The sequence below is a fragment of the Priestia megaterium genome (assembly GCF_041941685.1).
Classification (GTDB): Bacteria; Bacillota; Bacilli; order Bacillales; family Bacillaceae_H; genus Priestia; species Priestia megaterium_C.
The window spans coordinates 4717883-4775553 of record NZ_CP130958.1 but is presented as its reverse complement, the minus strand read 5'-3'; the positions used below and the strand labels follow the sequence as shown (position 1 = coordinate 4775553).

52 protein-coding genes, 20 tRNA genes, 3 rRNA genes, 1 pseudogene and 2 riboswitches (2 of these 78 running past the window's edge) are annotated in these 57671 nt (G+C 39.3%); of the genes and pseudogenes, 56 read left to right on the top strand and 20 right to left on the bottom strand.

Annotation, left to right across the window (positions count from 1 at the left end; translation table 11 throughout):
• The 4 genes in view from Q5794_RS25325 to Q5794_RS25310 are tightly spaced (each overlapping or abutting the next) and all read right to left on the bottom strand, a layout consistent with a single transcriptional unit that may run on beyond the window.
• Positions 1–53, bottom strand: partial view of a Na+/H+ antiporter subunit D gene (locus Q5794_RS25325; protein ID WP_215054753.1) — the 5' end (the start) only. It extends 1432 nt beyond the left edge of the window; 53 of the gene's 1485 nt are visible here — the first part of the coding sequence; it begins with the start codon at positions 51–53; the stop codon falls past the left edge of the window.
• Positions 43–384, bottom strand: coding sequence for a Na(+)/H(+) antiporter subunit C (locus Q5794_RS25320; RefSeq protein ID WP_013059592.1), 342 nt, complete (start codon positions 382–384; stop codon positions 43–45). The genes Q5794_RS25325 and Q5794_RS25320 overlap by 11 nt, the downstream gene beginning before the upstream one ends.
• Positions 384–806 (bottom strand): Na(+)/H(+) antiporter subunit B, encoded by a 423-nt coding sequence (locus tag Q5794_RS25315; RefSeq protein WP_013085301.1) that lies wholly within the window; start codon positions 804–806, stop codon positions 384–386. The genes Q5794_RS25320 and Q5794_RS25315 overlap by 1 nt, the downstream gene beginning before the upstream one ends.
• Positions 803–3208 carry a Na+/H+ antiporter subunit A gene (locus Q5794_RS25310; RefSeq protein ID WP_215054752.1) on the bottom strand — a complete coding sequence of 802 codons (2406 nt, stop codon included), beginning with the start codon at positions 3206–3208 and terminating at the stop codon, positions 803–805. The genes Q5794_RS25315 and Q5794_RS25310 overlap by 4 nt, the downstream gene beginning before the upstream one ends.
• A 214-nt stretch (positions 3209–3422) precedes the next feature.
• Here Q5794_RS25310 and Q5794_RS25305 point away from each other — a divergent pair, with 214 nt between their 5' ends.
• The 3 genes from Q5794_RS25305 to Q5794_RS25295 all read left to right on the top strand — a co-directional run bounded on the left by Q5794_RS25305 (position 3423) and on the right by Q5794_RS25295 (position 6050).
• Positions 3423–3671, top strand: coding sequence for a hypothetical protein (locus Q5794_RS25305; RefSeq protein WP_251034393.1), 249 nt, complete (start codon positions 3423–3425; stop codon positions 3669–3671).
• Between the two features lie 245 nt (positions 3672–3916).
• Entirely contained in the window at positions 3917–5266 is a 1350-nt protein-coding gene (locus Q5794_RS25300) for a glucose-6-phosphate isomerase (protein WP_013059589.1), read from the top strand.
• A 379-nt stretch (positions 5267–5645) separates the two neighbouring features.
• Positions 5646–6050: a YugN-like family protein gene (locus Q5794_RS25295; RefSeq protein ID WP_215054750.1), complete on the top strand. Its 405-nt coding sequence runs from the start codon at positions 5646–5648 to the stop codon at positions 6048–6050.
• A 9-nt stretch (positions 6051–6059) separates the two neighbouring features.
• Here the strand turns inward: Q5794_RS25295 and Q5794_RS25290 are convergent, their stop codons facing one another.
• From Q5794_RS25290 to cdaS, 3 genes are all read right to left on the bottom strand, one after another.
• The gene (locus tag Q5794_RS25290) at positions 6060–6848 is read right to left on the bottom strand and encodes a potassium channel family protein (protein WP_028409582.1); all 789 of its coding nucleotides are present in this window, start codon (positions 6846–6848) and stop codon (positions 6060–6062) included.
• Between the two features lie 67 nt (positions 6849–6915).
• On the bottom strand, positions 6916–7299 hold the full coding sequence (locus Q5794_RS25285) for a VOC family protein (RefSeq protein ID WP_164796654.1): 384 nt from the start codon (positions 7297–7299) through the stop codon (positions 6916–6918).
• Between the two features lie 97 nt (positions 7300–7396).
• Positions 7397–8023, bottom strand: coding sequence for a sporulation-specific diadenylate cyclase CdaS (cdaS, locus tag Q5794_RS25280; RefSeq protein ID WP_028412605.1), 627 nt, complete (start codon positions 8021–8023; stop codon positions 7397–7399).
• A 312-nt stretch (positions 8024–8335) separates the two neighbouring features.
• Positions 8336–8438, top strand: a riboswitch (SAM riboswitch).
• A 253-nt stretch (positions 8439–8691) separates the two neighbouring features.
• Between cdaS and Q5794_RS25275 the strand changes: the two genes are divergently transcribed.
• From Q5794_RS25275 to Q5794_RS25245, 7 genes are all read left to right on the top strand, one after another.
• Positions 8692–9405, top strand: a complete 714-nt coding sequence (locus Q5794_RS25275) for a phosphoadenylyl-sulfate reductase (protein ID WP_215054749.1) — start codon at positions 8692–8694, stop codon at positions 9403–9405.
• A 19-nt stretch (positions 9406–9424) separates the two neighbouring features.
• The gene (locus tag Q5794_RS25270; RefSeq protein WP_098525549.1) at positions 9425–10504 is read left to right on the top strand and encodes an inorganic phosphate transporter; all 1080 of its coding nucleotides are present in this window, start codon (positions 9425–9427) and stop codon (positions 10502–10504) included.
• Positions 10505–10556: 52 nt separating this feature from the next.
• The gene (gene sat, locus Q5794_RS25265) at positions 10557–11708 is read left to right on the top strand and encodes a sulfate adenylyltransferase (RefSeq protein WP_195781681.1); all 1152 of its coding nucleotides are present in this window, start codon (positions 10557–10559) and stop codon (positions 11706–11708) included.
• 12 nt (positions 11709–11720) lie between these two features.
• A complete protein-coding gene (gene cysC / locus Q5794_RS25260; protein ID WP_374988530.1) occupies positions 11721–12320 on the top strand; it encodes an adenylyl-sulfate kinase in 600 nt (199 codons plus the stop codon).
• A gap of 91 nt (positions 12321–12411) precedes the next feature.
• Positions 12412–13191, top strand: coding sequence for a uroporphyrinogen-III C-methyltransferase (cobA, locus tag Q5794_RS25255; RefSeq protein ID WP_057239738.1), 780 nt, complete (start codon positions 12412–12414; stop codon positions 13189–13191).
• 13 nt (positions 13192–13204) lie between these two features.
• Positions 13205–13972 (top strand): sirohydrochlorin chelatase, encoded by a 768-nt coding sequence (locus tag Q5794_RS25250; protein WP_374988529.1) that lies wholly within the window; start codon positions 13205–13207, stop codon positions 13970–13972.
• On the top strand, positions 13953–14561 hold the full coding sequence (locus Q5794_RS25245; RefSeq protein WP_374988528.1) for an NAD(P)-binding protein: 609 nt from the start codon (positions 13953–13955) through the stop codon (positions 14559–14561). Before Q5794_RS25250 ends, Q5794_RS25245 begins: the two co-directional genes overlap by 20 nt.
• Before the next feature lie 26 nt (positions 14562–14587).
• On the opposite strand, the gene Q5794_RS25240 is transcribed toward Q5794_RS25245, so the two are convergent.
• From Q5794_RS25240 to Q5794_RS25230, 3 genes are all read right to left on the bottom strand, one after another.
• Positions 14588–15265, bottom strand: a complete 678-nt coding sequence (locus Q5794_RS25240) for an MgtC/SapB family protein (RefSeq protein ID WP_013059577.1) — start codon at positions 15263–15265, stop codon at positions 14588–14590.
• A gap of 119 nt (positions 15266–15384) precedes the next feature.
• A complete protein-coding gene (locus tag Q5794_RS25235; protein WP_374988527.1) occupies positions 15385–16971 on the bottom strand; it encodes an AMP-binding protein in 1587 nt (528 codons plus the stop codon).
• Positions 16972–17209: 238 nt separating this feature from the next.
• Positions 17210–17404 (bottom strand): hypothetical protein, encoded by a 195-nt coding sequence (locus Q5794_RS25230; RefSeq protein ID WP_374988526.1) that lies wholly within the window; start codon positions 17402–17404, stop codon positions 17210–17212.
• Positions 17405–17757: 353 nt separating this feature from the next.
• On the opposite strand from Q5794_RS25230, the gene Q5794_RS25225 reads away from it, so the two are divergent.
• The 28 genes from Q5794_RS25225 to Q5794_RS25090 all read left to right on the top strand — a co-directional run bounded on the left by Q5794_RS25225 (position 17758) and on the right by Q5794_RS25090 (position 32786).
• Positions 17758–19309: ribosomal RNA gene (locus tag Q5794_RS25225) — 16S ribosomal RNA — on the top strand.
• A 226-nt stretch (positions 19310–19535) separates the two neighbouring features.
• Positions 19536–22471 (top strand): 23S ribosomal RNA (locus Q5794_RS25220).
• Between the two features lie 109 nt (positions 22472–22580).
• Positions 22581–22696 (top strand): 5S ribosomal RNA (gene rrf, locus Q5794_RS25215).
• The 16S, 23S and 5S rRNA genes sit together here with 20 tRNA genes alongside, the layout of an rRNA operon.
• Before the next feature lie 9 nt (positions 22697–22705).
• A tRNA-Val gene (locus tag Q5794_RS25210) sits at positions 22706–22781 on the top strand.
• Between the two features lie 26 nt (positions 22782–22807).
• Positions 22808–22883 (top strand) — tRNA-Thr (locus tag Q5794_RS25205).
• Between the two features lie 8 nt (positions 22884–22891).
• A tRNA-Lys gene (locus Q5794_RS25200) sits at positions 22892–22967 on the top strand.
• A gap of 13 nt (positions 22968–22980) precedes the next feature.
• Positions 22981–23062 (top strand) — tRNA-Leu (locus Q5794_RS25195).
• A 23-nt stretch (positions 23063–23085) separates the two neighbouring features.
• Positions 23086–23160: transfer RNA gene (locus Q5794_RS25190), tRNA-Gly, on the top strand.
• Positions 23161–23174: 14 nt separating this feature from the next.
• Positions 23175–23263: transfer RNA gene (locus tag Q5794_RS25185), tRNA-Leu, on the top strand.
• Between the two features lie 9 nt (positions 23264–23272).
• Positions 23273–23349, top strand: a tRNA-Arg gene (locus Q5794_RS25180).
• A gap of 4 nt (positions 23350–23353) precedes the next feature.
• A tRNA-Pro gene (locus Q5794_RS25175) sits at positions 23354–23430 on the top strand.
• Positions 23431–23435: 5 nt separating this feature from the next.
• Positions 23436–23511 (top strand) — tRNA-Ala (locus tag Q5794_RS25170).
• Positions 23512–23541: 30 nt separating this feature from the next.
• Positions 23542–23618: transfer RNA gene (locus Q5794_RS25165), tRNA-Met, on the top strand.
• Between the two features lie 27 nt (positions 23619–23645).
• Positions 23646–23738: transfer RNA gene (locus tag Q5794_RS25160), tRNA-Ser, on the top strand.
• 25 nt (positions 23739–23763) lie between these two features.
• A tRNA-Met gene (locus tag Q5794_RS25155) sits at positions 23764–23840 on the top strand.
• A 4-nt stretch (positions 23841–23844) separates the two neighbouring features.
• Positions 23845–23920, top strand: a tRNA-Asp gene (locus Q5794_RS25150).
• 15 nt (positions 23921–23935) lie between these two features.
• Positions 23936–24011 (top strand) — tRNA-Phe (locus Q5794_RS25145).
• Between the two features lie 10 nt (positions 24012–24021).
• A tRNA-His gene (locus Q5794_RS25140) sits at positions 24022–24097 on the top strand.
• 11 nt (positions 24098–24108) lie between these two features.
• Positions 24109–24182, top strand: a tRNA-Gly gene (locus Q5794_RS25135).
• 6 nt (positions 24183–24188) lie between these two features.
• Positions 24189–24265: transfer RNA gene (locus Q5794_RS25130), tRNA-Ile, on the top strand.
• Positions 24266–24268: 3 nt separating this feature from the next.
• A tRNA-Asn gene (locus Q5794_RS25125) sits at positions 24269–24343 on the top strand.
• Positions 24344–24346: 3 nt separating this feature from the next.
• Positions 24347–24437: transfer RNA gene (locus tag Q5794_RS25120), tRNA-Ser, on the top strand.
• A 20-nt stretch (positions 24438–24457) separates the two neighbouring features.
• Positions 24458–24529, top strand: a tRNA-Glu gene (locus Q5794_RS25115).
• Positions 24530–24822: 293 nt separating this feature from the next.
• Complete coding sequence (gene glgB / locus Q5794_RS25110; RefSeq protein WP_374988525.1) at positions 24823–26784, top strand: 1,4-alpha-glucan branching protein GlgB; 1962 nt, start codon at positions 24823–24825, stop codon at positions 26782–26784.
• Positions 26735–27886, top strand: coding sequence for a glucose-1-phosphate adenylyltransferase (locus Q5794_RS25105; protein ID WP_374988524.1), 1152 nt, complete (start codon positions 26735–26737; stop codon positions 27884–27886). The genes glgB and Q5794_RS25105 overlap by 50 nt, the downstream gene beginning before the upstream one ends.
• 22 nt (positions 27887–27908) lie before the next feature.
• Positions 27909–28934, top strand: coding sequence for a glucose-1-phosphate adenylyltransferase family protein (locus Q5794_RS25100; protein WP_192995485.1), 1026 nt, complete (start codon positions 27909–27911; stop codon positions 28932–28934).
• Positions 28931–30361: a glycogen synthase GlgA gene (gene glgA / locus Q5794_RS25095; RefSeq protein ID WP_192995487.1), complete on the top strand. Its 1431-nt coding sequence runs from the start codon at positions 28931–28933 to the stop codon at positions 30359–30361. The genes Q5794_RS25100 and glgA overlap by 4 nt, the downstream gene beginning before the upstream one ends.
• A gap of 13 nt (positions 30362–30374) precedes the next feature.
• Positions 30375–32786 carry a glycogen/starch/alpha-glucan phosphorylase gene (locus tag Q5794_RS25090; RefSeq protein ID WP_214987594.1) on the top strand — a complete coding sequence of 804 codons (2412 nt, stop codon included), beginning with the start codon at positions 30375–30377 and terminating at the stop codon, positions 32784–32786.
• A gap of 38 nt (positions 32787–32824) precedes the next feature.
• Here Q5794_RS25090 and Q5794_RS25085 read toward each other — a convergent pair whose 3' ends face one another.
• Both Q5794_RS25085 and Q5794_RS25080 read right to left on the bottom strand, forming a co-directional pair.
• The gene (locus tag Q5794_RS25085; RefSeq protein WP_013059569.1) at positions 32825–33622 is read right to left on the bottom strand and encodes a TIGR00266 family protein; all 798 of its coding nucleotides are present in this window, start codon (positions 33620–33622) and stop codon (positions 32825–32827) included.
• 94 nt (positions 33623–33716) lie between these two features.
• Positions 33717–34469, bottom strand: coding sequence for a TraR/DksA C4-type zinc finger protein (locus Q5794_RS25080; protein ID WP_013059568.1), 753 nt, complete (start codon positions 34467–34469; stop codon positions 33717–33719).
• Positions 34470–34820: 351 nt separating this feature from the next.
• Here Q5794_RS25080 and Q5794_RS25075 point away from each other — a divergent pair, with 351 nt between their 5' ends.
• The 8 genes from Q5794_RS25075 to Q5794_RS25040 all read left to right on the top strand — a co-directional run bounded on the left by Q5794_RS25075 (position 34821) and on the right by Q5794_RS25040 (position 46186).
• Complete coding sequence (locus Q5794_RS25075; RefSeq protein ID WP_192995491.1) at positions 34821–36242, top strand: isochorismate synthase MenF; 1422 nt, start codon at positions 34821–34823, stop codon at positions 36240–36242.
• A complete protein-coding gene (menD, locus tag Q5794_RS25070; RefSeq protein WP_214987592.1) occupies positions 36229–37983 on the top strand; it encodes a 2-succinyl-5-enolpyruvyl-6-hydroxy-3-cyclohexene-1-carboxylic-acid synthase in 1755 nt (584 codons plus the stop codon). Before Q5794_RS25075 ends, menD begins: the two co-directional genes overlap by 14 nt.
• Before the next feature lie 3 nt (positions 37984–37986).
• A complete protein-coding gene (menH, locus tag Q5794_RS25065; RefSeq protein WP_374988523.1) occupies positions 37987–38796 on the top strand; it encodes a 2-succinyl-6-hydroxy-2,4-cyclohexadiene-1-carboxylate synthase in 810 nt (269 codons plus the stop codon).
• A 16-nt stretch (positions 38797–38812) separates the two neighbouring features.
• The gene (menB, locus tag Q5794_RS25060) at positions 38813–39631 is read left to right on the top strand and encodes a 1,4-dihydroxy-2-naphthoyl-CoA synthase (protein ID WP_013059564.1); all 819 of its coding nucleotides are present in this window, start codon (positions 38813–38815) and stop codon (positions 39629–39631) included.
• An 82-nt stretch (positions 39632–39713) separates the two neighbouring features.
• Positions 39714–41177 (top strand): o-succinylbenzoate--CoA ligase, encoded by a 1464-nt coding sequence (locus Q5794_RS25055; RefSeq protein WP_214987590.1) that lies wholly within the window; start codon positions 39714–39716, stop codon positions 41175–41177.
• Between the two features lie 3 nt (positions 41178–41180).
• Positions 41181–42284 carry an o-succinylbenzoate synthase gene (menC, locus tag Q5794_RS25050; RefSeq protein ID WP_214987589.1) on the top strand — a complete coding sequence of 368 codons (1104 nt, stop codon included), beginning with the start codon at positions 41181–41183 and terminating at the stop codon, positions 42282–42284.
• Between the two features lie 279 nt (positions 42285–42563).
• Positions 42564–42750: riboswitch (cobalamin riboswitch) on the top strand.
• 132 nt (positions 42751–42882) lie between these two features.
• Positions 42883–45126: a ribonucleoside-diphosphate reductase subunit alpha gene (locus tag Q5794_RS25045; RefSeq protein WP_374988522.1), complete on the top strand. Its 2244-nt coding sequence runs from the start codon at positions 42883–42885 to the stop codon at positions 45124–45126.
• Positions 45127–45142: 16 nt separating this feature from the next.
• Complete coding sequence (locus Q5794_RS25040) at positions 45143–46186, top strand: ribonucleotide-diphosphate reductase subunit beta (RefSeq protein WP_214987587.1); 1044 nt, start codon at positions 45143–45145, stop codon at positions 46184–46186.
• 29 nt (positions 46187–46215) lie between these two features.
• Here Q5794_RS25040 and Q5794_RS25035 read toward each other — a convergent pair whose 3' ends face one another.
• Both Q5794_RS25035 and Q5794_RS25030 read right to left on the bottom strand, forming a co-directional pair.
• Positions 46216–46419: a hypothetical protein gene (locus Q5794_RS25035; RefSeq protein ID WP_013059559.1), complete on the bottom strand. Its 204-nt coding sequence runs from the start codon at positions 46417–46419 to the stop codon at positions 46216–46218.
• A gap of 66 nt (positions 46420–46485) precedes the next feature.
• The gene (locus Q5794_RS25030; RefSeq protein ID WP_013059558.1) at positions 46486–46644 is read right to left on the bottom strand and encodes a DUF1540 domain-containing protein; all 159 of its coding nucleotides are present in this window, start codon (positions 46642–46644) and stop codon (positions 46486–46488) included.
• Positions 46645–46851: 207 nt separating this feature from the next.
• On the opposite strand from Q5794_RS25030, the gene Q5794_RS25025 reads away from it, so the two are divergent.
• Genes Q5794_RS25025 through Q5794_RS25015 form a run of 3 tightly spaced genes read left to right on the top strand, consistent with a single transcriptional unit; the run spans position 46852 to position 48417 of the window.
• A complete protein-coding gene (locus Q5794_RS25025; protein WP_013059557.1) occupies positions 46852–47133 on the top strand; it encodes a DUF2325 domain-containing protein in 282 nt (93 codons plus the stop codon).
• 54 nt (positions 47134–47187) lie between these two features.
• Positions 47188–47943, top strand: a complete 756-nt coding sequence (locus Q5794_RS25020; protein ID WP_226897414.1) for a hypothetical protein — start codon at positions 47188–47190, stop codon at positions 47941–47943.
• Positions 47944–47958: 15 nt separating this feature from the next.
• A complete protein-coding gene (locus tag Q5794_RS25015) occupies positions 47959–48417 on the top strand; it encodes a flavodoxin (RefSeq protein ID WP_214987586.1) in 459 nt (152 codons plus the stop codon).
• A 30-nt stretch (positions 48418–48447) separates the two neighbouring features.
• Here Q5794_RS25015 and Q5794_RS25010 read toward each other — a convergent pair whose 3' ends face one another.
• Together Q5794_RS25010 and Q5794_RS25005 are read right to left on the bottom strand one after the other, a co-directional pair.
• Positions 48448–49485, bottom strand: coding sequence for a cytochrome d ubiquinol oxidase subunit II (locus tag Q5794_RS25010; protein ID WP_013059554.1), 1038 nt, complete (start codon positions 49483–49485; stop codon positions 48448–48450).
• Positions 49486–49500: 15 nt separating this feature from the next.
• Complete coding sequence (locus Q5794_RS25005) at positions 49501–50835, bottom strand: cytochrome ubiquinol oxidase subunit I (RefSeq protein WP_192995507.1); 1335 nt, start codon at positions 50833–50835, stop codon at positions 49501–49503.
• A 152-nt stretch (positions 50836–50987) separates the two neighbouring features.
• On the opposite strand from Q5794_RS25005, the gene Q5794_RS25000 reads away from it, so the two are divergent.
• On the top strand, positions 50988–51233 hold the full coding sequence (locus Q5794_RS25000; protein WP_013059552.1) for a type B 50S ribosomal protein L31: 246 nt from the start codon (positions 50988–50990) through the stop codon (positions 51231–51233).
• A 29-nt stretch (positions 51234–51262) separates the two neighbouring features.
• Here the strand turns inward: Q5794_RS25000 and Q5794_RS24995 are convergent, their stop codons facing one another.
• Together Q5794_RS24995 and Q5794_RS24990 are read right to left on the bottom strand one after the other, a co-directional pair.
• Positions 51263–52222, bottom strand: a complete 960-nt coding sequence (locus Q5794_RS24995) for a metal ABC transporter substrate-binding protein (protein ID WP_013085271.1) — start codon at positions 52220–52222, stop codon at positions 51263–51265.
• Positions 52223–52305: 83 nt separating this feature from the next.
• Positions 52306–53493, bottom strand: a complete 1188-nt coding sequence (locus Q5794_RS24990; protein ID WP_374988521.1) for a GTP-binding protein — start codon at positions 53491–53493, stop codon at positions 52306–52308.
• Positions 53494–53612: 119 nt separating this feature from the next.
• Here Q5794_RS24990 and Q5794_RS24985 point away from each other — a divergent pair, with 119 nt between their 5' ends.
• Positions 53613–54185: a carbonic anhydrase gene (locus Q5794_RS24985; RefSeq protein WP_013085269.1), complete on the top strand. Its 573-nt coding sequence runs from the start codon at positions 53613–53615 to the stop codon at positions 54183–54185.
• Positions 54186–54188: 3 nt separating this feature from the next.
• On the opposite strand, the gene yidD is transcribed toward Q5794_RS24985, so the two are convergent.
• On the bottom strand, positions 54189–54416 hold the full coding sequence (yidD, locus tag Q5794_RS24980) for a membrane protein insertion efficiency factor YidD (protein WP_192995511.1): 228 nt from the start codon (positions 54414–54416) through the stop codon (positions 54189–54191).
• A 150-nt stretch (positions 54417–54566) separates the two neighbouring features.
• On the opposite strand from yidD, the gene Q5794_RS24975 reads away from it, so the two are divergent.
• From Q5794_RS24975 to ytkD, 5 genes and pseudogenes are all read left to right on the top strand, one after another.
• Entirely contained in the window at positions 54567–55040 is a 474-nt protein-coding gene (locus tag Q5794_RS24975) for an S-ribosylhomocysteine lyase (protein WP_013059547.1), read from the top strand.
• 163 nt (positions 55041–55203) lie between these two features.
• Complete coding sequence (locus tag Q5794_RS24970) at positions 55204–55644, top strand: Dps family protein (protein WP_214987582.1); 441 nt, start codon at positions 55204–55206, stop codon at positions 55642–55644.
• Positions 55645–55725: 81 nt separating this feature from the next.
• A pseudogene (locus Q5794_RS24965) lies at positions 55726–56150 on the top strand (holin family protein).
• A 74-nt stretch (positions 56151–56224) separates the two neighbouring features.
• Positions 56225–56545: a hydrolase gene (locus tag Q5794_RS24960; protein WP_192995515.1), complete on the top strand. Its 321-nt coding sequence runs from the start codon at positions 56225–56227 to the stop codon at positions 56543–56545.
• A gap of 104 nt (positions 56546–56649) precedes the next feature.
• Positions 56650–57120 carry an RNA deprotection pyrophosphohydrolase gene (gene ytkD, locus Q5794_RS24955; RefSeq protein ID WP_013059543.1) on the top strand — a complete coding sequence of 157 codons (471 nt, stop codon included), beginning with the start codon at positions 56650–56652 and terminating at the stop codon, positions 57118–57120.
• A gap of 46 nt (positions 57121–57166) precedes the next feature.
• On the opposite strand, the gene Q5794_RS24950 is transcribed toward ytkD, so the two are convergent.
• Positions 57167–57671, bottom strand: partial view of an ABC transporter permease gene (locus Q5794_RS24950; RefSeq protein ID WP_192995517.1) — the 3' portion only. The gene runs 302 nt beyond the window's last position; 505 of the gene's 807 nt are visible here — the last part of the coding sequence; its start codon lies off the right edge, out of view; its stop codon occupies positions 57167–57169.

Here is a 57671-nt window from a genome sequence, read left to right as displayed (position 1 = left end):
ACACCTACAACAAACGGGATAAGCAGTGGGATGATTACAAAATTACTCGTCATGTTCATTTCCCCTTAACTTGTCCATATCGTCTGTTCCGAGTTCTTGATAAGCCCTGTAAGCTAGTACAAGGAAAAAAGAAGTGACGCCAAAGCTTATGACAATGGCAGTTAAAATTAGGGCTTGAGGTAAAGGATCTGTATAAGAAGAAGCCTTTTCTCCCAGAAGGGGAACACTTCCTCCTTTTAATCCGCCCATCGTTAAAATCAACAGGTGAACACCGTGGCTTAATAAGCCTGTTCCAATAATAATTCGCAGTAAACTGCGGGATAACATGAGATATACAGCGGCAGTGAATAGAATTCCCGCCACTATGGACATTAATATTTCCACTATTCACTCTCTCCAATCGTTTGAATAATGGTCATCGTAACACCAACAACTACTAGATATACACCTAAATCAAACAGTACAACGGTAGCTAAAGATGTTTTCCCGAGAAGAGGGAGGTTAAAGTAGCTATATGTGTGAGTTAGAAATGGGACTTTGAAAATAAATGACCCAAGCCCCGTTAAAATAGCTAGCAGCAGTCCGGAAGCCGCGACCTTCTTATAGTCAAATGGGATGACTTTGGATACGGTTTTTATATCGAAAGCCAGCAGTAGTAATACAAGGGCTGCTGAGGTAGTAAGTCCCCCAACAAACCCTCCCCCGGGTGTATAATGACCTGCAAAGAAAAGATGAATGGCAAAAATGATAATAATAAACGTGACTACTTTCGTTGTGGTTTGTAGTATCAAATCATTTTTTTTCACTCTTCTTCCTCCTTTGTTAACCGAAGACGAATCATGCCATAGATAGCAAGAGCTGCTATACAAAGTACGGTAATTTCAAATAATGTATCAAATCCGCGGAAGTCAACAAGGATTACGTTCACCATGTTTTCGCCGCCTGCTTTTTCATAGCTGTTTTCAATAAAGTAATGTGAAATCGATTCAAATAGTTTCGTACTGTTTGCTGATATGCCAAGCAGTGTAACAGTCGTTCCTACAAGAAGAGCAACCAGTAAGTTTGGCAGCTGAAACTTCACCCTTACTTTTCGCTTCCGAAACTCCGGCAAGTAGTAGAAACATAGTAAAAACAGGGATACCGATACAGTTTCAATCACTAATTGAGTCAAAGCTAAGTCAGGAGCTCGGAATAATACGAAAAATAAAGAGAGCGTATACCCGACAACTCCGAGCGAAATAATGGCTGTGAGGCGTGATTTTGCCAATAAAGTTGTAATAGTAGCTGCAACCATTACGACTGCTAATATGGCTTCATAAACGCCTATAGAAGCAGTATCTTTTAAATCAATCGCAAAGGCATTCTGAGAAAAGAGCGTCACGAGAAGTAAAATGCCTATGAAAGTAAAAATGATTAAAAGATAGTCTCTAATAAATCCTGTCATTAATGTTTTCATGATACGTGTTGACCCTTTTTCTATCCCTTTAATTCCATAATTATAGCCGTTATTAAGCGTTAAAGAAGAAGGGAATCGTGTATAAATTTTTGACCACTTTTGAATCGTCATAAATAACAAAATACCAAATATGATGACCCCTAGCGTCATAAATAATTCTGGCGTAAAGCCATGCCAAAATTTAATATGCACTTGATATTCTTTACCTTCAGCTAGCAGGCTAGGTGCGATAGAGGCCATTGTTGGCTCAATAAGGGTTGATTCTAATAAATTAGGAGCAAAGCCAAACATAACAACCAGTGATGCTAAAATAACAGGTGAAATAAGCATGCCTACTGGTGCTTCATGCGGCTTCTTCTCTAGTTTTTCGGGCTGGTATTTACCTGTAAAGGTTTTAAAGACAAGAATCATACTATAGACGAAAGTGAAAATACTTCCTAACCAAGCGATGATAGGCAGCAAAATTCCCCACGTCTGCATGCTATACATATCCATTTTTGTTACGTTTACCATGCCTGTAAAAAACATCTCTTTACTTAAGAATCCATTAAAAGGAGGAAGACCCGCCATTGAAAATCCCCCGATGATAGCAATGGTAAATGTCACAGGCATGAAGCTCATTAACCCGCCTAACTTTCTAATGTCACGCGTGCCTGTTTCATGATCGACAATGCCTACTACCATAAACAAGCTGCCTTTGAAGGTAGCGTGGTTAATCAAATGGAAAACCGCTGCAGTAAGAGCTACTAAGTAGATATTATCGTCTAAAAAATCATAGTGAATAGCTGCGCTACCTACTCCTATAAGTGACATAATCATCCCGAGCTGACTAATGGTTGAAAAAGCTAAAATCCCTTTCAAGTCTTGTTGCTTTACTGCTGAAAACGAGCCCCAAAACAGTGTAATTAGTCCTATAATTGAAATAGTAAAAAACCAAGTGGCGCTTATAGCAAAAACAGGGCTGAGTCTTGCTAAAAGATAAATTCCCGCTTTTACCATTGTGGCTGAATGAAGGTATGCACTCACTGGGGTTGGAGCTTCCATTGCATCTGGCAGCCAAATATGAAAAGGAAACTGAGCAGATTTTGTAAAGGCCCCTAATAAAATGAGGACTAGAGCTGGAATGAATAGATGACTTGATGTGACTACATCTGCGTTTGAGATAATTTCGCGTATGCTGAAAGTACCTGTCATAACGTATAAAAGCACAATTCCTGCTAATAGGGAAAGTCCTCCGAATACGGTAATGAGCATAGATTTTAAGGCTCCGTATTGAGATTTCTCTCGTTTGTACCAATAACCGATCAATAAAAAAGATGAAAGGCTTGTTAATTCCCAAAAGCTGTAAAGGCTCATTAGGTTGTCTGATAATACAACTCCTAGCATCGACCCCATAAAAAGAAGCAAATAGACATAAAACGAATGCAGTGCTTCTTTTGTCTTAGAAAGATAATAAATGGAGTAAAGAATAACAAGTGTCCCAATTCCGGTGATTAATAGAGAAAACAGAAGACCAAGTCCATCCACATAGGCATCAAAGTTAATGCCCAGACTAGGTATCCATTTCATTGAATGTAGATATGTTTCCCCCTTAGAAGCACCACTGATATATTGTGTGAAATAAATGAACAACACAAGTGGAAGAGGTAAAACGAACCACCCTGTATGAATACGCTGGAATTTCCTATACAGAAGGGGGACAAAAAAGGCTAATAAAAAAGGCGATAAAATCACCAAGTGCAACCACGACAAAAGACAAACCTCCTTGTGATATTCAATTCTGTAACCGATTATATAATAATTTAATTATGCATGCATCCATGCTATTTTTTAGTATCAGCGGATTTTTCAAACCTTATTAAATAAATAGAAACTCGTCACAAAATCCATAAAAAAAACATAAAAAAATTTTTTTGGACGTATAAAAATCACTCGAAATTGTCACTCTAAGAGTGAGGTGATGGAAATGTATAGGAAACAAATAGCCATCAGTTTTCTCATTTTTACCGCATTATGTATGGGCGGATTCGTGCTGAATAATCACTTGGAAATGAAAGAAGGAAACAGGATGCTACTCACTTCTAAAAACCAAGCTGAAAATTCCATATCAATAGACTCTTCCCTTTTAAAAGCCTCTTATAAACCGAGACAATATGTGAAGATAGGTGAAATGAACTATATTGCACCATCTGGCAAGCAAATAAAAAACGATTGAAGATCACTCTTTAGTCGTTTTTTATTTGCTTATTATTTGCGTAATCGTGCATGAATTACGTCCTGTAATCAAAGAACATTAGTTGACTTCACAACTGAATTTATCGTTAAATAAAAGGGTACATACAATGATTGCAGTTTCAACAAACTATAATGATTGTGTCAAATTGTAAGTGGATTCACTTGAATTCAGCTAACAGTTTCGATAAAGTGAAAAATAAAGATATTTTAATGGAGGAACAGACTATGACACATGTTCGTTTTGATTATTCAAACGCGTTATCATTTTTTGGTGAACATGAACTTACATACTTACGTGATGCCGTGAAAGTAGCTCACCATTCAATTCATGAGAAAACAGGTGCTGGAAACGACTTTTTAGGATGGGTCGACCTTCCTACGGAGTATGACAAAGAAGAATTTGCACGCATTCAAAAAAGTGCAGAAAAAATTAAATCTGATTCAGATGTATTAATTGTTATCGGTATTGGAGGATCTTACTTAGGTGCTCGTGCTGCTATTGAAATGCTTCAGCATTCATTCTATAACACATTATCAAAAGAACAGCGTAAAACTCCGCAAGTTATTTTTGCTGGTAACAACATCAGCTCAACATACATGAAAGACTTAATGGATGTTTTACAAGATAAAGATTTCTCTATTAATGTTATTTCAAAATCTGGTACAACAACAGAACCGGCGATTGCTTTCCGTATCTTCCGTAAATTATTAGAAGAGAAATATGGCAAAGAAGAAGCACGCAAGCGTATTTATGCAACAACAGATAAAGCGCGTGGCGCATTAAAAACATTAGCGGACGAAGAAGGCTATGAAACATTTGTTATTCCAGATGATGTAGGCGGCCGTTATTCAGTATTAACAGCGGTTGGCTTATTACCAATTGCCGCTGCGGGTCTTGATATCGAACAAATGATGAAAGGGGCAGCTGATGCTCAAGAAGCATTCTCATCATCAGAGCTAGAAGAGAACCCAGCTTATCAATATGCTGTAGCTCGTAATGTTCTTTATAATAAAGGAAAAACAATTGAAATGCTGATTAACTATGAGCCAGCTCTTCAATACTTTGCTGAATGGTGGAAACAGTTATTTGGCGAAAGTGAAGGAAAAGACCAAAAAGGTATTTACCCTTCATCTGCTAACTTCTCAACGGATCTTCATTCTTTAGGTCAATATGTACAAGAAGGTCGTCGTGATATTTTTGAAACAATTGTACAAGTTCAAGATTCTCGTCATGAGCTAACAATTGAAGAAGATGCAGCGGACTTAGATGGATTAAATTACTTAGCTGGTGAAACAGTTGACTTTGTAAATAAAAAAGCCTTCCAAGGTACAATGCTTGCTCACACAGATGGAGGCGTTCCAAACTTAGTTGTGAACATTCCTGCGCTAGATGAGTATACGTTCGGATATGTTGTATATTTCTTCGAAAAAGCATGTGCAATCAGCGGCTATTTATTAGGCGTAAACCCATTCGATCAGCCGGGAGTAGAAGCATACAAAGTAAATATGTTTGCTCTTCTTGGAAAACCTGGTTTTGAAGAGAAAAAAGCAGAATTAGAAAAGCGTTTGAAATAAGTAAAAAGAGGGCGGTATAAAAGTATTTTAGCCCAAGTGAAAAACGAACCATTGATCAACATGTTTGATTAGTGGTTCGTTTTTTTTATGGTGAATATCGTTTCATCTGTTTAGTTCCTTCTAGCAGTTGATTGGAGTGCAAAGCGAAGACTCTTGCGGGAAAAGCGCAAGCGACGAGGAGGCTCAGCGCCCGCCTGCGGAAAGCGAAGGCTTGCACGGAAATCAACTGCGGTGTCACAAGCGATTTATACGAGCTACTTTATCCAGTTTGTTCGTCTTTAGGATGGATTCAATTAGTTATGCCTCAACCTCTTTTTTGCTTTTGAGATAAAGGATAAAACGCTGGAAAAAGGACATGTTAAAACAGAGGAGGGATAACATGATTGAATTATCTTCAAGATTAGATGGCACATTATTCAAGCTTTATGAATTAGAAAAAACGCTTAAGCCGCTTGGGTATAACATTGGAGGAAATTGGGATTATGATCATGGTTCATTCGACTATAAGATGAATGATCAAGTCGGCTATCAGTTTTTACGTATCCCGTTTACAGCTACGAATGGAGAACTGGATTCTAAAGGAACAACCGTACAGATTGGTACGCCGTTTTTACTTTCACATAAATATCAAATTGGTCTAGATGACGATGTTCACAATGGAAATGTGAGTGCTTCATTTAATCAGTTTGCAGAACCCAAAGACGCAGACGCTTCATTTCCAGAAAAGTATATCAGCTTAGGAGAAGAGCTAATTAGAGAAGCAGAAGAGGCACTGCTTCAGTAATTGAAGGAACTATTCTTTTTTTAAACTCTCTAATTTTTTTACGAAAATATGTTCGTACATGACTTGACTAATCAACTCGTTTGTTTTAATCATTTCATTCACCCCCAAATTTTGTGCATTTTGAATATGCTTTTTCGTTAACAGTTCAACGATACTGTAAATAGAAGGGTTCAATCCTTGCAGAGCGACTAACGTAACAATAGTATTCATGTCTGCATATTCTTCTGTCTTATGCTGATCGGCAGTAATCAGCACTTTTTTTGCGTACCGAGCGTTGGCAAGTTCTAATACTTCATAGTGAGAGGGACTTCCTTTAATAAAATGAACGCGATCACAAATCATGGGGTTTTTAGTCAGAGAGTCGTCGATAAGCACAATGTCTTCTTTATGAAATGCGTCGCGATAAGACTCTAACACGAGTTTGGCGCGTTCATTCCACCCAACAACGATGAAGTGATCTTTTCCATAAAATTTTAGATTTCCTTCCAAATAAGCGCTCTCAGCGGAAACAGCAATTTTAGAAAGCGTGACAAAATAAGTAGTAATAAATCCCGTTCCGATCAGGACTAAAATAATTGCAGCTAACCTTCCAATCGTAGTGGTCGGAGCAAAGTCACCGTACCCTATAGTAGAAATTGTAATAATAACCCACCAAATTCCTTCAAACACATTCCCAAACGTTTGCGGCTCTAGGAAATGTATAAGCATGCCGAAAAGCAGAACAAGGCAGCCGATAATAAAAAGAAGCCGGACTAAAATAGAACGACGAAAAAGTCGAAATAATAGCCATTCCATCATAAAAAAACCTCCAGTGATTAGTCATAGCCACAGTATGACCATTTTTCACTGAAGGTATAAGATATCTTTATCTTTTTGCTTCGTAATATTCAATCCATTCTTTATCCGGACCGTAGAAAAATAAGTATCTTGCTCCGTTTGGCAAAGTGACAATGTTTTCTTCCACAAATGAAACGCCTGCTGATTTTAAACGCTCAAACTCCTCTTCAATTCCGTCTACTGCCAGCGCAAAATGATGAACTTTACCTTCGTTAGGTAAGCTTGAGTTATACCCTTGAATTAACTCTACGATTACATTGCCTTCTAAACCTAGAAAAGCTAGCTTCAAAGACGGATCGGTATGTGGTAGTGTTTCGATGAGCTCTAATCCCACTTTTTGTGTATAAAACTCAATAGATTCTTCTATATCCTTTACTTGAACGCCTACATGTTCAAATTTTAAAATTGCCATATGCATCACCCGTATCTATAGTATGTAAAAACTATGAAATATATTAAAGAGAAAGAATATAGAAGTCAAGATAGGGCTGCTTATCAGGAAAGGGCTCTTAAATCATATTTTTGCTGGAGTGAATAGGGTAGAGGCTTCCATCAAGCGCAAATGAAATTTTGCCTGTTTCTTCAGATACAACTAAAATTAACGCATCCGATTTTTCTGACATTCCAATGGCTGCACGGTGACGTGTTCCCAATTTTTTGTTCGTTGAAATAATAGACGAGAGAGGTAAAACATTAGCAGCTGAAATAAGCTGATTATTTCTAATTAGGACGGCTCCGTCATGTAATGGTGTCCCAGGATAGAACAGCGTCTCAACTAGCGTAGCGCTGACAGGAGCTTGAATAGGCATTCCTTTTTGAATAAGAGGGTCTACATTTTGTTCCCGTTCAATGACAATTAAAGCGCCGTGACGTTTCTCAGAAAGGTTATGAATAGCTAAGGACAGAGCAGCATATTCAAATGTATAAGGCGATAAGTAATGACGCAAGTAATAAGAGGCGGCCGTAGCTTGAACATCTTGAAATAACCTTCTCATCTCCTCAAAATCACATAGGATACAATGATCACTCGTGTCTAAATGTTTAATTAAATTAGAGGCTTCAGTTGAAATCTGCTGTAAATATGTTCGCACATTATTTTTAATTGTATCGTCTAATTGAAAGGGTTGTCTCTCCATCTTATATAGCTCCTATCTGTCAGTCAGTGTTATCTGTAATGTGTGCTAATGTGAGTGAATTATCCGTAAACCTTATAAATCCCTTATTAATTTTATAGAGAGATTTTGCGTTTTATTTAGCAAGAGAATATAAAAAGTTGAGGAAAAAGAAAGCGTTTTATAAACTGGTATATTCACATTTGGTTTAAATTTACATATGTTGTTTTAAATAAAAGTATAGATATTTCTGTGAATTTAAAGTATAGTTTTCTTATCGGATATATGATTTTTAATGTTGACAAATATTCTAAATATGCTAAAATTTTTAAAAAATGCTTATCAAGAGTGGTGGAGGGATCTGGCCCGCTGAACCCCGGCAACCTGCTTAGCAAGGTGCTAATTCCAGCAAAGTGTGTATCATTTTGAAAGATAAGGTGAAAATTTATTGCCTACCCAGTCTTTCAATATGGAAGACTTTTTATTTTGATATAGCGCAAGCGATAATTTGAGGAGGGACATTAATGACTGTAACCCCCGACTTCAAACAAATCTTTGAGCACGTCGAAGCAAAGTAGAATTAAATAGTTTCGCTGACTAGACACACTAGAGGCGGTTTTATCCAATTCTAGTGGGTAAAACCGTCTTTTTTTATTGGATAACGCGGATAACTAAGAATTGGAGTGAAGAAAATGGCAGACTTATATACGTACGAAAACTGGAGTGATACATTTCCAGAGTTCGACAGTGAAGATGAAACAAAAGGAGCCCTTTCAGCATTGCAGTGGGCGTATGATACCTACGGAGATTCAATTATTTACGCCTCAAGCTTTGGTATCGAAGGGATCGTGTTAATTGATTTAATTTCAAAAGTGAAAAAAGATGCTGAAATCGTCTTTTTAGATACGGGCGTTCATTTTAAAGAAACATATGAAGTAATTGATGCAATTAAAGAACGCTTTCCTGATTTGCGTATTCATATGAAAAAACCGGATTTAACTCTTGCAGAACAATCTGAGAAACATGGAGATGAGCTTTGGAAGAGTCAGCCTAACCTATGCTGTCAAATTCGAAAAATCATCCCGTTAAGGGAATCTCTTGCTCCTTATGATGCGTGGATTTCGGGTTTGAGACGCGAGCAGTCTGAATCTCGTGCCAACACGAATTATTTTAATAAAGATGAGAAATTCAAGAAAGTGAAAGTCTGCCCGTTAATTCATTGGTCTTGGAAAGAAGTTTGGCGCTATGTGTATAAGCATGATTTACCATATAACAAACTTCATGATCAAGGCTTCCCAAGTATCGGCTGTGAGCCCTGTACCGCACCTGCCTACAATGTAGACGATTTACGTTCAGGAAGATGGGCAGGTACACAAAAAGTTGAATGCGGATTACACGAATCTTAAATACGAAAGAGCTGAATAAATGATGCTTTTATATGTTGCCTTTATCATTGCGCTTTTTTTTGCAATGAATATTGGGGCAAGCGGTGCAGCAGCAGCTATGGGCGTTTCATACGGCTCCGGCGCGATTAAAAAGCGAAGAGTAGCCCTGTTCATTTGTGCTGTAGGTATTGTGCTCGGAGCCATTATTGGAGGCGGCGAGGTGGTAAAAACCATCAGTTCAGGCATCATACCTGAAAAATTGCTGTCAGTAGAATTGGTTATTATCATTTTGGCTGCTGCAACGCTGTCACTCTTTTTCGCGAATTTAATTGGTATCCCTCTATCAACAAGTGAAGTAACGGTTGGTTCAGTTGTTGGAGTAGGAGTAGCTTATCAATCTCTGTATGTGGAAAAACTTTTAGTTGTAATGTCTTTTTGGATTATTGTTCCGCTGGTTTCATTTGTCATTGCTTTTTTGATTGGAAAAGTGATAAAACGCAGAGCGCATAAAAAAGAAGCAGAGGGAAAGTGGAAAAGAGTTTTAACGATTTTAGTTATAGCGACGGGATTCTTTGAAGCCTTCTCAGCTGGAATGAATAACGTGGCAAATGCTGTCGGTCCTCTAGTAGGAGCTGGATTAATGGATGCCACAACGGGTGTCATATCAGGAGGATTGGCTGTGGCGCTCGGAGCTCTTTTATTAGGCGGCCGAGTTATTGAAACAAACGGGAAAAAAATTACTCGCTATTCTGTAGGAGAAGGGTGCATTATCTCGGGTACTGGTGCTTCTCTTGTTACAGCAGCTTCACTTTTTGGTTTGCCAGTACCGCTTACACAGGTTACTACGTCTTCTATTATTGGAATAGGAGCAGCGAAAACGGGATTTACGAAAGAACAGCGCGAAGTGGTCATTCAAATGTTAAAGGTTTGGGTGGTATCCCCTGTATTTTCACTCGTAATCTCATATGTTCTTGTGAAATTAGTACTTGAAAGCGACTTATATTCATTTGTGGTGCTAGCTAGCGGCTGCATTGCCACAGCAGGTGTTCTAAGCTTAGCTAGAACGACTAGAAGAAAAAGAGCAAGCTTGCAGTCGGAAAAAGAAAAAATGACTGCGTGATTCAAGTGCTTTTTATTATATTGTGTTAATTATTTAAGGAGGATTTTACAAAATGACAACAATTCAAGCACACGGTGGAGAATTAATTAATTTATATCAACCAACATATGACTACACTTCACTAACAAAAGAAATCGAAGTAGATAACATGGCTCTAAGTGATTTAGAACTAATTGGAATTGGTGCTTACAGCCCAATTACAGGATTTTTAGGAGAAAAAGATTATCAATCAGTTGTTGAAAATATGCGTTTAGCAGATGGAACAGTATGGAGTATTCCTATCACTCTTCCTGTAACAGAAGAGCAAGCTAAAGAATTAAACATTGGCGACAAAGTAAAGCTTGTTCAAAACGGCGTAACGTATGGTGTTTTAGAAGTTTCTGAAGTATATACGCCAAATAAAGAAAAAGAAGCGGAAAATGTGTACCGCACAGCAGAACTTGCCCATCCTGGCGTGAAAAAAATGATGGAACGCCCAAATGTATATGTAGCAGGTCCAATCGTACTTGTAGAACGTACACCTAAAACGCGTTTTGAAAAATATTATCTAGATCCAACTGAAACAAGAGCAGCATTTGAAGAACGCGGTTGGAAAACGGTTGTTGGATTCCAAACTCGTAACCCTGTTCACCGTGCGCACGAATATATTCAAAAAACGGCATTAGAAATTGTAGACGGCCTGTTTTTAAATCCACTTGTAGGAGAAACAAAGTCAGATGATATCCCAGCAGATATCCGTATGGAAAGTTATGAAGTACTTTTAGAGAACTATTATCCTAGCGATCGTGTAGCTTTAGCAGTTTTCCCTGCTGCGATGCGCTATGCTGGACCTAGAGAAGCTATTTTCCATGCAATGGTTCGAAAAAACTTTGGGTGCACACATTTCATTGTAGGCCGTGACCACGCTGGTGTTGGTGACTACTATGGAACATATGACGCACAAAAAATCTTCAGTAACTTTACAGCAGATGAATTAGGAATTACACCTTTATTCTTTGAACACAGCTTCTATTGCAAGAAGTGTGAAGCGATGGCATCAACGAAAACATGCCCTCACAGCAAGGAAGATCATATGATTCTATCTGGAACAAAGGTACGTGAAATGCTTCGTAACGGAGAAGTGCCACCAAGCACATTCAGCCGTAAAGAAGTAATTGAAGTGTTAATTAAAGGATTAGCAAAACAAAAATTATCTTCAAAATAAGGAGCGGTTGAAGTGAGCAAATCAACAAACATTACGTGGCATGATGCTGGAATTACAAAAGAGGAAAGACGCGAGCAAAATAATCATCACAGTTTTGTATTATGGTTTACAGGTCTTTCGGGTTCAGGTAAATCTACCGTAGCAAACGCAGTGGCAAAAGCGCTTTTTGATAAAAATATTCGCAACTATGTATTAGATGGTGACAATGTTCGTTTCGGCTTAAATAAGAATCTAGGGTTTTCTGCTGAAGATCGTACAGAAAATATTCGCCGTATCGGTGAGGTTTCTAAGCTATTTGTAGACAGCGGTCAAGTGGTACTAACAGCATTTATCTCTCCATTCCAAGAGGACCGCGCTCAAGTGCGTGAGATCTTAGAGGGGAATGAATTTTTGGAAGTATACGTGGAGTGTCCGTTAGAAGAATGTGAAAAAAGAGATCCAAAAGGCCTTTACAAAAAAGCAAGAAGCGGAGAAATCCGTGATTTTACAGGAATTGATTCTCCGTATGAGTCACCGGTTAACCCTGAATTAACAATTAATACAAGCACACAGTCTGTAGAAGAATGTGTACAAACTGTTATTGAATATTTAGCTAACCGAAAATTTATCTAAATGACAGCGGACTTTGTCCGCTGTTCTAATTCAAATTAAAATGTGGGAGCGCTGCGGAGACGTGGAAATGATGGAAGGGTGAAAGGCATTCATGGGGAAAGTATATCTAGTCGGTGCAGGACCGGGAGATCCAGATTTAATTACATTAAAAGGGTTGAAAGCAATTCAGCAAGCAGATGTTATCTTATATGATCGTTTAGTGAATAAGGACCTGCTGGAGTATGCTAAAAGTGATGCAGATATCATTTACTGCGGAAAGCTTCCGAACTACCATACCCTCAAGCAAGAAACAATTAACAACTTTTTAGTGAAATTCGCTAAAAAAGGAAAAATTGTAACGCGCTTAAAAGGCGGAGATCCATTTGTTTTTGGACGCGGAGGGGAAGAAGCAGAAGCTCTCGTGCAGCAGGGCATTTCATTTGAAATTGTTCCAGGAATTACATCAGGCATCGCAGCCGCTGCTTATGCAGGAATCCCTGTCACTCACCGGGAATACAGCGCAAGCTTTGCTTTTGTGGCAGGCCATCGTAAAGATAGCGAGCATGATGCAATCAAATGGGATAGCCTAGCCAAAGGTGTAGATACTCTTGCAATTTATATGGGAGTGCGGAACTTACCGTACATTTGCCAACAGTTAATGAAACACGGAAAAACTTCAGCTACGCCAATTGCATTGATTCACTGGGGAACATGTGCGGACCAGCGCACTGTAACTGGAACTCTTGGTACAATTGTTGATATTGTTAAAGAAGAACAAATTGAAAATCCAAGTATGATTATCGTTGGTGAAGTTGTGAATTTTCATGACCGATTAAATTGGTTTGAGAAGACTGGACAGCATTACTATTCGTATGCACAAGAAGCTTACTAAAGAGGTTGATTATATGGATGCAGTTTTATATGTTTGCCATGGCAGCCGCGTAAAAGAAGGCGCTGATCAGGCAGTTGCTTTTATTGAAAGATGTAAAAAAAATCTAGATGTATCGATTCAAGAAGTTTGTTTCCTAGAACTAGCTTCCCCCACTATTGAACAAGGATTTGAAGCATGTATTGAACAAGGTGCTACTCGTATTGCAATTGTGCCTCTTCTGTTATTAACAGCTGCGCATGCAAAGCATGATATACCCGAAGAAATACACAAAGTATATGAACGTTATCCCCAGGTAGAAGTGCTGTACGGAGAACCGTTCGGCGTAGACGAAGGAATTGTTGATATCTTGGTAGAGAGAATCAATGAAACCAATGTGGATAGGCATGAAGATTCGATGGTATTGTTGGTCGGCAGAGGAAGCAGTGATCCTGCTGTGAAAAAAGATTTTAACGAAATAGCTCAACTGCTAAAAGGGAAAGGTGCTTTTAAAGAAGTGAGCACATGCTATTTAGCTGCAGCTTCTCCTAATTTAAAAGAAGGCCTGCACCTTGCTAAACGAACTTCGTATAAGCAAGTATTCGTTCTTCCGTACCTTTTGTTTACCGGTATTTTAATGAACGAAATTAAGGAAGAATTGGAGCAGCTATCAACAGATGCCCAGCAGTTTATCTTAGCCAACTACCTAGGTTATCATGATGGACTTGCACACATTTTAAGTCACCAAGTAAAAACGTTATTATCGAGCAAAGGAAATCAATACGATGTATACCGTTATGCTTGATTTAAAGGGTCGTTCGGTCTTAGTAGTTGGGGGCGGAACAATCGCAACTCGTAGAATTAAAGGTTTTTTACAAGAAGGAGCAGCCATTACAGTGGTTGCTCCAACTGTTTCAGCTGAAATAAATGAATGGGAAGCTAAAGATCAGCTGCGTGTAAAAAGAAAAAAAGTAGGAGAAGAAGACTTACTTAATGTCTTTTTAATTGTTGTGGCTACAGATGATCAAGCTGTGAATAAGTTTGTTAAGCGGCATATTAAAAATGATCAGTTGGTTAATATGGCCAGCAGTTTTTCCGATGGAAATATTCAAATTCCTGCACAGTTTTCTAGAGGGAGATTATCGCTAGCAATATCCACAGATGGCGCTAGTCCTTTGTTGACAAAACGAATCAAAGAAGACTTATCCTCAAATTATGATGAGAGTTACACACAGTATACACAGTTTTTGTATGAATGCAGAGTTCTTATCCACAGATTGAATGTGTCAAAGAGCCGTAAACATGAGTTATTAACAGAAATTATCGATGATCAATACCGGCTGTCTCTAGTAAAACAGCGGGAATTTTTACAACAGATTGAAAAATATAAATAAAAAACGGCCAATTGGCCGTTTTTTATTTATACATTTTCAACTTCAATGCTTCGAATACCGCTGATTTTTTGAATTTCGTAATACACTTCTGTAGTAGGGCGCTGGTTATTAACTGACACTTTCATTCGTATATACAATTCATTGGTGTCTAAATCTTTGATTCGAATATTTTTAATTGTAATATTCTTTTCTCTAATGCTATTAGTTGTATCAAAGATATTGTGCTTATCCGCCAGCTTGAGTTGAAGAATAAGCTCTTTCTCGCGCAGTTGTCTAGGCCCTAAAATAGTAATAAGGAAGGGAAGAAGTTCAACGCTGATGATAAGCAGTACAACTCCGGTAATAGCTTCAGGATAAAACCCTGCACCTACAGCAATGCCTATACCTGCTGCTCCCCAGATAATAGCCGCTGTTGTAAGCCCTGAGATGCTGTCATTTTCTTTTCGTAAAATGACACCCGCCCCTAAAAAACCAATTCCAGAAACAATTTGAGCGGCCAGACGAAGCGGGTCCATTGTGATGTGATCACCTTTATTAAAGATTTGAGAAGACTCAATCGAAACAATCGTGAGTAAACAGCTAATAATGGAAATTACGAGAGATGTTTTTAAACCAACAGGCTTTCGTTTTAGTTCCCTTTCAATTCCAATAATAAGACCAAGTACAGCGGAAATACCTAATTTGAGCAACATTTCATTTTCCATTATTTTCACCTATTTCAATAAACATTGTTGTTTATATCTGTATGAAAGAAGAAAAACAGATATGTATCAGTATAGTAAACTTTTCTTCATAATGACAGGTTAAATTCAAAAAAATCTGATTATTTATAAAGCGCTACGATCTTTTCTTTTAATTTATATTTTTGAATCTTGCCGGATGCCGTCATGGGAAAGTCGTCTATAAAATAAATATGTTCCGGAATTTTGAAATGAGCAAGCTTACCTTTGCAAAAGTCTTTGATTTCTTGAGCGGTAAGAAAAGAATGTTGCTTGAGTTTAATGCATGCAGCAACTCGTTCTCCATACTTTGGATCAGGAATACCGACAATTTGCACATCTTCTACCTGAGGTATTCTATATAAAAACTCTTCAATCTCTCTTGGGTAAATGTTTTCTCCGCCTCTAATAATCATATCTTTTAGACGTCCTGTAATTTTTACATAGCCATCCTTATCGATGGTAGCTAAATCTCCTGTATGTAGCCAACCTTCTACAATTGTTTTTTCTGTTTCTTCCGGCATTTTATAATACCCTTTCATTGTTAAATATCCTTTTGCACAAAGTTCTCCTTGTTCTCCTAAAGAAGCGGGTTTACCTGTAACTGGATTAATAATTTGAATCTGTACATGATTATGAACTTTGCCAACCGTTTGTACTCGCCGCTCGATAGAATCAGTTGGAGTTGTTTGGGTGATTACAGGAGATGTTTCGGTTTGACCATAGGCGATCGTAATTTCATTGATGCCCATGTCATGTATGACTCGTTTCATTACTTCTGCTGGACAATTAGAACCAGCCATGATTCCTGTGCGAAGAGTAGATAAATCATATTGATTAAACTCAAGTGTATTTAATTCCGCAATAAACATAGTTGGTACACCGTGAAGAGCTGTACATTTTTCTTTCTCTACGGTGCGTAAAACAGAGGCAGGTTGAAATTCAATAATCGGTAGCATAGTAGCACCTACAGATACGCATGCTAGAACACCCAGCACACATCCAAAGCAATGAAAGAAAGGAACTGGGATGCATAAGCGGTCTTCGTTAGTCAGTTTCATAGACTGAGCAACTAAAAAGCTGTTGTTTACTATATTATGGTGACTTAGCATAACTCCTTTTGGAAAACCTGTTGTTCCGGAAGTATATTGCATATTGATAACATCATGGATATGTAGGGATTGTTCATGCTTATCGAGAACCTCATCCGATACCATTAAGCTACTCATTAAAAACTCGTTCCAAGATGTATGTTCGCTTGATCCACTTAAGTTTATAAGATATTTTAGTTTGGGAAGATTATGTTCAATACTGGTGATAATAGACGTATAAGAAGTGCTTTTAAATTCATCAATGAAAAATAGCGCTGTTGTATCAGAATGACTCAATACATACTCTAATTCAGAGGATTGATAACTTGTATTAAGGGTAACCAAAACAGCGCCTATTCTAGCTGCTGCGAATTGAAGAAGCAACCATTCCGGCACATTGGTAGCCCAGATAGCGATATGGTCGCCTTTTTTGAGACCGGTGGCTAGAAGTGCCTTTGCAACTCGAGAGGTTTCTTGATAAAATTCCGCGTACGTATAGCGAATATTTTGTTCAGAGTAGATAACCGCTTCTTGATGCCCAAACTTTTTTGTACTTTCTTTTAAAAGTTCTCCAACCGTTAATTCAAGCAATGGTTTCATTTGGTTTCCTCCTTGAATAATGTTAAAGTATATATGGAAGCGTTTTCTAAAAGTAGTTTATCAAATTTAATGAAAGTGTTCCAAAAAATCATTCGACAAATTCCTTCACTGTCCATCGTACGTATGAAGAAGAGAAGTAACTGAATTTATCGCATTGATTTCAATAAGTAAGTATACTGAATGCGAATATTGTAATAAAATAAAGAAATGTCTCCTTTTTATAAGAAGACAACGCATGTTAATAAAGAATGGTATAAAAATATGAAGTAAACAAACAAAAAATCATGCTGAATGTTGAAAGTGAAATAAATGAAAGGCCGTTGACTTTCCCTTCTTTATTAGACATTTGAATTGATTCCCAATAAGCAATTGAAATTAAGAGAATAGACATACAAAAGGACAAATAGAGTGCAGCTGCAATTAAGGTATCCAAGTGAACGCCTCCTTGGCGGATAATGATTTAATAGACATTATGCTAGTGTGGGTCTAGATATGCTAGTATCTATTAATTGGCTAACGTTTCGTTTACAAGAAAATAGTTTTTAAAAATATATCGAAAAACTATTGCACAATAAAAGAAGGCATGGTATATTATTAAATGTCGCTAAGGTGAACTGCTAAAGCAAACATCGAAGTGATAAACAAATGAAAAAACTTGTTGACAACTAGGTTGCAACTTGTTATAATGGTAAAGTCGCTTAAGAGCGGCGGTTGAACTTTGAAAACTGAACAAAGCGACAAACGTCAACGTTAATTTTTTTTATTTTATATGAGCAATCAAACATTTCTTCGGAGAGTTTGATCCTGGCTCAGGATGAACGCTGGCGGCGTGCCTAATACATGCAAGTCGAGCGAACTGATTAGAAGCTTGCTTCTATGACGTTAGCGGCGGACGGGTGAGTAACACGTGGGCAACCTGCCTGTAAGACTGGGATAACTTCGGGAAACCGAAGCTAATACCGGATAGGATCTTCTCCTTCATGGGGGATGATTGAAAGATGGTTTCGGCTATCACTTACAGATGGGCCCGCGGTGCATTAGCTAGTTGGTGAGGTAACGGCTCACCAAGGCAACGATGCATAGCCGACCTGAGAGGGTGATCGGCCACACTGGGACTGAGACACGGCCCAGACTCCTACGGGAGGCAGCAGTAGGGAATCTTCCGCAATGGACGAAAGTCTGACGGAGCAACGCCGCGTGAGTGATGAAGGCTTTCGGGTCGTAAAACTCTGTTGTTAGGGAAGAACAAGTACAAGAGTAACTGCTTGTACCTTGACGGTACCTAACCAGAAAGCCACGGCTAACTACGTGCCAGCAGCCGCGGTAATACGTAGGTGGCAAGCGTTATCCGGAATTATTGGGCGTAAAGCGCGCGCAGGCGGTTTCTTAAGTCTGATGTGAAAGCCCACGGCTCAACCGTGGAGGGTCATTGGAAACTGGGGAACTTGAGTGCAGAAGAGAAAAGCGGAATTCCACGTGTAGCGGTGAAATGCGTAGAGATGTGGAGGAACACCAGTGGCGAAGGCGGCTTTTTGGTCTGTAACTGACGCTGAGGCGCGAAAGCGTGGGGAGCAAACAGGATTAGATACCCTGGTAGTCCACGCCGTAAACGATGAGTGCTAAGTGTTAGAGGGTTTCCGCCCTTTAGTGCTGCAGCTAACGCATTAAGCACTCCGCCTGGGGAGTACGGTCGCAAGACTGAAACTCAAAGGAATTGACGGGGGCCCGCACAAGCGGTGGAGCATGTGGTTTAATTCGAAGCAACGCGAAGAACCTTACCAGGTCTTGACATCCTCTGACAACTCTAGAGATAGAGCGTTCCCCTTCGGGGGACAGAGTGACAGGTGGTGCATGGTTGTCGTCAGCTCGTGTCGTGAGATGTTGGGTTAAGTCCCGCAACGAGCGCAACCCTTGATCTTAGTTGCCAGCATTTAGTTGGGCACTCTAAGGTGACTGCCGGTGACAAACCGGAGGAAGGTGGGGATGACGTCAAATCATCATGCCCCTTATGACCTGGGCTACACACGTGCTACAATGGATGGTACAAAGGGCTGCAAGACCGCGAGGTCAAGCCAATCCCATAAAACCATTCTCAGTTCGGATTGTAGGCTGCAACTCGCCTACATGAAGCTGGAATCGCTAGTAATCGCGGATCAGCATGCCGCGGTGAATACGTTCCCGGGCCTTGTACACACCGCCCGTCACACCACGAGAGTTTGTAACACCCGAAGTCGGTGGAGTAACCGTAAGGAGCTAGCCGCCTAAGGTGGGACAGATGATTGGGGTGAAGTCGTAACAAGGTAGCCGTATCGGAAGGTGCGGCTGGATCACCTCCTTTCTAAGGATTTTTACATGACGTACGTTTTGACACTTTGTTCAGTTTTGAGAGTTCAATCTCTCAATTATAGAAAGCACACTACTTTCTTCTTAATTAGATAAGAAGAATTTTGGTTGCGATTGTTCTTTGAAAACTAGATAACAGTAATTGCTGAGGAAAAGTGAAACTTTTCTTTAATTAAACCAATAAATAACACAACATTATGTTGTACCATTTATTCGCTAATGGTTAAGTTAGAAAGGGCACACGGTGAATGCCTTGGCACTAGGAGCCGATGAAGGACGGGACTAACACCGATATGCTTCGGGGAGCTGTAAGTGAGCTTTGATCCGGAGATTTCCGAATGGGGAAACCCGCTGTTCGTAATGGAACAGTATCTTTATCTGAATACATAGGATATTGAAGGCAGACCCGGGGAACTGAAACATCTAAGTACCCGGAGGAAGAGAAAGCAAATGCGATTTCCTGAGTAGCGGCGAGCGAAACGGAATTAGCCCAAACCAAGAGGCTTGCCTCTTGGGGTTGTAGGACACTCTATACGGAGTTACAAAGGAACGAAGTAAATGAAGCGACCTGGAAAGGTCCGTCGAAGAAGGTAACAACCCTGTAGTTGAAACTTCGTTCCCTCTTGAGTGGATCCTGAGTACGGCGGAACACGTGAAATTCCGTCGGAAGCTGGGAGGACCATCTCCCAAGGCTAAATACTACCTAGTGACCGATAGTGAACCAGTACCGTGAGGGAAAGGTGAAAAGCACCCCGGAAGGGGAGTGAAAGAGATCCTGAAACCGTGTGCCTACAAGTAGTCAGAGCCCGTTAACGGGTGATGGCGTGCCTTTTGTAGAATGAACCGGCGAGTTACGATCCCATGCAAGGTTAAGCTGATAAGGCGGAGCCGTAGCGAAAGCGAGTCTGAATAGGGCGTTCAGTATGTGGTTGTAGACCCGAAACCAGGTGATCTACCCATGTCCAGGGTGAAGTTCAGGTAACACTGAATGGAGGCCCGAACCCACGCACGTTGAAAAGTGCGGGGATGAGGTGTGGGTAGCGGAGAAATTCCAATCGAACCTGGAGATAGCTGGTTCTCTCCGAAATAGCTTTAGGGCTAGCCTCATGTTGTGAGAGTCTTGGAGGTAGAGCACTGATTGGACTAGGGGCCCCCAACGGGTTACCGAATTCAGTCAAACTCCGAATGCCAAAGACTTATCCATGGGAGTCAGACTGCGAGTGATAAGATCCGTAGTCAAAAGGGAAACAGCCCAGACCACCAGCTAAGGTCCCCAAGTATACGTTAAGTGGAAAAGGATGTGGAGTTGCTTAGACAACCAGGATGTTGGCTTAGAAGCAGCCACCATTTAAAGAGTGCGTAATAGCTCACTGGTCGAGTGACTCTGCGCCGAAAATGTACCGGGGCTAAACGTATCACCGAAGCTGTGGATTGACATCTTTGATGTCAGTGGTAGGAGAGCGTTCTAAGTGCAGTGAAGTCAGACCGTAAGGACTGGTGGAGCGCTTAGAAGTGAGAATGCCGGTATGAGTAGCGAAAGACAAGTGAGAATCTTGTCCACCGAATGCCTAAGGTTTCCTGAGGAAGGCTCGTCCGCTCAGGGTTAGTCGGGACCTAAGCCGAGGCTGAAAAGCGTAGGCGATGGCCAACAGGTTGATATTCCTGTACCACCTCCCCGCCGTTTGAGTAATGGGGGGACGCAGTAGGATAGGGTAAGCGCGCTGCTGGATATGCGCGTTCAAGCAGTTAGGCTGATGAGTAGGCAAATCCGCTCATCATAAAGGCTGAGCTGTGATGACGAGGGAATTATAGTACCGAAGTTCCTGATTCCACACTGCCAAGAAAAGCCTCTAGCGAGGCGGGAGGTGCCCGTACCGCAAACCGACACAGGTAGGCGAGGAGAGAATCCTAAGGTGATCGAGAGAACTCTCGTTAAGGAACTCGGCAAAATGACCCCGTAACTTCGGGAGAAGGGGTGCTCTGGTAGGGTGTATAGCCCGAGAGAGCCGCAGTGAATAGGCCCAGGCGACTGTTTAGCAAAAACACAGGTCTCTGCGAAGCCGCAAGGCGAAGTATAGGGGCTGACGCCTGCCCGGTGCTGGAAGGTTAAGAGGAGGGGTTATCCTTTGGGAGAAGCTCTGAATCGAAGCCCCAGTAAACGGCGGCCGTAACTATAACGGTCCTAAGGTAGCGAAATTCCTTGTCGGGTAAGTTCCGACCCGCACGAAAGGCGTAACGATCTGGGCACTGTCTCAACGAGAGACTCGGTGAAATTATAGTACCTGTGAAGATGCAGGTTACCCGCGACAGGACGGAAAGACCCCGTGGAGCTTTACTGTAGCCTGATATTGAATTTTGGTACAGCTTGTACAGGATAGGTAGGAGCCTGAGAAGCCGGAGCGCTAGCTTCGGTGGAGGCGTCGGTGGGATACTACCCTGGCTGTATTGAAATTCTAACCCGCGGCCCTAATCGGGCCGGGAGACAGTGTCAGGTGGGCAGTTTGACTGGGGCGGTCGCCTCCTAAAATGTAACGGAGGCGCCCAAAGGTTCCCTCAGAATGGTTGGAAATCATTCGTAGAGTGTAAAGGCACAAGGGAGCTTGACTGCGAGACCTACAAGTCGAGCAGGGACGAAAGTCGGGCTTAGTGATCCGGTGGTTCCGCATGGAAGGGCCATCGCTCAACGGATAAAAGCTACCCCGGGGATAACAGGCTTATCTCCCCCAAGAGTCCACATCGACGGGGAGGTTTGGCACCTCGATGTCGGCTCATCGCATCCTGGGGCTGTAGTCGGTCCCAAGGGTTGGGCTGTTCGCCCATTAAAGCGGTACGCGAGCTGGGTTCAGAACGTCGTGAGACAGTTCGGTCCCTATCCGTCGTGGGCGTAGGAAATTTGAGAGGAGCTGTCCTTAGTACGAGAGGACCGGGATGGACACACCGCTGGTGTACCAGTTGTCTTGCCAAAGGCATCGCTGGGTAGCTATGTGTGGACGGGATAAGTGCTGAAAGCATCTAAGCATGAAGCCCCCCTCAAGATGAGATTTCCCATAGCGCAAGCTAGTAAGATCCCTGAAAGATGATCAGGTTGATAGGTCAGAGGTGGAAGCGTGGCGACATGTGTAGCTGACTGATACTAATCGATCGAGGACTTAACCAAACTTTAAAAGCGTAAGCTTTACTCAGCGAACTGTTATCTAGTTTTGAAAGAATAAATCTTTCGAAAAAAAGTATTGCTTTCTTTATAAAATAGTGTACAATATAATATGTCTGGTGGCGATAGCGAAGAGGTCACACCCGTTCCCATACCGAACACGGAAGTTAAGCTCTTTAGCGCCAATGGTAGTTGGGACTTTGTCCCTGTGAGAGTAGGACGTTGCCAGGCTTATATATCGGAGGATTAGCTCAGCTGGGAGAGCACCTGCCTTACAAGCAGGGGGTCGGCGGTTCGATCCCGTCATCCTCCACCATCGACTATTTAAGTCAGAGATTGCACGCCGGTGTAGCTCAATTGGTAGAGCAACTGACTTGTAATCAGTAGGTTGGGGGTTCAAGTCCTCTTGCCGGCACCATTTTTTTCGAGCCATTAGCTCAGTTGGTAGAGCATCTGACTTTTAATCAGAGGGTCGAAGGTTCGAGTCCTTCATGGCTCACCATTTATATTCACACGCGGGTGTGGCGGAATTGGCAGACGCGCTAGACTTAGGATCTAGTGTCTTACGACGTGGGGGTTCAAGTCCCTTCACCCGCATCTTTCATTAATTCCATATATGCGCGGAAGTAGTTCAGTGGTAGAACACCACCTTGCCAAGGTGGGGGTCGCGAGTTCGAACCTCGTCTTCCGCTCCACATATCTAAGTCCTGCCGGGGTGGTGGAATTGGCAGACACACAGGACTTAAAATCCTGCGGTAGGTGACTACCGTGCCGGTTCAAGTCCGGCCCTCGGCACCATTTTAATAAGCGCCCGTAGCTCAATTGGATAGAGCGTTTGACTACGGATCAAAAGGTTAGGGGTTCGACTCCTCTCGGGCGCGCCATAAACGGGAAGTAGCTCAGCTTGGTAGAGCACTTGGTTTGGGACCAAGGGGTCGCAGGTTCGAATCCTGTCTTCCCGACCATTTATGGGGCCTTAGCTCAGCTGGGAGAGCGCCTGCCTTGCACGCAGGAGGTCAGCGGTTCGATCCCGCTAGGCTCCACCAATTAAACTGAATAATTGTAACGAATAATATGGCGGTGTAGCTCAGCTGGCTAGAGCGTACGGTTCATACCCGTGAGGTCGTGGGTTCGACTCCCTCCGCCGCTACCATATAATTTACATTTGTTATAAATATACGGAGGAATACCCAAGTCCGGCTGAAGGGATCGGTCTTGAAAACCGACAGGGGTGTTAAAGCCCGCGGGGGTTCGAATCCCTCTTCCTCCGCCATTTATTTATATCATATTCATATCATCGCGGGGTGGAGCAGTTCGGTAGCTCGTCGGGCTCATAACCCGAAGGTCGCAGGTTCAAATCCTGTCCCCGCAACCAAAGTGGTCCCGTGGTGTAGCGGTTAACATGCCTGCCTGTCACGCAGGAGATCGCGGGTTCGATTCCCGTCGGGACCGCCATTTTAAATTTAATAAGGCTCGGTAGCTCAGTTGGTAGAGCAAAGGACTGAAAATCCTTGTGTCGGCGGTTCGATTCCGTCCCGAGCCACCATTTTAAGACGGCGATTGTGGCGAAGTGGTTAACGCACCGGATTGTGGTTCCGGCATTCGTGGGTTCGATTCCCATCAGTCGCCCCATCTTAAGTAACGCGGGTGTAGTTTAGTGGTAAAACCTCAGCCTTCCAAGCTGATGTCGTGAGTTCGATTCTCATCACCCGCTCCAAATGAAGGGCCTATAGCTCAGCTGGTTAGAGCGCACGCCTGATAAGCGTGAGGTCGGTGGTTCGAGTCCACTTAGGCCCACCATATTCCACAGTAGCTCAGTGGTAGAGCTATCGGCTGTTAACCGATCGGTCGTAGGTTCGAGTCCTACCTGTGGAGCCATATGGAGAAGTACTCAAGTGGCTGAAGAGGCGCCCCTGCTAAGGGTGTAGGTCGTGTAAGCGGCGCGAGGGTTCAAATCCCTCCTTCTCCGCCAGTCGTTTTAAATTTAAATATGGCCCGTTGGTCAAGCGGTTAAGACACCGCCCTTTCACGGCGGTAACACGGGTTCGAATCCCGTACGGGTCATCTTAAAAAGGTTTGCAAATATGCAAACCTTTTTTATTTGCGCTTTTTTAAAGATTAAGTAAACAGAAATAATAGTTAGGAATAATTACCATGAATTTTCAGAATAAAAAGTAAGTTTTAAGCAGGATTTTCCCTATATCATATGGAATTATTCATAAAGTAATAAAGTATGAAGAGTATGGGATAAAGAGTAATTTTAAAGAACATTTATTCTATTATATTTGTAGAAAAGGTTTATGTTTTTACTGTAAAAGGGAATGAGTGGTAAGAAGCGTATATTATGTGCGTATATTATGTTTAAAGTTAAAGGGGTGGCAAAAGTGAATCTAGCGGTTCAGCCTACTGAATTTGATGTTCATTTGTATCACGAAGGAAACTTATTTCGCAGTTACTCGATTTTCGGTGCGCATCAGGTAACGGTAGAAGGAATTGAAGGCGTACGATTTTGCGTGTGGGCACCTCATGCAAAGGGTGTAAGCGTTGTAGGTGATTTTAATAAATGGAGCGGTTTTCAACATTCAATGGTTAAAGTTAATGAAGAAGGTATTTGGATGACATTTATCCCTGAGTTAGAACAAGGGACTATTTATAAATATGAAATCATCACGCAAAGCAATCAAAAAAAATTAAAAGCAGATCCATACGCTTTCTTCAGTGAAGTGCGTCCGAACACTGCGTCTATTGTTTACTCATTGGAGGGGTACAAATGGAACGATCAATATTGGCGTAGAAAGAAAAAACAGCAAAATATATATGAAAGACCACTGTGTATTTACGAGCTGCATGCAGGGTCTTGGAGGACTCATGAAGATGGCAGCCTTTATACATATAGTGAATTAGCACAGGAGCTTATTCCTTATATTGCTGAACAAGGTTTTACACATATTGAGTTATTACCAGTCATTGAGCATCCGCTCGACCGATCCTGGGGATATCAAGGAATTGGATACTATTCTGCTACCAGTCGATACGGTACACCTAAAGAGTTGATGAACTTTATAGATGAGTGTCATCAAAACAATATAGGGGTTCTTTTAGACTGGGTACCTGGGCATTTTTGTAAGGATGAACATGGTCTGTATATGTTCGATGGAGAACCTACTTATGAATACAAAAAAGAACCCGATCGTGAAAACTACGTTTGGGGAACAGCTAATTTCGATTTAGGAAAGCCTGAAGTACAAAGTTTTCTGATTTCGAACGCTTTGTTTTGGTTGGAGTACTTCCATATAGATGGATTTAGAGTAGATGCTGTAGCCAATATGCTTTATTGGCAAAATTCTTCTGGAAAAGCAGTGAATGATGGAGCTGTCAGCTTCTTGAAAAAGTTGAATGAAGCTGTTTTTGAATCTGATGAAACGATATTAATGATGGCAGAAGATTCAACGGACTGGCCGCTTGTTACAGCACCTACGTATGAGGGCGGTTTAGGCTTTAATTATAAGTGGAACATGGGATGGATGAATGACGTTTTAACATACATGGAAGCTGGCGTGGAAAGACGTCCCTATCTTCACGATAAAATGACCTTTTCACTAATGTATGCGTTTAACGAAAACTTTATTTTGCCGCTTTCTCATGATGAAGTCGTACATGGGAAAAAATCATTACTTAATAAAATGCCAGGTGATTACTGGCGCAAGTTTGCACAGCTTCGACTGCTATATGGATATTTCTTTGCACACCCTGGGAAAAAGCTTTTATTTATGGGCGGAGAGTTTGGCCAATTTGATGAGTGGAAAGATTTAGAGGAGTTGGATTGGATGCTTTATGATTTTGATATGCATCGCAATCTTAACGGATATATGAAGGATCTCATCAAGATTTATAAGAGAAGCAAGCCTTTATATGAATTAGACCATAATCCAGATGGATTTGAATGGATTGATGTTAACAACCATCATCAACAAATTTTCTCTTTTATTCGTAAGTCGAAAGAAAATCAGGAGATTTTTATAGTTGTTAGCAATTTTTCTGAGCATCCATATCATTCTTACAAAGTTGGAGTTCCAGTTGAGACAGAGTACATTGAAGTTATTAACAGTGATGACGAAGTTTACGGCGGTTCAGGCATTGTAAATAAAAAGGCATTAAAATCAGTGGATGAATCGTTTCACGGCCAACCTTTTTGCATTGAAATGAATATTCCGCCGTTTGGCATTAGTATACTACGAGCAAAGAGAAAACGAGGGGAGAGAAAACAACATGTTAAAAAAGAAATGCGTAGCGATGTTATTGGCAGGAGGAAAAGGTAGTCGGCTAAGTTCACTTACAAAAAATCTAGCAAAGCCAGCTGTACCATTTGGTGGTAAGTATCGAATTATTGATTTTGCTTTAAGTAATTGTACAAATTCAGGTATTGAAACAGTAGGTGTGTTAACACAATACCAACCGCTAGTTCTCAATTCATACATTGGAATTGGAAGCGCTTGGGATTTGGATCGACGGAATGGTGGCGTCACGGTATTGCCTCCATACGCGGAGTCAGATGGAGTAAAGTGGTATAAAGGGACGGCTAGTGCTATTTATGAAAATTTAAACTATTTAACACAATATGATCCTGAGTACGTACTGATTCTATCAGGTGATCACATTTATAAAATGAACTATGAAAATATGCTTGATTATCATATAAACAAAGAAGCAGACGTAACGATTTCTGTTATTGAAGTACCTTGGGAGGAAACGAGCCGTTTTGGTATTTTAAATACAAATAGTGACCTAGACGTAATGGAGTTCGATGAAAAGCCTCAGCGTCCTAAAAACAATCTAGCTTCCATGGGGATTTATATTTTTAAATGGAGTATTTTAAAAGAATATTTAGAAATGGATGCACGCAATCCATATTCAAGCCATGATTTTGGTAAAGATGTTATTCCGCTTTTACTAGATGAAAAGAAAAAGCTAATTGCATACCCATTCCAAGGTTATTGGAAAGATGTAGGAACTGTAAAAAGCTTGTGGGAAGCGAATATGGATTTGTTATGTGATAAAGACGAGCTTAATTTATTTGACTCTTCATGGAAAGTATACTCTGTTAACCCTAATCAGCCTCCTCAATATATCGCGCCAAACGCCTGCGTGGTGGAGTCATTAGTAAATGAAGGGTGCGTTGTTGAAGGAAACGTAGAGCAGTCCGTGTTATTTCCAGGTGTACAAATCGGCTCAGGTTCTGAGGTCAAGAAAACGGTTGTCATGCCTACTGCAAAGATAGGTTCTAACGTATATATTGAAAACGCAATTGTTCCATCGGACATTGAAGTTCCAGACGGTACTATTATTCGACCGACCAAAGGAAGCGAAGAAGTAATTCTTGTTACTCAAGAATTGATTGAATCAGTTGCTAAATGCATTTAACGAACAGAGAGGATGAACGACATTGAATAATCAAATGCTTGGTATTATTGATGCTTGTACAAACACAACAGCGCTGCAGCCTTTAACCTTTTATAGATCGATTGCTGCTATTCCTTTTGCAGGGCGCTATCGATTAATCGATTTTACGCTTTCTAATATGGTGAACTCCGGAATTTCGAGCGTTGCCATTTTTCCTCGTGATCGCTATCGCGCATTGATGGATCATATAGGTTCAGGAAAAGAGTGGGATTTGGATCGGAAGCGAGATGGATTGTTTATCTTCCCTCCTATGACAAGTGATTTACACTTAGAAAGTCCATCACTATTCACGCAGTTCCGTTATCATATTGATTATTTCTTAAGAAGTAAGCAGGAATACGTATTAATTGCGAATAGTTATACGATATGTACAGTTGACTTTGAGCACGTGCTGCAACGTCATATTGATTCAAATGCAGATATTACTGAAATGAAGCAGGGTGATAAATCGCTTAATATGTATATTATTAATAAATCTATTCTAGTTAATATTTTGCAAAATGAATCCCATGATTTTTATACGATTAAAGAAATGGTTCGATATATGGCACAATCTCATCGTGTAGAAAAGTATGAGCACCATGGATATACGGCTGAGATTTCTAGCCTAGATGCCTACTATAAAACAAGTATGGAAATTTTATCTCCAGATGTCTGGAAGCAGTTATTTATCAACGAACGTCCTGTTTTCACTAAAGTAAAAGATGAACCGCCTACTCGTTACGCAAAAAAAGCGGTTGTGAAAAACTCAATGATCGCAAACGGGTGCGTGATTGAAGGGCATGTGGAAAATAGTATTATCTTCCGAGGCGTTAAAATTGGAAAAGGTACGGTCGTTAAGAATAGCATTGTGATGCAAAAAGGCGTTATTTTAGAAAATAGTGTATTAGAAAATGTTGTTTTAGACAAAGATGTGAAAATAGGAAGTAATGAAACGTTGCTAGGTGAGTCAGGTCTACCTAGAGTCATTGCTAAAGGAACAACTCAAGGAGCGTTGATGAAGTCGTGAATGTATTATTTGCTGTATCAGAATGTGTACCTTTTATTAAAACAGGAGGATTAGCAGACGTAGCTGGTGCCCTGCCTAAAGAATTAAAAAAGTTAGGAACGAACGTATGTGTAGTCATGCCAAAGTACGGAACGATTCCTCAACATTATCAAGATGAAATGGTTCTTGAAAAAGTTATTCATGTGCAGGTTGGGTGGAGAAGACAGTACTGCGGAATTGAATCGTTAACGATGGATGGCGTTAAATATATATTCATTGATAATGAATATTATTTTAAAAGAGATAGCTTATATGGGCACTACGATGACGCTGAACGATTTGCTTTTTTCAGCAGAGCCGTGCTTGAAGCTATCCCATTTTTAGAGAATGAGCCTGATATTATTCATTGTCACGACTGGCATACGGCTATGATTCCATTTTTACTTCGTGCTAATTATGATATGTATGATCATATTCAGACGGTCTTTACGATTCATAACTTGCAATTCCAAGGAATTTTCCCTAAGAGCAATTTATATGAGTTATTAAATTTAAATGATTATTATTTTACTACAAGCCAGCTCGAGTTTTATGGGAATATTAATTTTATGAAAGCTGCTCTTGTATCAGCTGATAAAATTACCACGGTAAGTCCTACATATCGAGATGAAATTCAAATGCCATATTACGGAGAAAGTTTAGATGGGTTATTGCGTCAGCGAAATCAAGATTTAATTGGGATTGTAAATGGAATCGATGAAGAAGCTTATAGCCCAGACGCAGATCAGCTTATATCTTATCCTTATTCGGTAAAAGAGATTGAAGGAAAATATAAAAATAAAAAAGAGCTCCAGCGCTATCTTGAATTAGAAGAAAATAAGGATGTTCCAATTATTTCGATGGTTACAAGGTTAACTCAGCAGAAGGGATTGGATTTAGTTAAGCACGTTTTCCATGAGACGGTTAACTTAGGAGCCCAAGTTGTTATTTTAGGAACTGGAGAACACGAGTTTGAGCAGTTTTTCCGTGAGATGGAAGATACGTACCCGCAACAAGTAAAAGCTATTATTGGTTTTAATGAAGAACTTGCTCATAAAGTTTATGCCGGTACGGATTTATTTTTAATGCCTTCCCGTTTTGAGCCTTGCGGACTCGGACAATTAATAGCCTTAAAATATGGAACCATTCCAGTCGTGCGTGAAACGGGCGGCCTGAATGACACGGTCAAAGCTTATAATGAATATAGCGGAGAGGGAAATGGCTTCTCTTTTAAGAATTATAATGCTCATGACATGCTTCATACGTTAGAAAGAGCTGTTTCATTTTATCACCAGAAAGATGTATGGAAAAAATTAATGATGGATGCTATGAGTCAGGATTATAGCTGGGGGCAATCGGCATTTAAGTATAATCAATTGTATTCAAATTTGACATCTACTCCATCGTGAAAGGGTGAGCAGATTGTTCTCTGATAAAAAAAGCTTTCAAGAGGCTTTTCTAAAAAAGCTGGAAATGACTTATGGAAAGAGCTTTAAAGAATCTACTGTTCAAGATCACTATCATACATTAGGAAATATGGTGCGAGAGTATATTAGCAGCGATTGGATTTCAACCAATGAAATTCATAGGTCTTCACATACAAAGCAAGTGTATTATCTTTCTATCGAATTTTTATTAGGCAGACTATTGGGTCAAAATCTGTTGAACTTAGGAATTCGGGAAGTTGTAAAAGAAGGATTAAGTGATCTGAATATTTCACTTGAAAATATTGAGGAAATAGAAGTAGATGCAGGATTAGGAAACGGCGGATTAGGCAGGCTTGCTGCTTGTTTTTTAGATTCTCTTGCTTCACTTAATCTTCCTGGCCACGGTTATGGGATTCGCTATAAACACGGTTTGTTTGATCAAAAGATTGTAAACGGCTTTCAAATTGAGCTCCCAGAACAGTGGTTAAGGCATGGGAATTCATGGGAGGTACGCAAATTAGATCAAGCCATCGAAGTGAACTTTTGGGGCGAAGTTGAAATGGTACAGGAAGACGGAAAATTCTCTTTTCGTCATGTAAAAGGAGAACCCGTCTCTGCTGTTCCTTATGACATCCCAGTTATCGGGTATAAAACAGACACAGTGAATACACTTCGCCTTTGGAATGCGGAGCCTTCATCATTTCCAGTACATAAAGATGTGATGGAGTATAAGCGTCAAACAGAGGCTGTATCAGAATTTTTATATCCGGATGATACACATGAAGATGGTAAAATATTAAGATTGAAACAGCAATATTTTCTTGTGTCAGCTAGCTTACAAAGTATTATCAGAGCGCATCGAAATACCTATCAAACACTTACAAACTTTCACGAAAAAGTAGCCATTCATATTAACGATACGCATCCTGTACTTGCGATTCCTGAGCTAATGAGAATTTTACTGGATGAAGAAAAAATGGAATGGGAAGATGCATGGCATATTACGTCCAATACCATATCATACACAAATCATACGACTCTTTCTGAAGCCCTTGAGAAATGGCCCATTGATTTATTTCAACCCTTGCTTCCACGCGTGTATATGATTATTGAAGAAATTAATGAACGCTTTTGTAAAGAATTATGGGAAGCATATCCAGGAGACTGGCAGCGGATTGAAAATATGGCCATTTTAGCGCACGGGTTAGTAAAGATGGCTCATTTAGCAATTGTGGGAAGTTATAAAGTAAACGGCGTGGCAAAGATTCATACTGATATTTTAAAAGAACGAGAAATGAAAGATTTTTATCAGTTTTATCCTGCTAAATTTAACAATAAAACGAATGGAATTACCCACCGGCGCTGGTTGTTAAAAGCTAACCCGCAGCTTTCCTCTCTTATTACCGATGTGATAGGAGATAAATGGATTAAACAGCCGCATTCTCTTATAAAGCTCCAAGAGTATGTGGAAGATCCAAGCTTTTTACAAGGACTAAAAACAGTAAAACAACAGCGTAAAAAGCTGCTTGCGGATATTATTCAAGAGCAAACGGGAATTAAAATAGATTCTAATTCTATTTTTGATGTACAGGTTAAAAGGCTTCATGCTTATAAAAGACAGCTTTTAAATGTGTTGCACATTATGTATTTGTACAATCGATTAAAAGAAGACCCTAATTTTCAAATCGTTCCTCGTACATTCATTTTTGGTGCGAAAGCTTCTCCCGGCTATTATTATGCAAAAAAAGTCATCAAGCTAATTAATTCTGTAGCTGATGTTGTCAATCATGATCCACAAACATCACCGTTTTTAAAAGTCGTTTTTTTAGAAAACTATCGAGTGTCACTTGCTGAGTATATCTTTCCTGCAGCGGATGTCAGTGAACAGATTTCAACCGCCAGCAAAGAAGCTTCGGGAACGGGAAATATGAAATTCATGATGAACGGAGCGTTAACTCTTGGCACTATGGACGGAGCGAACGTCGAAATTAGCGAGGCAGTAGGAAAAGATAATGTCTTTATTTTTGGATTAAAAGCCGAAGAAGTGTTGAGCTATCAGCAAAATGGAGGATACCGTGCCTATGATTATTACCATCATGATAAGCGGATTCGACAAGTGCTCGAGCAGCTTACAAACGGCTTCCTACCTGACACATATGACTTATTCGAGCCTATATATGATTCATTATTAATGCAAAATGATGAATACTATGTACTCCGTGACTTTGACTCATACGTTACGGCACAGCAAAAAGTAAACGAAGCTTATAGAAATGAAAATAAATGGCTTCAAATGAGTGCGACGAACATTGCACATTCCGGCTTTTTTTCTAGTGATCGAACGATTGAGGAATATGCATCTGATATTTGGGGAATTCACTCCACTAAAAATTTATTAAATCAATAAATAGAAAAGGTGTAGTCAAAGACTACACCTTTTTTATTTTATCTGTTGTCCCCGTTTAAGAAATCACCTAAAGAACCAAGGATACTGCCTTCACCTTTACCTCCCGTTGGCGAAACTGCACTTGATAAAACGCGATCGGCTAGTCGGCTAAAAGGAAGAGATTGAATCCAAACTGTTCCCGGTCCTGACAGAGTAGCAAAAAACATGCCTTCTCCTCCAAACAGAGCTGTTTTAATTTTCCCTACATATTCGATGTTGTAGTTTACATCACGGGTCATGGCCACTAAACATCCAGTATCCACACGAAGGCGTTCACCCGGCTGCAGCTGTCTTTTATGAATGGTCCCGCCTGCATGCAAAAATGCCAAGCCATTACCTTCTAATTTTTGCATAATAAAACCTTCACCGCCAAAGAAGCCCGTTCCTAGTTTTTTTTGAAAATCAATGCCAACGGATACGCCTTTGGCAGCGCATAAAAAGGAGCTCTTTTGACAAATGATTTTATGATCGAGCTGCTCTAAATCGACAGGAATAATCTTGCCTGGAAAAGGTGAAGCGAAAGATACTTTTCGTTTGTGATATCCGTTATTTGTATATACCGTCATAAATAAACTTTCACCAGTTAATACGCGTTTCCCAGCTCCTTTTAATTTATTAAACAGCCCGCTGCTGTTGGAGGAAGAACCGTCACCAAAAATGGTTTCCATCTCAATATCATCTTCCATCATCATCATTCCTCCAGCTTCTGCTATAACACTTTCTGAAGGATCTAATTCAATTTCAACAAACTGCATGTCATCTCCATACAATTTATAATCAATTTCATGTGCATTCATCATTTTCACCTCATTATTAATTCTAATCTCCTATTCATTCGATGTCATCTCCTATAGCTCCTACTAAAAATAGAAAAAAGAGTAGTATGAAGAACTACTCCTTTTCAGTGTATGGATCTTTCTCATAGGCCGGTAAATCTCCAAATATGGTCATTGTACCTTCTTCATCCAGTGCATTTTCATATCGCTCATGCTCTTTTGAAGGGTAAATAGGAAGAGGCTGTCCATATAAATCGGTAGCGGCAAAGTTCTCATAATCTTCAACGTACCCGATAGCTTCATCTGCCTCAATATAGGTTTCACTATAGTTAGACGTATCTTCTATAAAATCAGAAGGAGATTCAGACGTCCCGTAACGCGCAACGTCTTGCCAAGAATCTTCTGCGTCATATCCTGTCGTTTCGGTATCGTCATAGTCGTATTGACCAAATGGGTGATGGAGAACATTTTCTTCTACAGGTCTGTGCTTTGGAATATCCTGTGATGGGCTATGTTCTCTACAGTATAAAGTAGTTGGTACAGCCTGAAGTCTTTCAAACGAGATATCTGCTCCACATACTTTGCATGTTCCATACGTGCTGTGAGCGATTGCCTGAAGTGCTTCTTCTATTTCATGTAGCTCTTGTTTTGCATGTTCATTTAGTGCAAGGTCTTTTTCACGCTCGTATGTTTCCGTGGCTGTGTCACCAGGGTGGTTATCGTAGCTTGAAAGTTCTCCTACAGCATCGTGAGCGTCGCTTCGAGTTAGACCAAAATGATCATTTTGATCAAAGTGCGATTGAATATCAGCCTGCTGCTGCTGTAAATTTTGTTTTAACTGACTGATTTCTTGTTTTGAAAGTGTCATGAAGCTCCCCCTTAAAAATTTATTGTGCTTTTGTAGTATGTGTTAAAAATTCAAAAAAACACGATTCATATTAGGAGTATTTGGGGTATTCATGAAGCTAAGAGAGAAAAGGAGTGGAAAATTAAAGAAAGTTAAAGGTTATAGAAAAGGGTATGATAAAAATAATGTTCTTGAGGTCTAAGGAGTACTAAATAGATCATAAAAATTTTTGATTCATTTAATGAAAAGGCATAATTTAGACAAGCGAAATTAATTTTTTCTCGTGAATCGCGATGCTAGATTTTTTTGAACTGAAAGTTTATAATAAGTTAGTTACAGACTTAAGAAAAAAGATGAACGGGGGGACGTAGTGTGATTGCAACGACCGAACAGTTAGTACAAGAATACATTAAAGATGCGATTGAGTGTGCAAAAAATGAAAATCAGCCAAAATTGGTCAGTTTAGTGAAAAAAGTAAGACCTATTGACCCCCTTATTTTTTATGCGAACGGACATGACCAGTTTTATAAAGAACGCTTTTTTTGGAAAGATCCCAACAGTTATTATACATTTGTTGGATTAGGATATGCGCATACTATTTGCACCAATGCGGCAAAAGAACGTTATTTCCACATTGAAAATGAATGGAAGCGCTTTATAAAAGAAGACTTTTATAAAAATAATCAAATTTTCCCAGACGGGACGGGTCCTCTTTTATTTGGAGGATTTTCATTTGACCCAAATCAGTATCGAGAAAACTATTGGAGTGATTTCCCGAGTTCAAAATTTATGATTCCAACTGTGTTATATACTCAGGTAGACAAAGAAGGATACCTTACCGTTAATATGATGGTTAAAGGACAAGATTCTGTTAAAAAGCACATCAATTATTTCGAAGAGGTCCAAAAACTTGTTCTTTGTGAAGAGTACGACGGGGAATCTCATATTTCACCTTTGCTGTTGGAAAAAGAGGAAATTGGGGTAGAGAAATTTAAAGGAAATGTTGAAAGAGCTACTACTTTAATTAAGCAACAGGCTATAGAGAAAGTGGTTCTTGCTCGTCAATTAAAAGTAAAATTTAATGAAGATATTTCTACTGAATACGTGCTTCAGCGTCTGTTAAAGGAACAGCCAACTAGCTACACATATATTTTAGAGGGAGAGCACCAGCATTTTATCGGCGCTTCCCCAGAAAGGCTAGTGCAAAAACAAGAAGATTATGTGTTTTCCACTTGTTTAGCGGGTTCGATTCCAAGAGGAAAGACAAGGCAGGAAGATCACGAACTGGGTGAGGAATTGCTTCAAGATCCTAAGAACTTAATTGAGCACGATGTTGTTGTTCATATGATTAAAGAAGCGATGAATTCTTATTGTTATGAAGTAGAAATTCCAAGTACGCCAAGTTTATATAAAACAAAGCATATTCAACATTTGTATACACCTGTTAAAGGGCGTATAAAGGAAGATGTAACGCTATTTTCATTTATTCAAAAGCTCCATCCAACACCAGCGCTAGGAGGATATCCTCAACAGGAGGCTATGCCTATTATTCGACAGCTAGAATCCTTTGACCGAGGGTGGTATGCAGCTCCTTTAGGATGGATGGATATCAACGGAAACGGTGAATTTATAGTAGGAATCCGCTCCGCTGTTATTCAGCAAAAAGAAGCCGTTTTATTTGCGGGCTGTGGAATTGTAGCAGATTCTACGCCTGAAAGTGAATATGAAGAAACAAGAATTAAATTCAACCCGATGCTTTCAGCTTTAGGAGGGATTATGCGTGGAACACATTAAATCATTAACAACGTATATTGCGTCATTCGTGGATGAATTAGTAGAAGCAAATGTTGAAGAAGTAGTGGTCAGTCCAGGGTCACGTTCAACGCCTATTGCGATGCTTATGGCTGAGCACCCTGATATTCATGTGCACTTAAATATTGATGAACGTTCCGCCGGCTTTTTTGCTCTAGGAATAGCAAAAGCAAAGAAAAAACCAGTGGCGCTTGTATGTACATCTGGAACAGCTGCAGCGAATTATTATCCTGCAGTAATTGAAGCTCACTACTCACGCATTCCTTTAGTAGTTATCACAGCGGATCGGCCGCATGAGTTAAGGGATATAGGTGCCCCGCAGGCCATTAATCAGAATCATCTTTTCGGTCAATATGCGAAGTGGTTTGTAGATACAGCTTTACCAGAAGAAAGTGCAGATATGAATCGTTATATTCGAACAGTAGCTTCAAGGGCTGTTCATACAGCTCAAGCTATACCGAGCGGTCCTGTACACATTAACGTACCTTTACGTGAACCGATTGTACCAGATTTGTCTATTGAAGATTTATGGAGTCAGGGGAAACGCGGTAAATCATATGTGGCTGCTATTCATGGAGAAGCATCTCTATCTGAAAAAGGATTCGAAGAAATTGCGAAGCGCTTAGAGGGAACAACAAAAGGACTTATTATATGCGGAGATCAAATGTCTTTAAAAGCAGTAGACAGCGTATGCCGTTTAGCTGAATCTTTAAGCTTTCCGGTCCTTGCAGATCCGTTATCACAATTAAGAAGCGGCAAGCATTCAAAAGAAAATGTAATAGAGACATATGATACATTTTTAAAAAGTGATAAGGTTGATGAGCGTTTTCACCCGGAAGTTGTCATTCGTTTTGGCGCGATGCCGGTATCGAAACCGCTATTGCAATTTTTGAAAGCACACGAGCCGACAGAAATGTTTGTAGTTGACCAAGGTAAAGGCTGGAGAGATCCTACTTTGCGTTCAACAGTGATGATTGAAGCCGATGAGACATTATTTTGTGAAGAACTGATCAAGCGTCTTTCAGCGAATCAAGAGGAGTCTACTTCATGGCTGAGTCTGTGGAAAAAGATTAATACTCAAACTGCACAGGCTCTGAGAACATTAACTTCTGGCCAGGAATGGTTCGAAGGACAAGTAGTTCAAGAAATTGTTGATGTAGTACCTGAAGGCACGGCTTTGTTTGCTGGAAATTCAATGCCTGTTCGAGATATTGATTCTTTCTTCTTAAATACGGAAAAAGATATTCCACTCTTTGTAAATCGGGGAGCAAATGGAATTGATGGTGTGGTTTCGTCTGCTCTAGGCGTAAGCACGGCTTACGATCACACCGTTTTATTTATTGGTGACCTATCGTTTTATCACGATTTAAATGGTCTGCTGGCAGCTAAAATGCATAATTTAAATTTAACCGTTGTGCTAGTTAACAATGACGGCGGAGGAATTTTTTCATTTTTACCGCAGTCAAAACAAGAAAAGCACTTTGAATTTTTATTCGGTACGCCAACTGGATTAAATTTTGAGCATGCCACTCGTCTGTATGATGGCACATTTTCTTCAGCAAACAGCTGGGAAGAATTTCGACATGCAATGAACCATGCTTTCGCAAAAGGCGGGTTGCATGTTGTAGAGATTCGTACAACTCGTAAAGAAAATGTAGAGACTCATCGCAGTTTGTGGAAACTTGTTTCCGGGGAAATAAATTTGTCAAACGGTGAGGAATAAGCAATGATGTATCAATTAAATGGTGTATCTTACTATGTGCACACCGAAGGAAAAGGAGAGCCGCTGCTTCTGCTTCACGGCTTTACCGGTTCTTCTCAAACTTGGCGTACCTTTATGAAGAAATTCGCTAAAGACTATCAAGTGATTGCTGTTGATATTATTGGTCATGGCCAATCAGCAGCTCCGAAAGAAATCAAACCATATTCAATGGAAGCAGTTGTTGAAGCAATGCATGAGCTGCTTGAACAGCTATCTCTATCACAGGTGAATGTAATTGGATATTCGATGGGAGGAAGGCTTGCTCTTTCATTTGCTCAGCGATATCCACACCTTGTGAAAAAGTTGGTATTAGAAAGCGCATCGCCTGGTTTAAAAACGCGAGAAGAACAAAAGATAAGAAAAGAAAAAGATGAACAGCTGGCGAGCCGCATTATGAAAAATGGGATTGAAGAATTTGTAAACTTTTGGGAAAAAATCCCTCTTTTTAGTTCTCAAAAGCAATTGCCTAGCCATGTTCAAGAAGCGGTGCGTAAAGAAAGACTTTCGCATACAGAAATCGGCCTTTCCAACAGTTTAAAAGGAATGGGAACAGGAGTCCAGCCGTCCCTTTGGGAGAAGCTGGACGATCTGTTGATGCCGGTTTTGCTTATTACAGGAGAAGTAGATCAAAAGTTTTGTTTAATTTCCAAAGAAATGCAAACATTAATACCAAATGCTACTTCTGAAATTATTTTAGAGACAGGCCATGCAATTCACGTGGAACAACCCGAGATTTTTGGTAGAATAGTAAGTGAGTTCTTAGCTACTACATAATTAGGAGGAAATAAAGATGACAGTTGAATGGACATCAGCACGTCAGTATGAAGACATTTTATACGAAACATATAACGGAATCGCTAAAATTACGATTAACCGTCCGGAAGTGCACAATGCATTCCGCCCAAAAACAGTAATGGAATTGATCGATGCATTTGCTTATGCTCGTGACGATGCAAGCATTGGAGTAATTGTATTAGCAGGTGCTGGAGATAAGGCATTTTGTTCAGGCGGAGACCAAAAAGTTCGCGGTCACGGCGGCTATGTAGGAGAAGATGAAATTCCACGTCTAAACGTTCTAGATTTACAGCGTTTAATTCGCGTAATTCCAAAGCCGGTTGTTGCGATGGTATCAGGCTATGCAATTGGTGGAGGCCACGTTCTTCATGTTGTATGTGACTTAACAATTGCAGCGGATAACGCAGTCTTTGGACAAACAGGTCCTAAAGTTGGAAGCTTCGATGCAGGATATGGCTCTGGTTACTTAGCTCGCATCGTAGGTCATAAGAAAGCGCGTGAGATCTGGTTCTTATGCCGTCAGTACAACGCTCAAGAGGCACTAGACATGGGGTTAGTAAACACGGTCGTTCCATTAGAACAGCTTGAAGCTGAAACAATTCAATGGTGTGAAGAGATGTTAGAAAAAAGTCCAACCGCTCTTCGTTTCTTAAAAGCAGCATTTAATGCTGATACGGATGGCTTAGCTGGTATCCAGCAATTTGCGGGTGACGCAACGCTTCTTTATTACACAACCGATGAGGCAAAAGAAGGTCGCGATGCATTTAAGGAAAAACGTAATCCAGACTTCCAACAGTTCCCACGTTTCCCTTAAACAGGTGAAACAGCTTGGTGATTATCATCAGGCTGTTTTTTCAATTTAATTTAGTTAATCAGTATAAAAAGGAGAGAAATTCATGAGTAGCCAAACGATTCCTAATGGGCTTATGCAAAGAGCATATTTGACGCCAAATCGAGTGGCGGTAGAAACACCGCAAACGTCTCTTACTTTTCAAGAGCTTCATAAGCGTGTTCAAAAAGTAGCACAGCAGCTTTCGTTTAACGGTGTAAAACAAGGCGATACCATTGCTTTATACATGAAAAATAGAGTGGAGTTTATTGAGATTTTACATGCGGTTTCTTATATTGGCGCTCGGTTACTGCTCGTCAACACGCGTTTGACAAACGAAGAAATTAATTATCAGCTAACAGATGCAAACGTGTCGTTGCTTATTGCGGATGAAACTTTTTTAATGAGAGAATTCCAAAGTTCCATTACACAGCTTACTTTACCTGCTTTAAGAAGTTCTCCAGAAGCAGAAACAGGTTTTCAAAAAACGTGGAATCTCGAGGAGACATTCACCATTATGTATACGTCTGGAACAACAGGTCATCCAAAAGGAGTGCTGCAGACGTATGGAAATCACTGGTGGAGTTCCGTTGGTTCAGCGCTTAATTTAGGATTAAACGAAAAAGACTGTTGGCTTATAGCGGTTCCTTTGTTTCATATTAGCGGCTTATCTATTTTAATGCGGAGCGTCTTTTACGGAATGAAAATCATTTTAGAAGAACGATTTGAAGCAAGAGCAGTAAATGAAGCGATTGAAAACAAAGGGGTAACGATTATTTCAGTTGTCACTTCCATGCTATCCAATATGCTTGATGAGTTAGAGGAACGGAAATATCCTTATACGTTTCGCTGTATGCTTTTAGGAGGAGGGCCTGCACCGCTTACTATTTTAGAGGCTTGTGTGAGTAAAGAAATTCCTGTTTATCAAACGTATGGAATGACAGAAACATCTTCACAATTCGTTACGCTTTCACCTGAAGATAGTTTGCGAAAACTGGGATCAGCAGGTAAACCATTATTTCCATGTGCAATGAAAATTGTAGATGAAAAAGGAAATGAGACAAGCGAAGCAGGAGAAATCATTGTTAAAGGTCCAAATGTCACAAAAGGATATTTAAATAAACCTGAAGCTACTGAGAAAGCAATTCAACAAGGCTGGTTCTATACAGGAGATATCGGGAAAGTGGATGAAGAAGGCTTCCTATATGTATTAGACAGACGTTCGGACCTCATTATTTCAGGTGGAGAAAATGTATATCCAGCTGAAATTGAAAATATTTTATTGAAGCACCCTGCTGTGAAAGAGGCTGGTGTAACGGGAGTAGCCGATGAAAAATGGGGACAAGTTCCGGCAGCATGCATCGTTACAAATGAAGACGTTTCAGATGAAGAGTTATCTTTACACATTCAACAATTTTTAGCAAAGTACAAACTTCCAAAGTATTTCGTTCGAGTAGAGGAACTGCCACGAACGGCTTCTAATAAAATCATACGCCGGAAACTATCATCTTTCATACAGAAAGGGAGCTAATCGATGATTATAAAAAAAGTACATCTTTATAAAATTGACATGAAGCTTCTTTCTCCTTTTTCAACAAGCTATGGTACGGTGCAGGATCGAGAATTGATTTTGCTTGAAGTAGAAGATGAAAAAGGTTTTACAGGGTGGGGAGAAGTAGTTGCTTTTTCATCTCCTTGGTATACGGAAGAAACGATTCAGACATGTTTTCATATGTTAGAGGATTTTTTAATTCCTTCGCTTCTTCATCAGCAGCTTCAAAAACCAGAGGATGTTCAAGAGCTATTCAAACCTCTAAAGCGAAATAACATGGCTAAAGCAGCTTTGGACTGTGCTGTATGGGATTTGTATGCAAAGCGGCAAAATGAGCCGTTATCTGAAGTAATTGGCGGAGTAAGGCTTGCTGTAGAAGCTGGAGTGGTAGTTGGCTTAAATGACATTTCTGTAATGAAAGAACAAATAAAGACTTACATGAAAGATGGTTATAAGCGCTTTAAAGTGAAAATTAAGCCGGGTGCTGACTATGAGCTACTGAAACAAATTCGAGATGAATTTCCAAGCATTCCTCTTATGGCTGATGCCAATTCAGCCTATACGTTAAGCGATAGTGATTCATTGAAGAAACTAGATGAATTGAATTTAATGATGATCGAACAGCCGTTAAGTTCTGATGATATCCTTGATCATCGATTGTTACAAAAGCAACTGAAGACGCCGATTTGCTTAGATGAAAGTATTGTGAGCTATGAAGATGCACGTCATGCAATTGAACAAAAAAGCTGTAAGATTATCAACGTGAAAATCGGTCGAGTTGGCGGACTGTCCGTAGCAAAGCAAATTCATGATTTATGCGCCCAGCATGGTGTAAGACTTTGGGTTGGAGGAATGTTAGAAGCCGGGATTTCACGAGCTCATAACATCGCCCTTGCCACACTGCCTTCTTTCACGATACCAGGTGATATTTCTGCGTCGTCTCGCTATTGGGAAAAAGATATTATTAAGCCGGAAGTAGAGGTAGAATCCGGAGTAATAACGGTGAAGGGAAAACCGGGGATAGGATACGATATTGATAAAAAGTTTATCAAAACAATCACAGCATTTGAAAAAGAATACAAATAATTAAAAACCGTTTTTTTATGAAAAACGGTTTTTTTATTGAGGTTGTCAATGTTTAGTAGAAAAATAGGACAAATTTTTTAAAAAGAGCACATTGTTCCATCAAGCGTGTCAAAACATGTTATGATGGAATAGTTTGATGAAAAAAGTCGAAGAGTTTTATCGTAAAAAACAAAATTATTTTTGAAAATAGGTTGATAGTTTTCTAAGTTGTCCTATATAATGTGTTTATAACATAACACAATATGTTGTTTTGGAATCGATAATAAAATACTATATTTTGTGTTTTCCAGTGAAAAAGGTGTCTGATAAAAAGACTTAAAAGGGAATTTGGTGAAAATCCAAAGCTGTCCCCGCAACTGTGAATGCTGATGAAATAAGGAGATCCACTGTGAGTAAACATCATGGGAAGGCCTTAAAGTAAAAAGAAGCATAAGTCAGGAGACCTGCCTTTTTTATGTCGTTTTATCTTCTTCGGGAGGTGAGAGGGTAGAGCGAGGATTGAGAAAAGACTTAGTGTCTTCTTCTATCTTCGTTCTATTCGCTCACTGAGGTACGGTGAGCGATTTTTTATTTTGAAGTGAAGAGAGGAGCCATATTTATGGTGAATACATTAAAGCCTACAATTCTACATGAATTAACTGCATATATTGAACGTTTAAAAAAAGAATTTACGCAGCTTGATTTTTCTTTGTATGAGGAAAAGGTTATTCAAACTGTTACAGTAAAGGAAAATATGACGGACGAAAAGGTTGCAAACGTACTAATTTTGGCAGCCTTAGAGCGTATTTCAATGGAAGAACCCGATTGGACGTACGTAGCGGCAGACGTCTACTTAAACGAACTATATCGAAAAGCAGCGGACAACCGAGGTTATGATAAAAAAGAGAAGTACGGTTCGTTTTATCAGCTTATTCAAGAACTAACAAAAATCGGCATTTATAATAAACAACTATTAAAAACATATACAGAAGAAGAAATTAATGAAATTGCTTCAGTCATTATTCCTGAACGCGATTGTTTATTTACATACATTGGATTGTTGACATTAGCAGATCGCTATTTAGCGACATCACATGATAAGCGCGTATACGAATTACCGCAAGAACGTTTTCTTATCATTGCTATGACGCTGATGTCTCAAGAAAAGAAAGAAAATCGAACAGCATTAGTAAAAGAAGCGTACTGGGCGCTTTCTAGTCTATATATGACGGTTGCCACACCAACACTTTCAAACGCAGGAAAGAGCTACGGACAGCTATCTAGCTGCTTTATTGATACGATTGATGACAGCTTACGCGGTATTTATGATAGCAATACAGATTTGGCCACGCTTAGTAAAAATGGAGGCGGAATTGGTGTCTACCTCGGTCATATTAGAAGCCGAGGAAGTGATATAAAAGGTTTTAAAGGCGTATCATCAGGAACAATTCCATGGATGAAACAGCTAAATAATACGGCTGTAAGTGTCGATCAGCTAGGTCAACGACAAGGAGCTATTGCCGTATATTTAGACGTATGGCATAAAGACATCTTTTCATTCTTAGACGCGCGTTTGAACAATGGTGACGAACGCCAGCGCACGCATGATTTATTCACTGGCGTATGTTTGCCAGATTTGTTTATGGAAAAAGTAGAAGCACGTGAAGACTGGCACTTATTCGATCCTCACGAAGTTCGTACGCTGATGGGCTATTCGTTAGAAGATTTTTATGATGAAGAAGAAGGCAGCGGTTCGTTCCGCACTCGTTACGCTGAGTGTGTAAATAATGAACAGCTTTCAAGAGAAACAGTACCTGCTATTGAGATCTTCAAGCGCATTATGCTTTCGCAGCTTGAAACCGGAACGCCTTATATGTTCTATCGTGATACGGTTAACCGAGCTAATCAAAACCGCCACGAGGGCATGGTCTACTGCAGCAACTTATGTACAGAAATCACGCAAAACCAAAGCACAACGGTAGTAACAGAGGAAATTACGGAAGACGGAAAAATTATTATTACAAAGAATCCGGGCGATTTTGTTGTATGTAATCTTTCTTCTATCAACTTAGCGAGAGCCGTAACTGAAGATGTGCTTGAACGTTTAATTCCAATTCAAGTACGCATGCTTGATAACGTTATTGAGTTAAATGATTTGCCGGTACTTCAAGCAAAACTAACAAACCAAAAGTACCGCGCAGTAGGGCTTGGCACATTTGGTTGGAACCATTTGCTTGCCTTAAAGAAAATAGCATGGGAAACAGATGAAGCGGTAGCATATTGCGATGAATTATATGAGCAAATTGCTTACTTAACCGTACAGGCAAGCATGAACTTAGCTAAAGAAAAAGGCGCATATCCATTATTTAAAGGCTCAGATTTTGAGTCAGGCGCTTATTTTGAAACACGTAAATACACAAGCGAAGCGTGGAGTGAACTGCGTAATGAAGTTCAAAACAATGGGATAAGAAATGGATACTTAATGGCTGTAGCACCTAATTCATCAACATCTATTATCGCGGGTTCTACTGCAAGTATTGATCCGATTTTCCGTAAGTTTTATTCAGAGGAAAAGAAAAACTATAAAATCCCGGTGACGGCACCAGATTTATCACCAGCAACAAACTGGTATTATAAGTCCGTTTATTTAATTGATCAGCACTGGAGCATTAAGCAAAACGCCAAGCGCCAGCGCCATATTGATCAATCCATTTCATTCAACTTATATGTGCAAAATGATATCCGAGCAAAAGAGCTGCTGGATCTTCATATGACGGCATGGAAAGAAAAGTTAAAAACGACCTACTACGTACGTTCAACATCAAGTGAAGTCATTGAAGAATGTGAAAGCTGTCATAGTTAAAAGGAGTGAATAATTGATGACAAGCATGTTAAAACGAGAATTAATGAACGAAACAGCTCCGAACCGTTCGACAGGAATCATCAACGGCAAGAGCTCAAATATTCTAAACTGGGATGACGTCCGATTTTCATGGGCGTTCCCTAAATACAAACGTATGCTAGCTAACTTCTGGACGCCGTTTGAAATTAATATGGGTCAAGATATTAAGCAGTTCCCTCAGTTAACGGCTGACGAACAAGAGAGCTTTTTAAAAATTATTGGCTTGCTGGCGCTACTGGACAGTATTCAATCAGATTATGCTAGCAAAGTAGCTGACTATGTAACCGATTCTTCGATTAATGCTCTAATGATTATTTTAGCGCAGCAAGAAGTGGTTCATAATCATTCGTATTCGTATGTTTTATCAAGTCTTGTACCAAAAGGAAAACAAGATGAAGTATTTGAATACTGGCGCACAGACGAAAAGCTTCGTGCTCGAAATGACTTTATTACAAACGGATATAAAGCATTTAGCGAAGAAGCAACGGTTGAAAACTTTTTGAAGTCTATGGTATATGATGTTATTTTAGAAGGCCTTTTCTTCTATAGCGGATTTGCTTTCTTCTATAATCTTGCGAGAAATCAAAAGATGGTGGCGACATCTACGATGATTAACTATATCAATCGTGATGAACAGCTTCACGTTGGGTTATTTGAAAAGATTTTCAAGGAAGTACTAAATGAAAATACAGCTTATCGTACGGAGGAGCTAGAAACGTTTGTAGTTGAAACGTTCCAAGAGGCAGCTCGTCTTGAAATTGAATGGGCGGAATCTGTTATCGGAGAAAAATTCGACGGCATCACGATGAAAGAACTGCAGCAGTATATTGAATACATGGCTAATAAACGCTGTAATCAGTTAGGCTTCGGCCGAGCTGCTTTCCCAGAAGCACCGATTGAAAATCCTCTTCGTTGGATTATTGCTTATCAAGAGGTAGATTTAGGGAAAACGGATTTCTTTGAACAGAAATCAAGACAATATACAAAAGCATCAGATGCGAATGGATTTGATGATCTATAAATACAAAAGCTGACTAATTTCCTTATTGATTAGTCAGCTTTTTTTAAGTGAATAAGTCCAAGTTCTAACGCACGTGTGGTAATTAAGTCATCAATTTCTTCTGGAATGTTTTCAAGTGTTCCCCATTTATATGTCCATAAATGAGTAAACGATTGTACATAGATTGGAAAGGTTTGTTCATTTGCTTTTATTGCTTCTTCTTTAAAAAAATGAATCAGTTGTTCAGTTTTCATATTAGTCTCCTTTTTTATGATCTTGAAGAGAGAAAAAAGACAACCCAGAGGCTGTCCTTTTGCGGGTTACGCTTCAGTTGGCTTGAACGTTTTACAGTCTGTTTCATAACTGCTTGCTGCATGTTTTCCGCTATGACTTACCACGTAAATTTCTTCTGCGCTGCAGTGATTTCCATTTTTCCAAAAGTGACAGTTATTTACTTCACAAAGAATGTTTTGTTCCAACGTTAACCCTCCTTTATATGTGATAGCTATAGTATGGTCAAAATTCAACTAACTTATAAGAAAGGTGGTAGACTTTCATTTTAATTGAGAATTTTTATCAATTAAACATTGACAAAGAGAATCATTCTCAATTAAACTGTGTATATAGTAAAGAATACAAGTTGTTGTCAAATCATTAAATGAATAATTAATTGGGAGGGAACAAACATGTCATCAGTTATGGTTGTAGGAGGAGACAGGTTAAAGCATATTACAGATCGTTTAGCGGGAGAAGGATTTAATGAAGTAATTCATTTAGATGGCCGTAAAAGCAATATGGTGAAGCGAGAAATACCCGAACATATTGGGTTTGTATTAGTTATTACGGATTTTATTAATCACAATATGGCAAAAGTCATTAAAGAGAAAGCAAAAAAACAAAAAAAACCAATTTATTTCGTCAAACATTCATGGAGTGCTATTCGTAAAGTGATTGAGCAAATTTCATGATTTAATTTTTAAATATTATTGAGAATGAATTTCAATTAGGGTGGTGAGACATAGGTGGAACCGATAAAAGTGCATATAAAGACACTCTCTAACGACCACATCGAACAATTTATTCGATGTCCGTACAAATTTTATCAGCAGCAGCTTCTTTTGAAAAAAACATCTATAGATTGGAAACAGCTTGTTCAAGTAACTGTCCATCAAATCATTAAAACATACTATAGCAAGCCCGTTGAGTATCGCTCAAACCTCTATGTTTTACAGCTTATTGAAAAATATTGGCGCCTAAAGCCAAATATGTTTTCATCACCCGTTCACTATTACGATGTGTTAGCTAAAGTAAGCGATTATTTACTAAGGTTTTTAGGAGAGAAAGCACATGTGGAACTACCGCTTTTTGTGTTTGAGAAATACAGCGTTTATGTAGAAGAAATTCAAAGCAACCTTTCTCTAACCATTGATTTTGCTGCATGGACAGAGAAGTCTTATACGGTAACAAAATTCATTCTAGATGACCATGAAGAAGTGAAAAACGCAATGAAAGACTTTATTATCGTTTTTTCGAAACAAGCTTTTAAAAAGGTTCCTGAACAAATTCGTTTTTATTCATTATTAACTGGAGAAACAACAACTTATCATATTGCACCAGACGATTATCAAAAAGCCATACTTCAACTACATATTGTCAAAAGTGTGTTAATGGAACCAAAACAATTTCAAAAGAATTATGCATCCAGTGAGTGTGAAAACTGTCCTCTTCAACGAGAATGCGCTGAAGAAGGGGATGTGCGGCCAACACTGCTGGTGTAAAGGAGCGTCATTTACATGAAGGAAATCTTACTAGCTTATGCGAGTATGTCAGGTAACACAGAAGCGATAGCCGATTTGATCGAAGAAGAATTAGTCAAGCATGGATTGCATGTGAAACGAGCAGAAGTATATGACACTGATGCTTCTGACCTTGTATCCGCAGAATCTATTATCTTTGGAGCTTATACGTGGGGAGATGGAGAGCTGCCAGATGATTTTTTAGATCTTTATGATGAAATGGATGATATAGATCTCAGTCAAAAGCAGATGGCTGTATTTGGCTCAGGTGATTCATCATATGATGTTTTTTGCGGAGCAGTTGATTTAATTGAAGAAAAAATAAAGAGACGTAACGGAAATATAGCCGTTCCCGGTTTGAAAATCGAGCTCTCTCCCTTTGGAGAAGATGTAGAAAAATGTAAGGTATTTGCTAAAGGTTTTGCTGAAGTAGTAGCAAAATCGGCTGCTTCATAAGAAAACCCGGTCAAGTGCTGACCGGGTTTTTTAATATGGCTTCTTTTTGCTGTATTCTTTATTATCTTTCATAAATAGACGCCAGAAATAAAAGAATCCAGGAAATAAAATAGCAAAGCCGACAATATACACAATAAATAAAGAATGAAACGCATCGGGATGTGTAAATCCATTCTCAATCGTTACGTTTGGATAGACAACATAAGGTAAATGACTTCGTCCGTATACGTAACTTGCTAAGAAATATTGAAGGATAATGGATACCACGGCTAAACGAGGCATGCCTTTTCCTTTTTGAGAAGGTAGCAGCAGAGCAATACCAGCTACTACAAATAGACCTACAGATCCGTAAAGAAGGGGCTTAAACTGCATCATTTTATCATATAACCAGCTTGCTTCTGATTGCATTGTAATCATAATAAAGATAGCCATTAGCAGGGAAAGAGGTCCCGTAATGAGCGCATCACGCCGATAGACCGCATAAGCTTCCATTTCGTCAGATGACTTCGAGTAATCCGCTAATAACAGAGACGATAGAAACAGCGAAGAGCTTATGGCAAATCCGATAAATGAATAGACGTGCGGACTTGAAAATACTTTTGCTAAATTTAATCGCTGCGTGCCATCAATTATATCAATAAATCCACCTTGACTTACTGGCAGTACAGCGATTAAAAAAGCAGGAATTAACACGCCGGATATACCGGATATATAAACCAACGCTCTCCGATATTTGAAGCTGCTAGCATAGTGTGAAAACACTAAAAATCCGCTTCGAATAGATAAGAGAAGTAAAATGATACTTCCGGGTATTAGTAACACTGTGCCAAGCGTAAATGTAGCTCGAGGGAAAAAACTAAACAGCGCAACAACAATCGCAACGATAAATACATTGGTTACTTCCCAAGTAGGCGATAAATATCTGTTTGCTACATCTGTAGCATTTGTTTTCGTACGATTAATATATACCATCGACCAAAAGCCAGCTCCAAAGTCCATCGTTCCCATTACGGCATAGATAAAAATGAAGCCCCATATTACAGTAATTGCTAGTAATGAATCACCCATATTCTCACATCCTTTTTAATCTGCTTGCGCAGCAAGCTCTTTAGAAAGCGGATTTCTTCTGAAATAAAACACCAGTACAAGGGCGACTGCAGCCACAAGTACGATATAAACAAGCAAAAATAAAAAAAATAAAATATGCAAATTAGCAGAAGTGGTAACTGCTTCTGATGTACGCATGATGCGATAAATGACCCAGGGCTGTCTTCCTGTACATGCAAAAATCCATCCGAATTCAATGCCCATGATCGCAAGAGGGCCTGTTGCGACAAATGCCCACATGAAAATTTTAGGGAAGCTTTTCTTCTTTAAAAACTTGTACCAAACAACGCCCACTAGCGCCACTAAAATTAAAATCGATCCGATAATGACCATACCGTTAAACAAGGTATGTACAAAAAGCGGCGGCCAATAATCCCTAGGGAAGTCATTGAGTCCAGTAATCACTGTATTAAAGCTATTACCCGACAAGAAGCTGAGCATCCATGGAAACTCAATTCCATACTTGACTCGCTGTTCTTTTTCATCTGTAAATCCGCCTAAGGCTAATGGCGCATGATCTTTCGTTTCAAATAGACCTTCAGCTGCTGCAAGTTTTTCGGGTTGATATTCATATACTTTTTGCATAGATTCATGTCCATTCAAAGCTGTTACAAAAGAAAAAATCCCGCCGATTACTAATCCCATCATCAACGCTTTATGATGAAATTTATATTCTCTTGGATTATGTTTTCGCGCACGAAGCATTTTAAAGGCAGCAACTGAAGCAATGACAAAGCCTCCGGTTGTATAAGCAGAAACGGCTACGTGACCGGACGTTACAAAGAAACTCGGATTAAAGAAAGCTGCCCAAGGATCTACGCTTACAATTTCGCCATTTAAAATTCGAAAGCCAGCAGGTGTTCCTTCAAATGCGTGCACGTTTGTAATTAAAACGGCAGAGGCAAGAGCGCCTATTGCTACTAAAATTAGACTGATAATCCTCATTTTTCGAGAAATACGGTCCGCTGCGTATACGTAAATAGAGAGAAACAGAGCCTCAATAAAGAAAGCATAAATTTCAATTTGAAAGGGAAGAGCCATCACTTTTCCTACGATTTCCATAAAACCCGGCCAAAGCAAAGCTAATTGTACACCAGCAATCGTTCCCGTAGGAATGGCGACTCCAAGCAGCACAGCAGCTCCTTTTGTCCAACGCTGTGCCATAAGTTCATAATCTTTATCTTTTGTTTTGTAGTAAAGAATTTCAGCCAATAAAATCATGAGAGGAATGCCGACGCCAAGAGTGGCAAAAATGATATGTACTCCCATGTTCAGACCAAACATTGAACGTGCAGTAACTAAATGATCCATTCATTTTTCAACCTTTCCAATAAAGTATTGATAAACCTTATTGTCCACTTTTTACCACGCTTTATGCATCAGAATTGGTAAAACATATAACTTGAAAATAGTAATCATTACGATTATAATAAGTGTATATTGTTTTAAAGGAGAGATATTTAATGAAAACAAATATTCATCCAGACTATCGTAAAGTTGTATTTATGGATACAAATAGCGGAACATCATTTTTATCAGGATCTACAAAACAATCAAATGAGACCGTTCAATGGGAAGATGGCAACACATATCCGCTTTTAAAAGTTGAAATCAGTTCGGATACACATCCATTTTATACAGGAAAACAAAAATTTGCTGATAAAGGCGGCCGTGTAGAACGCTTTAAGCAAAAATATAAATTACAATAAAAAAACTAGCCGGGAGGCTAGTTTTTTTATTAATATAATGCTTTTTTCAACGTATCAATGTTGTGTTGCATAATGGAGAAATAATCTTCTTTATTTTTAACATCGTTTTTTGTTAATGACTCTAAGTTATGAAGTGTTAAAGCTTGAGCTCCTACTTCATTTTTTACAAGCGTAGACACTTTAGGCTTTAAATTTTGGTCAAAGATAAAGTATTTGATATGGTCTTTTTTTGCTTGTTTTACGATGTTTTCTAATTGTTTTTGAGACGGCTCATTTGTAGGAGATAAACCCGCTACGCTAATTTGCTTTAAGCCGTATCGTTTTTCCCAGTAGCCATAGGCTGCATGTGATACTAAAATTTCTTTATGAGGTGCGTCGCCAATCGTTGTTTTTAACTCCTGGTCCACATCTTCAAGCTGAGTCTTTAACGATTGGAAGTTCTTTTCAAACTCTGCTTTTTTATCTGGTTTTAATTCAATAAGTTCGTCTTTAATATTTTCTGCTAATTGAATAGCTAAAACAGGATCAAGCCAAACGTGAGGGTCTGTATCTCCGTGGTTATGCTCTTCTTCATGGGCATGTTCGTCTTCGTGGGCATGCTCATCTTCAGAACTCTTTGCTAATTTAATTCCTTTTGCAGCTTCTACTAAAGCTACATCTTCATTTTTAAGTGTAGACTGTGCTTTATCTGCAAAACCTTCAAGTCCAATTCCTGAGTAAACAAATGCGTCCGCGTTGGCGATTTTGACCATTGTTTTTGTTGTAGGCTCAAATGAGTGCGCATCTACACCGGTTGGTAAAATGCTTTTAGCTTCTACATATTTTCCACCGATTTTTTCAGTAAAGTCCTGTAAAGGGTAGATTGTTGTATAAACTTCTAATTTTTTGTTTTTATTATCAGATGCGTTATTTGCACTGCTTGAACTGCACCCTGCAAGAGCTGTTCCAATTCCTAATGCAAGCACCATTAAAAGTGGTTTGAATTTCATTATGTTGCTCCTTCCGTTCGTATCGTAACCATTTATGATCTATGTTATTATATCGTAATTATTACGATTTGAAAACTAAAAATTTACGCACTTACTGTAAACTTAGGAAGGGGATCTTTGAGAGTAGCCCAATCTTGATTCATTTCCTCATTTGTCAGCAAACAGCGGTCTAAAGTTTCAATTATTTCAGCTTTGTTCATATCAATACCAATGAACACGAGCTCGTTAATACGATCTCCAAATTGTTCATCCCATTTTGCTCGTAATTCAGGCTCTTCTTTTAAGGTTTGTTCTCTTTCTTCCGGTGCGCAAGTTGCTATCCATTCACCCGCTGCTTGAATCATAATGGACGTACCCGCTTGAGAAAGAAGTCCTGCCATATTATTACGCGAAGCAAGCCAGAAAAATCCCTTTGCACGTACAATATCAACCGGCCAGTTCTCTAACCATTTCATAAAGCGTTCAGGATGAAGGGGACGATTCCTTCTGTATACAAAAGAAGAAATACCGAACTCTTCCGTTTCAGGCGTATGGTGCTCCTCATTTAATTCTTTAATCCATCCGGCTCCTTGACTAGCTTTTTCAAAGTCGAATAAGTCGGTATGAAGTATGGCTTCAAGGCTTACTTCACTATTAATTGTTTGGATAACAGTGGCTTCTGAGTTTAATTTGTGAAGAACAGCCTGCAGTTCATCTGCATCATCTTTTGTTAACAAATCAACTTTGTTTAACAAAATGACGTTTGCAAATTCAATTTGATCGATTAATAAATCAATCACTTCTCTTGTATCGTTTTCATCTGTTCCTTCTTTGCGGTCTAATAAGCTTTCGCCGGATGAAAAGTCTTCCCAAAAGCGATTGGCATCTACTACAGTGACCATCGTATCTAACGAACATTTCTGGGTTAAATCAATGCCAAGCTCTTCATCAATATAAGTAAATGTTTGAGCAACAGGGATAGGTTCGCTGATTCCAGAAGATTCAATGACAATATAATCAATATCACCATTGTCAGCTAGGTGTTCTACCTCTTTCATTAGATCGTCTCGAAGCGTACAGCAAATACAGCCATTTTGCATTTCAACAAGTTTTTCTTCTGTTCGAGAGAATCCGCCTTGTTTAACTAAGTCTGCATCAATATTTACTTCGCTCATGTCATTGACAATGACCGCGACCTTTAAACCTTCTTTATTTTTTAAAATATGGTTCAAAAGAGTTGTTTTACCTGAACCAAGGTATCCGCTTAAAACGGTAACGGGAATTTTTTTCACTGTTATAACCTACTTTCTTGTTTATAAATAATAATGATTACGATTTAACACTTTTCATCTTATAGGAAAAAGTATTATAATACAAGAAAGAATTTTTTTTATGAAGGAGAAGACAGCAGATGAGCTTATTACAAGATGTTTTAGAATTCAATCAAAAATTTGTAGAAGAAAAGAAGTATGAACTTTACGAAACAAGCAAATTCCCTGATAAAAAAATGGTTATTTTATCGTGTATGGACACAAGGTTGGTAGAATTACTTCCACACGCTTTGAATTTGCGCAACGGAGACGTGAAAATTGTTAAAAACGCAGGAGCGCTTGTTTCACATCCATTTGGAAGTATTATGCGAAGCATTTTAGTAGCTGTATATGAGCTTCAAGCAGATGAGGTATGTGTAATTGGTCACCACGACTGTGGAGCAGGTAAACTTCAGGCGGAACCTTTTTTAGAGAAAGTAAGAGCAAAAGGCATCTCAGATGAAGTGATTAATACCATTGAATATTCTATGGACTTGAAACAATGGTTAACGGGTTTTGATTCAGTAGAAGAGACTGTTCAGCATAGTGTAGAGACAATCCGTAATCATCCTCTATTTTCAAAAGATACTCCTGTACATGGACTAGTTATTGATCCAAATACAGGAAAGCTAGATGTTGTTGTAAATGGGTATGAAGCAATCGAAAACAACTAAAGCTTAGTGTGATTTTTTCTCAGGTACTTCATCGATGCCACCCGGATGGAACGGGTGGCATTTTAAAATGCGTTTTACAGTCAAATAAGATCCCTTTAAGGCACCAAAGCGTTTAATGGATTCAACTCCGTACTGGGAGCAAGTAGGGTAAAACCGGCACCTTGCCGGAAGAAAAGGTGAAATTCCTTTTTGATATCCTTTTATAAGTAAAAGCAAAAGCTTTGCAATCATTTATTATCACGTTCTTTCTTTCGTGTTTGCTCATACTATAAGGGATAGAAGGAATAAAAAGCAACTAAAAGAAATAAAGGTTATTAAATGGATGAAATATATCGGAATTGCATGGTATGATAGGTGAAAGAAGAAAAAAGGAGTGGTATTATGCCATCAGTAGAAAGTTTTGAGCTAGATCATAATGCGGTTAAAGCACCTTACGTAAGACACTGCGGTGTTCACAAAGTGGGAAGCGACGGCGTTGTAAATAAATTTGATATTCGTTTTTGCCAGCCAAACAAACAAGCAATGAAGCCCGACGTTATTCATACGTTAGAGCATTTATTAGCTTTTAACATTCGTACTCATGTAGAAAAATATGATCACTTTGATATTATTGATATTTCGCCTATGGGATGTCAAACTGGGTACTACTTAGTAGTGAGCGGCGAGCCGACTGTACGTGAAATTATTGACTTGTTAGACGATACGTTAAAAGATGCAATTAACATTACTGAAATTCCAGCAGCAAACGAAAAGCAGTGCGGTCAAGCGAAACTTCACGATTTAGAAGGAGCAAAACGCTTGATGAAGTTCTGGCTAGAACAGGACAAAGAAGATTTAGAAAAAGTATTTGGCTAAAAATAAGCAGTCCGCTGGACTGCTTATTTTATTTGAAAAAAGATGAAGAAGTTTCTCTGAGTCTAAAGAAAGGGAAATGTCTCTTTTTATGAAAAAAATGTTTTAATCAACTAAAAAAGGGTACAACTATATTATACAAAGAGTTCACAAAGGAGCGAAAAACATGGCAGCAAATGTAAATGAAATCGTTAATAAACAAGTAGCGAATTTTAGTGTAATGTACATAAAACTTCATAACTTTCACTGGTACGTAAAAGGTGAACAATTCTTCACTCTTCATGAAAAGTTTGAAGAGCTGTATACGGAAACAGCTACAATTATTGATGACCTTGCAGAACGCCTTTTAGCATTAGAAGGAAAACCTGTGGCAACAATGAAAGAATCGTTAGAACTTTCTTCTATTAAAGAAGCGGTTGGAAGCGAAACGGCTAAAGATATGGTTGCTTCTTTAGTAAGCGATTTTGATACGCTAACTGCTGAATTAAAAGAAGGAATGGACGCAGCCGGTGAAGCGGGCGATGAAACAACAGGAGACATGCTGTTAGCCATTCATCAAAGCTTAGAAAAGCATACGTGGATGTTAAAATCATTCCTAGGCAAATAATTAAAACCTGCGATTAATCGCAGGTTTTTTTATGATAAGATGGACGAACACTTTTTTTTCACCGGCATATACTGTAGGGATATGACTGCTGAAAGGGTGAAAAAAGTGGATATGCAGAAGCTTTCTGTCTTGATAATCTCAAGTTTAGGTTCACTGGCTTTTTTTTATTTGGAGAGTGGGACTATTTACTAATGGCTTTAGTAGCATTAGTGACAATGGATTATTTGACAGGCACGATTGCAGCTTTTATAAATAAACGTTTATCTAGCAAAGTAGGTTTTAAAGGAATTGCCAAAAAGATTTTTATTTTTGCCATGATTGCTGTAGCAAACTTTATCGATTCTGTATTTTGGGAAAACGGTCATATTATTCGAGATGGAGCTATTTTGTTCTATATTTTAAACGAAATGATTTCAATTACAGAAAACGCAAGAATTGTAGGGGTTCCGATTCCAGAGCCGTTAAAAAAAGCAATAGCGATTTTAAAAGACCGCTTTAAATCTTAGAGTGTATAAAAAAAGAATAAGATACAAATAAGAAAGATAAGTTGGCACTAGAAAGAAGGAGCTGAATATCTTTCATGACAAAAAAATATTATGTATCTCTGAGTTCAGGGGAAATCAATCAGTCAAATACTGCTTCAGATTGGAATTATGCGATTGAAGCAACAGATGAAGAAGTGGAGCAGCTGAGAACCTATTTAGATCAGCGCGCTTCAAGTGATTGGTCAAGCTTTTGGCGATCACATATTCCGTATCTGGAGTATCATCATGATTCTCAAAATGATATGTACGATAAAACAACAGTTGACATATATGCCATGCTTTATCAGCTGGGAGACGATGAAACAAAATCACATATCAAACAGATGAATATTTTATCTTCAGACAGAGTGGAATAAGGGGTAAAAAGTAAATAAAAAAAGTACGAGCATACTTTTCTTATCAGGTATGGCCGTAATGTATGATAAAATAAGGGAAAAATCAAATGGAGTTTGAGTCGACCATGTACACATTTAAGGATGCATATCATAATCAAGTATTTTTATCATTTGAAAAAAATCCATTCTCGAAAACTCCACGTCATGTTTGGGTCGTATGCAGGTATGAAAATCAATGGTTGCTAACGAATCACTCAAAACGAGGTTTAGAATTTCCCGGAGGAAAACTAGAAGGCAATGAAGTACCAGAAGAAGCAGCGGTTCGAGAAGTATTTGAAGAAACAGGCGGAGAAGTCTCTTCTTTAACTTATATTGGTCAGTACAAAGTAGTAAGTAAAGGAAAGACCATTATTAAAAATATTTATTTTGCTACTATTGGAAATGTAATTAAAAAAGAAGACTACATGGAAACAGATGGTCCCGTAATGATTGATGAACTACCTTCGGGCATTCAACAAGATGATGCATACAGCTTCATCATGAAAGATAATGTTTTACAATATGTAATGAAATATGTAAAGAGAACATTTTTGTAAAAGCATCGTATCAATAAAAATCCCCCCGTTTGTACGGGGGGATTTTTTATGAGCGTCGGATCAATTTCTTTTCTAAATAAGCAACGCCTTGGTACATAATCGTAGCGAAAATGGCAATTAATAATAAGCTGAGAAGAACAAGAGTAAAGTTGAAGACTTGGAAACCATAAATAATCATATATCCAAGCCCTTTCGAAGAAACTAAAAATTCTCCTACGATGACGCCTACCCAAGATAAGCCGACATTTACTTTAAATGTGGAAATAATGGCAGGCATGGAAGCTGGAAGAATTGCTTCTTTAAAACAGCGGGTTTTCGTTGCCCCGAAGCTTTTTAGTAATTTAATATAGTTTGGATCAACTTCTTTAAAGGCTGTGTAAACGACGATGGATGTAATGATAACGGATATAATCGCTCCCATCGTTAAAATTGAGAAAAATCCTGGCCCGATTGCTACAATTAAAATAGGGCCCAGCGCTACTTTAGGCATGGCGTTTAAAATAACGAGGTAAGGGTCTAATATATGTGCAAGCCTAGTTGAATACCAAAGG

Coding starts and splice junctions, on each gene's coding strand:
- Q5794_RS25305 (WP_251034393.1), top strand. CDS start 3,423: ATGTATAGGAAACAAATAGCCATCAGTTTTCTCATTTTTACCGCATTA.
- Q5794_RS25300 (WP_013059589.1), top strand. CDS start 3,917: ATGACACATGTTCGTTTTGATTATTCAAACGCGTTATCATTTTTTGGT.
- Q5794_RS25295 (WP_215054750.1), top strand. CDS start 5,646: ATGATTGAATTATCTTCAAGATTAGATGGCACATTATTCAAGCTTTAT.
- Q5794_RS25290 (WP_028409582.1), bottom strand. CDS start 6,848: ATGATGGAATGGCTATTATTTCGACTTTTTCGTCGTTCTATTTTAGTC.
- Q5794_RS25285 (WP_164796654.1), bottom strand. CDS start 7,299: ATGGCAATTTTAAAATTTGAACATGTAGGCGTTCAAGTAAAGGATATA.
- cdaS (WP_028412605.1), bottom strand. CDS start 8,023: ATGGAGAGACAACCCTTTCAATTAGACGATACAATTAAAAATAATGTG.
- Q5794_RS25275 (WP_215054749.1), top strand. CDS start 8,692: ATGGCAGACTTATATACGTACGAAAACTGGAGTGATACATTTCCAGAG.
- Q5794_RS25270 (WP_098525549.1), top strand. CDS start 9,425: ATGATGCTTTTATATGTTGCCTTTATCATTGCGCTTTTTTTTGCAATG.
- sat (WP_195781681.1), top strand. CDS start 10,557: ATGACAACAATTCAAGCACACGGTGGAGAATTAATTAATTTATATCAA.
- cobA (WP_057239738.1), top strand. CDS start 12,412: ATGGGGAAAGTATATCTAGTCGGTGCAGGACCGGGAGATCCAGATTTA.
- Q5794_RS25250 (WP_374988529.1), top strand. CDS start 13,205: ATGGATGCAGTTTTATATGTTTGCCATGGCAGCCGCGTAAAAGAAGGC.
- Q5794_RS25245 (WP_374988528.1), top strand. CDS start 13,953: ATGTATACCGTTATGCTTGATTTAAAGGGTCGTTCGGTCTTAGTAGTT.
- Q5794_RS25240 (WP_013059577.1), bottom strand. CDS start 15,265: ATGGAAAATGAAATGTTGCTCAAATTAGGTATTTCCGCTGTACTTGGT.
- Q5794_RS25235 (WP_374988527.1), bottom strand. CDS start 16,971: ATGAAACCATTGCTTGAATTAACGGTTGGAGAACTTTTAAAAGAAAGT.
- glgB (WP_374988525.1), top strand. CDS start 24,823: ATGTTTAAAGTTAAAGGGGTGGCAAAAGTGAATCTAGCGGTTCAGCCT.
- Q5794_RS25105 (WP_374988524.1), top strand. CDS start 26,735: ATGTTAAAAAAGAAATGCGTAGCGATGTTATTGGCAGGAGGAAAAGGT.
- Q5794_RS25085 (WP_013059569.1), bottom strand. CDS start 33,622: ATGAATGCACATGAAATTGATTATAAATTGTATGGAGATGACATGCAG.
- Q5794_RS25080 (WP_013059568.1), bottom strand. CDS start 34,469: ATGACACTTTCAAAACAAGAAATCAGTCAGTTAAAACAAAATTTACAG.
- menH (WP_374988523.1), top strand. CDS start 37,987: ATGATGTATCAATTAAATGGTGTATCTTACTATGTGCACACCGAAGGA.
- menB (WP_013059564.1), top strand. CDS start 38,813: ATGACAGTTGAATGGACATCAGCACGTCAGTATGAAGACATTTTATAC.
- Q5794_RS25055 (WP_214987590.1), top strand. CDS start 39,714: ATGAGTAGCCAAACGATTCCTAATGGGCTTATGCAAAGAGCATATTTG.
- menC (WP_214987589.1), top strand. CDS start 41,181: ATGATTATAAAAAAAGTACATCTTTATAAAATTGACATGAAGCTTCTT.
- Q5794_RS25045 (WP_374988522.1), top strand. CDS start 42,883: ATGGTGAATACATTAAAGCCTACAATTCTACATGAATTAACTGCATAT.
- Q5794_RS25040 (WP_214987587.1), top strand. CDS start 45,143: ATGACAAGCATGTTAAAACGAGAATTAATGAACGAAACAGCTCCGAAC.
- Q5794_RS25035 (WP_013059559.1), bottom strand. CDS start 46,419: ATGAAAACTGAACAACTGATTCATTTTTTTAAAGAAGAAGCAATAAAA.
- Q5794_RS25025 (WP_013059557.1), top strand. CDS start 46,852: ATGTCATCAGTTATGGTTGTAGGAGGAGACAGGTTAAAGCATATTACA.
- Q5794_RS25015 (WP_214987586.1), top strand. CDS start 47,959: ATGAAGGAAATCTTACTAGCTTATGCGAGTATGTCAGGTAACACAGAA.
- Q5794_RS25010 (WP_013059554.1), bottom strand. CDS start 49,485: ATGGGTGATTCATTACTAGCAATTACTGTAATATGGGGCTTCATTTTT.
- Q5794_RS25005 (WP_192995507.1), bottom strand. CDS start 50,835: ATGGATCATTTAGTTACTGCACGTTCAATGTTTGGTCTGAACATGGGA.
- Q5794_RS25000 (WP_013059552.1), top strand. CDS start 50,988: ATGAAAACAAATATTCATCCAGACTATCGTAAAGTTGTATTTATGGAT.
- Q5794_RS24995 (WP_013085271.1), bottom strand. CDS start 52,222: ATGAAATTCAAACCACTTTTAATGGTGCTTGCATTAGGAATTGGAACA.
- Q5794_RS24985 (WP_013085269.1), top strand. CDS start 53,613: ATGAGCTTATTACAAGATGTTTTAGAATTCAATCAAAAATTTGTAGAA.
- yidD (WP_192995511.1), bottom strand. CDS start 54,416: ATGATTGCAAAGCTTTTGCTTTTACTTATAAAAGGATATCAAAAAGGA.
- Q5794_RS24975 (WP_013059547.1), top strand. CDS start 54,567: ATGCCATCAGTAGAAAGTTTTGAGCTAGATCATAATGCGGTTAAAGCA.
- Q5794_RS24970 (WP_214987582.1), top strand. CDS start 55,204: ATGGCAGCAAATGTAAATGAAATCGTTAATAAACAAGTAGCGAATTTT.
- Q5794_RS24960 (WP_192995515.1), top strand. CDS start 56,225: ATGACAAAAAAATATTATGTATCTCTGAGTTCAGGGGAAATCAATCAG.
- ytkD (WP_013059543.1), top strand. CDS start 56,650: ATGTACACATTTAAGGATGCATATCATAATCAAGTATTTTTATCATTT.